Raw genomic sequence first — 55,333 nt, 5'->3', positions numbered from 1 at the left:
AAAATACCCGATCAAACTAATTTAATACTCCACTCAGACCAAGGATGGCAGTATCAAATGAAACAATATCAATATTTATTAAGACAAAAAGGAATCAGACAAAGTATGTCAAGAAAAGGAAATTGTCTTGACAACGCTGTAATAGAAAATTTCTTCGGAATAATAAAATCAGAACTTTTTTATCTTAAGAAATACAGTTCAGTTAGTGAATTAAAACAAGAAATAATTGAATATATAAATTACTATAATAACGATAGAATAAAACTAAATCTAAAAGGAATGAGCCCGATACAATATCGAGCTCATTATTATCAAACTTAATTATAAATTCGTCTAAACTTTTGGGTGCAGTCTATGGGAATTGCGCATTTTTTTTGTTTTTATTGGAATTATTGCTAAGAAGTTCAATACTTTAACGCAATGATACTAAGATAACTGCCACTATGTATGTATAATACTCTTCTCAGTTATAATTAGCGTTTAGCAACTATTTTATTTAAATAGGTACTTCTAAACAATGGTGGGGTAAAAAAGTGCGCTACGAGTAATTTAGAAATTTCTATTGGGGTAATTGCATTAATACCAGTACTAACTATTGCATTTACATATTGCGTTAAATTTTTTCTAATTTTCTCTAATGCTTCCTCATCAATTACTTTTGTATTTTCACTAGGATTAACATTAAATCCTTTAATTTTAGGATTTTGAAGCGTTACGAGTGTATGCTGAGTAGACTCTCCATACTGTTTTTTAAACCATTCACCTGATTGCAATAATTGTCCAATATTATCTCTTGTAATCTCTTCATGTATAGCCATTGATTTAGCTTCTAAAACTAAAAAATGATTATCAGTCATACCCCATAAAACATCTGGACCGTTTCCAAATTCCAATTCTGGCTCTTGAGCAAAAAATCCTATCATTCTGCCCACATTTGCTAAAGCATTTTCGAATTTAGTATAATTAATATCTGGACTGTATTTAAAATCGTTAAGTATTTCTTCTAAATAAATTTTGAAATCTTGAGATTTACCAAATTGACTTAAAAATTTTTTGACATTTGAAGATTGTTCTTCGTGAACACTTATTTTAGTATAATTATTTCCTAATTTAGTTTGAAACATATGAGTCGCATTTGCTGATGCTGCTAATTGCAAATCATTTGCACCTACCTTATTTTCTAAATATAATAATTGAGCTGCAAATTGAAAATACCATCCTTTTTGTTTACTTGAAATTGATGTACCATCAATTATTTTTTTTACAATAGTATCTTTTGAGTTTAAATAATTGCGTGAACGAAACAAATCAATTGCTTCTTTTTCATAAACAGCAATATTAATATTCTTTATTTTTTCCTCATTTAAAACATCAACATCTACTTTAGAAATTCCTTGTGAATGATATGTTCTCCAATCAATATTTTGAGACAAACAAAAATCAATTGTTTCTCTTATCGTTTTGATAGAATCTTCCTTGCTTTCTTCATCTAACAAAGAAAGTCCCATTTCAAGTTGCTTCCTAGTTACTGAAGTAAAATATTGTAAATTATATCTATTTCCCAAAAATTGAAGTAAATCATTACCCATTAATATAACTGCACAAAAATCACTTCCCGATCGAACTCCTCTTCCTAATCCTTGTTCAATTATTTGTGCTTTCAGAGAAGCTTTAACACTATCAAGTCTCATTTCAGTATATAACTCTTTAGAAGACGTGAATGCAGGATAACCATCCATTATTAAAATTCTGCACATATCACCATTCAAATCGACTCCATCATATCTATTAACTAATACATGTAATCCTCCTTGATTAGATTTAAGATTACTTATATTCTCATTTATATCTCCTTCATTTAAGACTATTCCTCCATTTTGTACCCAAGGTTGTGCTTTTGCGTACGATGGAACTAACACAACAACATTAATATTATTTTCAGAATATTCTTTTGCTAATTTATAAATATCATTATCAAACAAACTTGGATCAAATCTTTTCGGTGCTAAAATTAATCTTTGTCCAATATCTTTTCTGTCTTTTGGTATTAAAGCGTGAATAATACTTTCAGAACTTATACCAAAATCTTTAATTAAATCCGTTTGATCTTCAAAAGTTGCAGATAAAATATATCTATGTTTTGCTTCAAAAAAAGATTTTACATTTTGAAAAGGTACATGTATAGGGGCAATTTCAATACCCTTTGGACCTAAATAACAGTCATATGATAGTAAATCATCTGCTATTAATCCCCATTTAAATTTGAATTCATCATCTGATGAAAATTTATTTAAAAGTGTTGTTACTTCTTCTATCCTTTCAAACCAAGCCCAATATGGCACTTTTAGAATGCTTGCAAATGGATCTCCATCAATTAATCTTCTATATGTTCCTGGTGCTTGATCAATAAATTCTGTCTCAAAAATTTTAATTATTCTTTCACAAGCTTCATGATTTCTAGGTAAATCAAGTGTAGTTGTGCTTCTTGCCTTGTCTAAACAACTATGAGCATCATCAATAACTATAGAACCTATTTTAATTTGATCGCGATTAAATATTGATTTAGAATTGAATAATTTTTGGAAAGTACAAAGTAATATACTTTTACAATTATGAAAATCAGTAGGAAAATCATTATTTTCATCAATTTCACAAACTGGAATACCATAAAGCTCAGCTTGCTTTTTTGCTTGATCAAGTAATTGTTTATCAGGGCATAAATATAAAGCTGTGCCAACACCTTCATTCATTTTTGAATGAAGCATTAACAAACTTACAAGTGTTTTACCTGATCCTGTATTCATCTTACATAGAACATCTCTCTTATCTCTGATTGAATGCCAAGAATTTAGTACTTCTTCTTGAATACCTCTTAAATAAGAATATCCTTCCTTATGAAATAGACCTTGAAAAATATCTATTGGATGAATTGGTAAATCTTCATCATCATTTGCAACTAGTTTTTTAGCAAAAATATTCATACTATATAATTTATTTGGTTGTTAGTTTGAAAGTTATTTTCTCTTTTGAGATTTTTTTTTATTCTAAATGCCTTATGCATCAAAAGTCACTTTCAGCAAATGTGCATAAGATTTAATCATGAATTTTATGGTTTTCCATAATCCAGATAATTATTTACAAATATCATTGTCTCCAAATATATATAAACAAAAAGCCTTTAGAACAAGTAAAAACACCTGATTTAAAAGCAAAAAAAAAATCTATAACAATACCTAACAGGTCTTAAAAACCTGTTAGGAAAGCTACTATCTAGTATTCATCATCTACTTTTATTGGTTTTTTATTTCGTGTTGCAATTTCCCAATTCTCTGTTTGATATGGATTATCTATTTTTTTTATTTGAAATAAAAACCGTAATTCTCCTTTACGGTCGTCATCTTTATCAACCACAACTCCAAATTCATATCCTTTTATCTTTTTGATATATTTGTTTTCGACAGCATTGTTTTGATAATAGTTTACTGCAACATTAATTTCATTGGAAAACTGAGTATTCTCAGATAAAAATTCTAATAATTGTAAAGCAGTTTCCTTTTTATATTCAGAATCATTTATTCTATCCGGTTCTACTTTATAAAATGTAGTAAATGATAACTCTAAATTGTCGCAACCTCCCGCACTTGCTGTAATTATGGTATCGTTCTTTTTATAAATCTCTTCGATAGTTTCAGTATAATTATGCATTTCAATGCTTCTGGTACGTTTTTCTACTGCCGGAATATCATTAAAAATAGTTTTTGATTTTAATCTTGCCAATTTACAACTTGACAAATACGATTCTTCATATAGATTTCCATTTTTATAAATAAAAGAAAACGATGCAGATTTTAAATCCTCACCTAAGTAGGTTCTGAAGTTTTGTGTGACCTTAATTTTAAATTTATTGTCAACAAAATTTGCTTTGTCAATTATATTGTATGAAAAAGGAGCATATCCCAAAATACTGTGCGATTCTTTTTCATGAATCTCATCTTTCATAATGTAAAAAATGAAATCATCGTTCGTATTCGCATTTCCTCCTAACATTCCTTCAGATGATCTGTGAATTACATAATCAATTATTCTGTCATTATTAAAATCACCTTTTTCAAAAATTGAAAATGAAACCGTATAAGGATCGCCAACATTTGCGAATGAAACATAATAAGGCGATTCGGATATTTGCATCTCCTTGTATTTTTGTTCTCCAATTTCTTCGTTTATAAGTCTTTTTAAGAAATTGCTTTCTATTTCGGTGGGAATTACTTTTTCTTCTTCGGGTTCTACAGTAGAAACGGTGTCTTTTTTGCTAACTTTATGTACTGTTTTAACTTCTTTTTTACACGAAAATGCTAATATTATAAATGCGAACAGGATTATTTTATTAGGTTGAAAGTATACTGATTTACAATTCATTAATCAATCTGTTTTTAGTGGTTAAAATATTTAAATTAATTGGCTTTTCTTCTGTTTGATATTGAGATCATAATTTCAAATTAACAAATAAAAAACCACAAACTCGCATGATAAATTGCAAATTTGCGGTTGGAAAAAACAATTAAATTGTAATTCTAAATACTAAAAAATAAAGGTGTGCAAGGACTCGAACCCGCAACCGCTCGCTTGATGGGCAAGTGCTCTTCCAATTGAGCTAACACCTTTATATGAATTTGCCACTAATGTACTAAGACACAAAGTTTTTTTACTTTCTCCTTAGATTTTATGCCTTTGAGCTTTAGAATCTTTGAACCTAAAAAAAAATAAAGGCGTGCAAGGACTCGAACCTGCATCCGTCAGTTTAGCAAACTGCTGCTCTTCCAATTGAGCTAACGCCCTTCGTGGGATAGTTGGGACTCGAACCCAAAACTACTGCGGTGGCGGCAATTATTTTTCCAATTAAACTACTTCTCCCTTTTTACCATTGAGAAACTTTATAATTTTTCAATAAGACCCCAAATATACTTTTTCCGTTGATTCCTTGCACTATTGGATCAAAAATTCTACTGGCGCCATCAACAGAATCCAGCGGCGGAATATATCCTTCTTCAAATTGTTTTTTTCGCAGACTTTCTTTTGCGCCTGTCGAAATCCAGCCTACATCTACGCTTGTCATAAAAATAGAATCAACAGCAAATTCTCTTGCCGAAGTCAGCGTCATCATATTCAAAGCCGCCTTTGTCATATTGGTATGCGGATGAAAAACGGTTTTGTTGGTATAACTAAAAATCCCTTCGGAAGAAGTTACATTTACAATAAAACGTTCCTCAAAATTGGAATTCAGAAACAATGGTTTCAACTCTTTTATTAAAAAATAAGGCGCAATTTGATTGATTAAATTCACCTCAACCAATTCATACATGCTGATTTCTTCCAGAGTCGAATTCCAACTTGTCTTTTCGCGATTATCAACCGGTTGTCCAAAACGTGTGAGCTGTACTTCGGTTTTTTCTCCAGAACTGTATTCCAACGCTTTTACTTCTTTTGTAACTGCGGTTTGATTGGCAATTAAATTGCTATTGGCTTGAAAACTTATCAATAAATTCTCTTCCTTTTTTATCAAAGGCTGATAATATTCATCGGTATATTTTATGGTTTGTGCGGCATTGTTTATCAAAATATCCAAGCTTTGGAATTTAGATTTATAAAAAGAAATAAACTCCTTAATGGCATTTAAATTTCTTAGATCTAAACCGTAAACAATTAGATTTTCTTTCCAGTTTTCAAAATCACTTTCCTGCATAAATTGTTCTAAAGCCAACGCCGGAAAACGGGTTGTAAGTACCACATTAGCATTATTTCGCAACAATCTAAGAGCGGTTGCAAATCCAACTTTTACGCGACCTCCGGTTAAAATAACGTTTCTACCTTTTAAATCCAGATTCTGAAAACGTTTTGCATAATTTTCTTCGGCACAATCCGGGCAAAGTCTGGTGTAGAAACTATGCGCGAGTTTGTAAGATTGATTGCAGCAATAACAGTTTTTAGGCAAATTTAATTCGGTAAATTGCTGTTCGTCAGGATTCTCTTTTTCCGAAAACAAGGTCGTTCCGTTTAAAGCTTTCGAGACTAATTCGGCATTGAGACTTGTTTGAAGATCTTCCAGCTTTTTTGACGTATAACTTACATTGCGGATATTCTTTTTTGCATTTTTATGAATTTTGGTAATCAAACCGGCAAACAAATTATTGTCGGGATTTTCAAATGGATTTTCTTTTAATGCGTTCAGGACTTTTATACAGCTTTGCCATTCTTCATCACTAAAAGTATGTTTTATATCTTCTTTCATTTTATTCTTCTAAAAAATGTTCTAAAAACCCAATGAATTTCTTTCCGTCGCCGGACCATCTCATTCCCTGCCCGTTTGGTATTCTGATTTCGTAAACAATATCATGTTTATAATGATGAAATACATTCCACCATGTTTTATTTAGAATAATGTAGTGAACTAATTTCTCTACAGTTTCCTGTTTTTGTTGGGTATTTCCTTTTATTTCGCCAAAAATACTATCCTTTTTTCTGCCAACATGTTTTTCCCAGGCTCTCGCCACAATAGTGGTTTCGCTATTAAAAGGCTGTAAACAACTCTCTAAAAGAATTTCTTTTGCAGGAGGAATTGCGGTTTCATCCCGAACACTTGCCGAGGTTAATTGCTGTCCCAAAATAAGCAAAATAATTTCGAATGGCGTCTTTTCGAACATTTTAATAATTTCCAACTTCAATTGATCCGGATTACTTTCAAGAGCTTCAAAAATAGTTTTAAAATAAGGCAGAAGATCTTCTTTAAAAATTAAAATCTCTTCTTTAAAAGAAGGTAATCTTGAAACTTCAGACTTTTGATTTTGATAAAAATGAAACAGGTTTTCCGAGAAAAGATTTAAGTTTTCATCTGTTAGAAACAAAGCATATTTCTTTTTCCATTCTTTATTTAAGTCCGGAATTGTTGCTTTTATTTCTTTATAAAGCTGAGTCCTGTTCATTATTTACCGGCTTTCGATTATAGTTTCCTGAATGTTTAATTCAGCCAAAATATATTTTATGAGATTAAAATTAGCTGCACTATTATCCAAAACCCATGCATCAGAAGTTACTGCGATTAAATTACTTTCAGCAATCATTTTATCAGGATTATTGACCAGATCAACCTTCCAATTATAATGATTTAAGACTGCCATTTCTTCTATAATTTGCTTTAATTTCCCACTATTTGAAACTGGCTGATCAAAAATCCAATGTATCTTTTTGACTTTCTCTTTATCAAAAAAATCAGCAATGAGTTCAATTGCCTGAGCAGTTTGTTTTACTTTTTTGTAAGTACCATAAACGCTTGACAAATCTCTAAAGTACCCGTCTAATCCTTTGAAAACATAAGCATTCGATAAAATACTTTCTAATAAAATCAAGATATTAAATCCATCAATAATCACTTCCTGATCTATTAAATTTTGTTTGTCAATTTCTTTCGACATTCGATATTCAATTTGACTTTTGGAAGCACTCATACCGCGAACAGCTTGTTGTTGTCTTGAATTTAACCGATACCGATTGCCAACTAAAGCCTGCGCCGATTTTTCTCCGTAACCGCGACTGAGCAAATACTGCATATCTGTAACGGCTTCTTTTAATTTTGCCTGAATTTTTAAAGTCCCGAATAATGCATCATCACTCGCTTCTTTGCCTCGGTTTTTTAGATCTGCCATTGGTTAAAATATAAAACGGTTTATGATTAAGAATATATTCATCCCAAAGGGTTTTGGATCCCGAAACTTAGGGAATGTTTTAATTCGGTTTTGAAACTAAAAAATCCGAAATCAATCGTTGTTTGAATCGATCTATAGGTTTCAAATCGACATTGGTATCTCCGTTATGAATATCAAAAGGATCATCTAAACCACTGATTAATAAATACAAATAGCAAAATATAAAGGTAATCGCAGAAGTCACCAAATAATCTGCCGAAGGGCTTTTGAATTTGCTAATCAATAAAAACGACATGACAATAAACAAAATACTCTGAAGCAGGATATATGCGGGTTTGATGAAGTTGTTTCTCGAAATCGTATAGGCACGCGTAAGCTGTTTTCGCATTGCATTTGTGTTTTCCTGTATGCCTTTTATGGCTTCTTTGTCGACACCTCTTTCTGCAAAATAATAGGCAATTTCGTTAGATTTCCGAATCAAGGGAAAGATAACCGTAGAATCTTTTCCGCTGGAATATATCCAATCGATAATTCCGTTGGTAATAGAAATCATTTCTTCGCGTAAAAAAGCACTGTTTAATTCTTCTTTGCACAAATCAGAAGTTCCTGTTCTTGGCGCTCTGAAAGCGAGATAAATCCAATCTTTGATCGCTTCTAAATTTGAAGCAACTTCTCCCGGTATTTTTTCACTTTCTTTAAAATCAGTCATCGTTGCTGCCAATAATAATCCAAAGACAAAAAATGCTCCGGTGAAAATAATCGTAATATCTGATAATTCGATCAAATCATGAAAATCCTGTCCGTAGAAAGAAAGATTTTTGAATACAAAATTTTTAATTCCCAAGACAAGCAATGCAGCAATAAGTGCCTTTATGATTATGGTTCTGTGCAGTACGAATTTCATTATTATTTTTTTTCGGCAAATTAAATAAATATAATCAAAATAACTCCTTCAAATTGGGTTTTAAATATATAAGAAAAGCGCCTTGATATCAAAGCGCTTTTGTGTTTTTGAGTTTATACTTTAGCTTAATTTGTCTTTGATACACTAATTTTTTCAAGTGTTACTTTAGCATCTCCAATTCCGCTCTTTTTTATAATAATTTCAAAATTCTTATCTGTATTCACCAAATCATCTGAAATGTAATAAGAGAAATTAAGTTTTATTCCGGTTTCTGCTGCCGTATGATTTCCTTCGATTCCGTGATCATGAGCAACTCCAAAGAAAGTCATTGTTCCCACATATTGATCTGCTTTTCCCGGATAACGAAGATAAACGGTATAAAAATCTTTTGGCTCTTTGTAAACAACTACATCTAGATTTAATATTATTTTTGAGTTGGCTTCGGTTTTAAAAACTTTATTGGTGCTTTTTGAGAATGTACTGGTTACTTTGTGCGTAAACCCAGTGTTTTCGATTGTTTTTCCAATTTTTTGTTCCCAAATAATTTTCTCTTTTGAATCCTGAAATGAAACTTTCTTTTTTGAAGTTGATTCATTAGAAGCCAAAACCGGAGTTTTAGATCCATAAAGCAAGTTGTCGTATTTATAATCTAAATTAAAAACGATGTTGTATACTTCCTCCATTGTATAGGTAACATGCTGTCCGTTTGGAGCAATAAATTCATATGTCCACGGATTTGCTTTTAACTGATCTAATGTAGGACGCTGCCCATAAGCCGAAACATCCCAAGATTCCCAAATACGATCAATCATGCTGTGATGCAACCAAAAAACGGGATCAAAACCTGCCGAAGGAACATTTGCCATTAAACCTGAAAAATCTTTTAGTTGATAAATTTCATTATAATAGCTTTCTTTTGGATCTGCATATTCCCCTCCAACAAGATCGTGCATAAAACCATGAGGTGCACCTTCGAGGTTTTTGCTAAATCCCGCCAATCCGGTAAAAGAAGGATTTGTTCTTAATTCTTCAAGTGCTAACTGGATTTGTGTAAGATCTTTATCAGGAATTGGTTTTCCGTTGTTAAGAACACTATATCTGGCTGGCGCATACAAAGAACCCGATTTGTCTCTTGCTTCTTTTGGCAAAATATTATCAACAACTTCTTTGCTTCCGTAGTTCCAGTATGGTATCGCAAAATCTTGCTTTCCGGATAAATCCCTAACGATTTTTTCTAAATACCAAATGTACAATCTGTGCCATAAAAGAAAATTTAAGTTTGCAGCTTCTGAGTTTCTTTTATGCGTACAATCGCCCCAAGCCCATAATTTATCTTTACTTGTTTGATATTGTGCACAAAGCTCATTTTTTCCGGCAATTGAATCGGGAATATTATGTATTGCACCTTGATAATACCAACCAAGTCCATTCTCGCAGCCCATTTCGCGCATTTTTTTAAAGGCTGTATTCATTGCCAAAAGATCTGCTTGTCCTTCGGCTGTATTAACATTGTGTCGAACATATTTTACATTATCAGCACTCTGACCATAGCCAGAAAGTGTAATCAAAATAATAAAGAGTGATATAGTAATTTTTTTCATTTTGCTTATTTTTAGGTTAATTATAGATTTGTTTTTGATATTAGAGAACTTGAACTTCGAAGGTTAAAATTTCAGCATAATCGGGATTTGCTTTATCGTAGATTTTAAATTTGACAATACCATTTCCTGTTTTATTGGCAGGAATAACATGAATCGCAATAAATCCTTGCTGATCTGCATTTAACTTACTGAAAGCAGAACCTTTTGGAATTCCGATTTGGCAGGCTCCGTGCTGACACATAGAACAATCCCATTCTTTTGGAAAAGTATTTGAAACCGTTTCCCAAACCAGATATATGGGTTTATTGGATACGTTTTCGACTTTAATTTTAGAAATGTCCAATCGTTTATTTTTTAGCAGACTTTCTTTATTTGTTGCATTTCCTACTATAGAAAAAGTGGGTTTACTCTGTGCAGAGGAAATAGAAAAATAAAGCAGAATAATGAGGTAAAAGAGAGATTTTTTCATGGGGTGTTTGTTTAGATTTTAATAAAAAACCGGAATATCGGCCTGATAAAATATTTTTTTTGAAAGAGGATTTATAAACTGATATCTAATCTTTGCTTTTTTGGCAGTATCTCCTAAAAAAGCATACAATTCCAGACATTCTCCAGGATCAAGCGCAACATTATTGCCTGTCGATAATGCTTTGATATGATTACCATTTCCTGATATAAATTGAAGTTTTGTATCCAATGGAAATTTAATTTCATGAATGTATAATCCGGCATTAACTAAACGAAGCAATACCGCATTTTTTTTATGTTTTAAGGATTGCAAACCTTTGTTCTTTAAGATTGCTTCACCATTTATCAAAAAGTAATTCGGTTTATAATCCGGAAGAAGTATTGGTTTATTTGAATCGTCGTATTCTGTACCCATAATAGCATCTGTGTGCCATTTGGTATCTATTTCGTTACTGCACCAGAGTATTTCGGTTAAAGGTTTATCAGCTAAGGAATCTTTTTCTTTTAGCCGGATAATAATTACACCAAACATACCAGCCTGAAGATTGAAAGGATAATTTTCCGGACTATAATAGAGGTAGGTTCCTGATTTTTTGGCCTGAAAAGAATAAAAACCATGTTCCATGTGGTGAACTGGTTCTTTTTTATTCATTATTTTCTTTTGTTTATTCCGTTGTGTGAATTCAATTTCCTTACAATATAAAGAGACTGGATTTCCTTGGGAAATGTTCCAGAAATCGATGTTCACACTATCGCCTTCTTTTACATCAATATCATATCCCGGTAAAGTAACCTGTCCTGAAAGCGAATTGGCAAAACCAAAAGTTCTTATTACTAAATCATTCTTGATAAACAACTTACCTGTTGTTCTACCAATAATTAATCTTTCATTTTGAGAAAATGAAAATGTGGTAATTAGTAAAAAAGAAAATAGCAATAAGGTTTTATTCGGTTGTTTCATTTCTAAACTCCAATTAAATATTAACATCCGTTGTATGATATTAAAATTCAAAATTAGAGCTATTTAAAACGAAAAAACAGCGTATAAATACCTGTTTTTGTAGTAAAAATCCCAAAAATAAATACCTCAATCTAAACTGCCGTTTGAGATGGACTATATAGAAGAATTATTCTTTGGGTTAAAGTTTGTTAAGTTATTAAATCCCAAAAAAGTTCCTGGCATTTCTCGTCGTTTCCTCTGCAACTATAATCCCCGAAACTCCTTTGAACTGTGCAATTGTTGATGCTACAAAAGGCAGAAAAGCAGGTTCGCATCTTCGTTCGTGGTATTTCTTTAAAAGACTATTCGGAACATTTTTCGGGAGCATGAATGGCGCATCGGTTTCGATCATCATTCGGTCAAGCGGCACGTATTGAATTACTTCTTTTAAATGCTCAAAACGTTTGCTATCTGAAATTGCTCCGGTAAAACCAAGGTAAAATCCGTTATCGAGATATCTTTTGGCTTCTTGCAGATTTCCTGTAAAACAATGTACAACAGCTTTTGGCAATTGTGGCAAATAGTCTTTTGTAATGTCCATAAACTTTGCAAAAGCGGCTCTTTCGTGCAAAAACAAAGGTTTCTGAACTTCGATTGCCAATTCTAATTGGGCTTTGTAACATGTTTCCTGAACGTTTCTGGGCGAAAAGTCCCGATCAAAATCGAGTCCGCACTCGCCTACTGAAACGACTTGTTTCTGCTTTAATAAATTTCTCAGTTTCGGAATGCTTTGTGTATCAAAACTCTTCGCATCATGCGGATGAATTCCTGCCGTGGAATATAATATCCCTGAATATTCTTTGGCTATTCGAGCAGATTCTTCACTGTTTCTTACGCTTGTTCCGGTCAGTATCATTTGCGATACATCGGCATCTAATGCGTCTTGTACGACATCGTCTATGTCATTTTGGAATTGTTTATTGGTTAAATTAATTCCGATATCTATGTATGTATTCATTTGTTTTTTTTAAGGTCCAAAGGCTCATAGGGGCAAAGGTTCAGAGATTTTTGCTCGTTGAATCTTTATCTTTTTGTTTTAATATTTTAGAAAAAAGAAGCCAGAAACAAGACTCTCAAATACTTTCTTCTTGTTTCTTTTCTTTATTCTTTATTCTTTATTCTTTATTCTTTATTCTTTATTCTCTTGGTCTTGTTTTAATCGCGCAAAGACGCAGAGTCGCAAAGTTTTTTTTGCCTTTGTCCCTCTGCACCTTTGAAGCTTTGAACCTCTTTTAGAAATCCCCATAGTACACTTGGAAGCATGGTAATTTCAGGTCATTTCTCCAGGTATCAACTACTTGGTTTCTATCGTCCAGAACAAATTCTACAAAGTATTTATCTTTGATGGATTCGTTATAGATTTCGGTTTTTATAACGGAATCTTTTCGGCTGTCTTTGGTTTTTCGCATGATTAAGGCATCGTATTCGATTTCGTGTTTTTCAAGAAAACGCAACGTTGGATCTTTGTATCGGTCTTCTCTTCCCGAAACCAGCAATATCTCATAACCCAATTTTTTATAATTTCTCAAAACATTCGCCACCGGAGTATTGATTTCGTCTTGGTCACATTTGCTTGCATCAAAAGGGTTTCTTCCGTTCATTAAAGCCAGTGTTCCGTCTAGATCACAAATTATGGCTTTTGGCAAATCAGGGTTTTGAGTGCAATATTCCGGAGAATCTTTAAAGAATTGTCGGTGCATTTTCAGGATTACTTTTTCTCCAACAGGTTTCTCTCTCAAAGCATCTCTTTCAATACAAACCGCAACATCTGTATTAACTTCCAGAACCTCAACTTCTACCTTTTCATTGAATTTTATGTTGTATTCCTGAACCAATTGTGAAACACGTCTAAAATTAGTATCCGATAAATTCGTATCATCGATCACAATGCTTTTTCCTTCTTCAAGAGCTTTTACGATTAATACATCACGTACTTTTTTAACGAATTTCTCGTTGCTTTGACTTGTGTTTCCGTTGTCAAACATCGCGCGCAAATCGTCTCTATTTATTCTTTTATAAGTTTCTGGATTATCTGTTATTATCTTTTTTGCCAAAGTAGATTTCCCACTTCCCGGCAATCCTTTCATTAAAATTACTTTTCTCATTTTATTCTTCTTCTCTATTAAACGGTTTTTCAAATGTTGGCCGAATCATTTTCCATATAATAACCGAATAATCTTTGTTATTCAGCATGGCAAATAATACGCCCGGATGTTGACAAGTCAGGAAATACAAAGCGGTTTCTTTGACCGTTTCTAATACTTTGAAATCCTTTTTTGCCTGATTTTCTATTACCGCATATTTAGTTTCTAAATCTTTCTTAGTTTCTTTTACCCAATCGAAAAACTCATCTGGAACACGCTCCAAAATTTCTTCCATTGGCTGATTGGTTTTCAAATATTCCCAGATATTCAAGTTAGAAACCTGAGTAATAATTCGGTGTAAACGAAGATACTCTTCAAATTTAATTTTCACTCTAAAATTGTTCGAATATTTAATGATAAAACCTTCTTTGTTCGCAATATCCATTTCTTTTAAAACCGAAAGATCTTTGATTCCGTTATACTTCTCAACTACAGGAAAACCAAGATCTTCAAGGTCAAATTCTTCTCCGGATTGTGTATCAATAATTGCCAGTAAAACCAATTCTTCTGAAGCTCCATAGTCTAAAACAATTCGGTTTTCAGGATAAATAATTTCGAACATATACGTTTTGTTTTTATCCAAAAGCTTCCATGTTGTTTTGTATTTTCCATGCAACATTTCATTTGCCTTATCTGATTGAAAGCTCGAAAAAGAACCTCTACTTGCGATAAAAGGAACATCATTTATCCAATATAAAATCCCTAATGAACCATCCATTTTATCGTAAACTTCGAAAGTGGTATCCGTAAGAACCTGATTTTCCATTTCGCCCAAATTGAAAAACTTAGAAAAAGGTCTTGCGATTACATTCCCTTTTTTATCCAGAATTAAACCTCTGCACGCCAATGTAACTTCATTCCAAATTCTCTCAAATTGCGCGCTTTGTGTATAATTGTATATGTATAAATCATGTTCCGGATGTTTATTTACCCTTACATAATTTTTGGAAATCATCTCTTTTAAAAGTACTGTATTCATAAGTTCTAATCTTTAAACAAAGATTCAAAAGTTACTGCGCAGTTATCTTGCGTAATTAAAATCATTTTCTTCTTCATACTTATATTCAGACTTGTTTTTCATCATTAACATTCTTATTTTCAATAATTCAACAAATATTGAAAGCCTTTTTTGCAAATCATTCAAGTTGACATTTTCTTCTCTGGAAAGATATTTTCTTAGATCTCGAAAAGAAGCTGCAATTTGATTTTTAGTATAAAGTTCTTTTCCTTCACTAAGTGCAATTGTCTGCCCTAACTGAAAAGCGATTGATTTTAAAATATCCTTTTTCGAATTGTCTTTTCCAAAAGAGGTTATTGTATTTAAATCTATAGTTTCTAAAGCCTGAATCTTTTCATCCAGATTTCCTTTTAAAGCTTTTTTTACCAAAACTCTGTATTCTGTTTTGCTTACAAAAGACAAGATCATTCTGGTACATCTCAAAAATTTAAGATCAATATCCCTTACCAAAAGTTTCGTTATTGGATTCTCAAACTTTTGTTCGTGAAAATGATAGGTATAAAATAATGCATTATTTAATTCGTCAGTTGTTCCTTTGTAAACCTCAACTAAATAACCGTTTTTACAAACAGCAAGATTAGCATTGATCTCTTTTTCAGGAAAGAATGACTTTATGGATACACTTAGTTCTTTTGATATTGTTAATTTTTCTAATATCGTTTCCGGCATTTCTTCAACGAAAAAAACCAGATCGACATCAAGAGAATTTTCAGAACCGAATATTTGATAGATTGGTGATTTCATTTTAAAACTTTTCGTTTAACATATCGATGCTTTCATTATTACAAGTCAAAAAACCATTTGTAGATTTAAATTCTCCAAAATCATGAAGCAGCTTTAGCCAATGCTTAATGTATTTCTGCAAAATCATTTTATCTTCTGCCGTAATTGTTTTTCTATATATAAATACTTCCAAATCATTGAAATGGCTCACAAAATTCTTTTTGGTATATATCTCAATATCATTTTCGATAAGTGCGATATTTTGTCCGACATAAAAAGCTATAATTTTCCAAATATCTTCATCTCTCGTATTCTTCTGATGAAACTCTGAAAGTGAAAGAAAATCTATTTTGTCCAGTACTTCCAATTTCAAATTAAAATCATGTATTCCTTTTAAAATTGGACGAATCTGAGTTCGGTATTCTGTTCGCGTTAACATGGTCAAAACGGTACGAACTGCTTTGTAAATAGCTAAGGTTTTATTTCTGATTTGTTTTTTGGTGACTAATAATTCATATTCCTGTTGATGCAAACTATACGTTTCCAGCAATGCATTATTGAGGGAATCAATCCATGATTTGGTAAAAATTGTATCTGAGATTATTCCGTTTTCGATTACTGCCAATGTTGCATTCCAATTCAGATTGTATTCTTTCAAAAGAAAAAAGACCTTATTTTTTCGGTCTTCCTGTGTTTCCGGCATATCTTCTTTTGGAACTATAATAATAACATCCTGATCTGTAGAATCGTCAGAACCATAAATATAATACGGATAAGGGAAAGCATTTTTCATTTTGTAATTGTATTAATTTGATGGCATAAAATTGTTGCACCATTATCTGATTATTCTATATAATTATTAATATCTGAAAAGTTCAATTTTGAGATATTCTTTCAAATTATTCCCTAACATTATGATATCTGATCCCCAAACTGAAATAACTGGCGATAAATATTTGTCTTTAAAAACCACAAGTGCTCTATGATTGTACATTGGAATATAACCGACTATTTGCGAGACATCAAAACCAGCTTCGGCAAGGGCCGCTTCTGCTTCAATTTTAAATTCTTCAATGTCATTTATTAGCCATCTTGATTTCTCATAATCTTCAGGATAATTATAAAAGAAATTATTTTCAGAATATTCTATATCTGATTCATTTTCTGGATTAATTGAAATCATAGGTATGTCTAAATTTGAAAAAACCAGAAGCATTTCTCTGTAATCCCAAGGAAAATCAAAGCCAAATAATACTTGTAATTGATCAATCTCTTTTCTGCTAATACCTTTTGTAAACTTGGTATTGGGCTGAATTTGAAAGCCCCAAACATCATCTCTGAGTTTTATTTTTTTAAACTTTTTTTCAGCTTTGTATTTTATATCTTTTACTGTCATAACGTAAAATTTTTATGTTTTTAATTTTAAAAGAGGTAATGTTTAGGGATGGTTTATTTTTCATTGGAATCGAAGTAACCATTTCCTGACGACACTCTTTTTTAAGAGCAATATTGTATAAGTGATAATTTGATTGAATGACGAAGTAACACTTTATACACGGCATCTTATAAATTTGAAAAAGTAACAATTGATGAGAATTCTTTTTGGAACGAAGTATTTCTCACACACGACATTTTTCTATTTTAAAAAGAAGTTAAAAGCAACAAGAGAAACGGGGCATGTCTTGCCAGAGTCGAACTGGATAACCTTGCTGATTCTACAACTTCGCTATTCCTCCCCAAATTTGCGACGAAGTAACTCTTGTTTACGACATTCTTTTTTATTTAAAGTATTGGATAATAATCAATAAGAGACTATAAAATTGTGTGTTACCATTTCACTATCAGCCTAAACTGAACAGGATTCGAACCTGTACTACAACTCCCCTGAAGTAACTCTTATCTACGAAACCAATACATTTATTTTAAAACAAGGCAACATTTAATAAGCTATTCTCGTTCTGCTCTAACCACTGAGCTACATCTCTGCTACGAACAGAAACGGTAGGGATCGAACCTACGACCGGACCGTTAAAATTGCGAAGTATTGCTTATCTACGACACTTGTTTTTTATTATTATTTAATGAACATTTCTATTGCAAAGATTCAAATACTACTGCGCAATTATTTTGCGCAGCAGATTTTTTTTCTACAACTCTATTCGGTTGATGTAATTCAAAGCGCTGTTTTTATCGTCTAAAGCATTCAATACATCAAACACTTTATCTGACCAACCAGCTATTAAATAAACATCGTTTTTCTCGACATTTATTGGTGTCTGACCGTAACCTGCCAAGTCAAACAAATACAATTTTGCATTTGGAGCGATCGCTTTGTATCGGTTCCAAGAGTTCGCGAATGAATCTTTTGTGTAAGCATTATTCCACATTTGAACATCGGTAAACAACATTACTTTATCAACTATTTCATTTCGTTTTATCAAATCTTCCAAAACCAAATAACCATTTGTCGAGTAACCTACCTCACCTTCTCGCTTGTAATATTCGTTTACGTTGGACAATATCGCTCGTTTTGGCATATTGATAATTTTCCATCGATCACCAAACATACCGCTTACCACATCTTTGCAACGGCTTTGCATTAACATACCCAACATCAAACCTATGTCGTAAAGCATTATTTTACTTTTTGGCGAGATGTTTTTTTGCATCGAACCAGAAACATCACAAGCAATTACAACGGATGTATTGACATCAAAACCTTTTATGTTTTGCGCACTCGCCATAACCGCATCTTCTAATGCATCCAAAATCATTGGTATGTATTTAGATTTCAATTCTTTTAACTCACGATATGCGGCTAAAAATCGGAATGGCAATTGTTTCGAGTTTGCAACCGCTTTTTCATTAGAAAGGTAATCACAAACTTTTGAGATATGATATCGGGAAACATTAGCTTCTACTATATTTCGCAAATTACGCAACAATGCCATATAACCTATTTTGTTGCTATCGATCAACTCCTCCCATTTTTGGGTGAATGCTTTTTGCTTTTCGGCTTCATTAAAAAACTTTACCTGACCCAATTGCGACAATTCGGTTTCCCATGTATATGGCGTTTGCAATGCATCATTTACTATTTTGTTGAACAATACTTGTTGCGCTTCGTCTTTTGCTTTTGGATGTACCAAAAACAAGGCATCTTTTAATTTTACCGCGCCATCACGATTGTATTTTGCAAATTGATATTCATCAAATTTATTGAATGAATTTGCCAAACCTTTTTGGATTTGTTTCGACAAACGGTTTAATTTTTTCACGCCGTTTCGTTCGTTTGCCATTTGGTAATAGGCCAATAATTCAGTTATTTCGTCCGCACGTTGTATAACTTGTATAATCATTTTACTGATTAGGGAATCGCCTGAATATATCTTCGCCAATTCTACGATTAAAACTAACGGAACTGAACGCATATGCATTTCGTTTCGGGCATAAACCGCCAATTTTGCTACAAATACCGGATCACTTTTTTTGATTAACTGTTTAATTCTTTCTAAACGAGTTGTATCTTTTTCATAGAATGAAGCATTTAAACTTGTTGTTACAACCGCTGCATACAATTCATAATCTGGCGTTAACGGAAAAGCTACGGCATTTTCGTAATTAACTACGGTGTTTTTTTCTTTTGCTAAAAAATTGAATTTCATAATTTCTCGTTTTTAAAAATTAAACAATCTAATTGTTGTTCCTTTTTGACATTACAAAGATTTCAATTGTACTACGCAATTATTCTGCGCAGTAAAAAAATCTTTATTTTTTTGTGACCTTGATGAGATTCGAACTCATATTCCCTTTCGGGCATTGCGGCTCTAAATACGCTTCCCTACTTTCCCTAACGATTTCGGTGCTTCTGTAAATTCTACCCATTAGTCCGCTCGGGTCTAACCGGAATATCCGCAAACTCTACAGCCAGTAATTTTTCTGTAGGCTTTTCCTTTTAAGCTACAAGGCCTTTCGTTTTGACATTACAAAGATTTCAGAACTACTACGCAATTATTTTGCGCAGTAAAAAAAGAATTCTATATTTGAGTAAAACAAGAATATGAATCTAAAGGAAAAATATACCGAATTGCTTACAAACATTGGCTTTGACGAAAAAGCAATTGAAAAAAATTGGTCTGATTTAGAAAAGGCATATTCCAAAAAATCAAGACATTATCACAATCTGACACATATAAAGGATATGATTGAGTGTTTTGAAACGTATTTTGATAATCTCAAATTCCCGAATGAGGTTTTGTATTCCATCTTTTATCATGACTACATATATATAAGCAGCAAAAAAGATAATGAACTCAAAAGTGCCGAGTTTGCGGTTAAGATTCTACCTAAAGATTCTAATCTAAATCCCGAATTGGTATTTGATATGATTTGCGCGACGCAATTACATCAGCATAATACAATTGAAGATATTAATTGGCTGATTGATTTTGATTTGAAAATTCTCGCCAGAGATTGGTCTGAATATCATATTTACTTTGAACAAATTAGAAAGGAATATCGCATTTATCCTGATTTTCTATATAAACCGGGACGCGCAAAGGCTTTGAAACATTTTCTGGAATATGATTTTATTTTTCAAACGGATGAATTCAGGAATTTGTATGAAAAGAAAGCAAGATTTAATATTGAAAGGGAGGTTTTGTTCTTGACGTAAATGCGTGAGGGATAGAGGCGATATCCTTTTGTGAAGTGGAACGGAACAAAAGATAAAACCGAAAGCCCGATTCGCCGCGGCGAAACACGCCCAAAATATACTAAGCAAAATTAATCGCGCAATCCCGATAGCTATCGAGAGCGAAGTCACCAAGTTTTTTTTATGCCACAGATTAAAGGATTAAAATGATTAAAAAAAAACTGCTTAAATCTGCATAATCTGCGAGAAACAAAAACTTCGCGACTTTGCGAGCAAAAACAAAATAATATGTCTCAAAACAAGAATGCCTTAATACGGTACAAAACGATAGACAAATGTCTACAAAATAAATATCGGCAATGGACTTTGGAGGATTTGATCGAATGTTGTTCTGAAGCTTTGTTTGAATATGAAGGTCGGGAAAATTCGATTAGTAAACGAACTATCCAAATGGATATTCAGTTGATGCGAAGCGAAAAACTGGGTTATAACGCGCCAATTGTCGTTTATGACAAGAAGTTCTATAAATATGAGGACGACGAATTTACGATTACAGATATTCCGCTGACAGAAACGGATATGAATGTTTTGACGGAAACGGTCTCGATGCTGAAACAGTTTAAGGATTTTTCGTTGTTTAATGATGTATCGGATATTTTGCAGCGTTTGGAGGATAAAATCTATTCGGAGAAATCGCATACGAAGCCTGTTATTTATCTGGATAAAAATGAGGGTTTAAAGGGTTTGCATTATCTGGATGAGATTTATCAGGCGATTGTCAAAAAGGTTGTGCTTGTGATTACTTATAAATCATTTAAATCGAGGGAAGAAAGTAAATTTCATTTTCATCCTTTTATCTTGAAGGAGTTTAATAATCGTTGGTTTTTGATTGGGAAAACTAAGGGTTCTCAGCCTATTACGAATTTGGCATTGGACAGAATCATTTCGATCGATTACGATTTTAATCTTCCTTATATAGAGGAGGATTTTGATGCTGATGTTTATTATGAAAATATTATTGGCGTGACGGTAAATTCGGGTTTGAAACCAAGGAGAATTGAACTTTGGATTGATGCCACAAATGCGCCTTATGTTTTGACGAAACCATTGCATCATACACAAAGGCTGGTTACGGAGAATGAAGATAAGAGTATTATTGTTCATTTGCTTATTACTCCAAATTTTGAAATGGAACGCATAATTCTTGGTTTTGGAGAGGGAATTGAGGTTTTGCGTCCTGAACATCTTCGGAATCGCATGAAAAAGATCCTTCAGAAGGCGGTTTTGCGATATGAAGAGTAAAATTTATTCGCACTTTATTATAAGTTTTTTTACATAAAGAAGAATTTTAGAGGCTTTTAGACTCAGAAAACGTCTTTTAAGTCTTAAAATTTGTTAAAATCCCAAAAAAGAATAGTATATTTCAATTAAAAATTAACCGTAAACCCCTCTATTTCAGAGGAATTTTTTAAATAACCAAAAATTTATGATAAAATAATATGCATGCATAGTATTTTTTGATTATATTTGAAATCGATATAGTTACTTATGAAAGACAAAACAATAGATTATATTTTGAGAGCTACATGGCAAGCCGTATCAAGAATGTATAACGAGGAAGCTGCTAAATACGATGCCACTATGGCCACTGGATTTGCACTTTTGAGTATTGATAAGGAAGATGGAACTCCATCGACGGCTTTAGGGCCAAGAATGGGTATGGAAGCCACAAGCCTTACAAGAACATTGAAATCAATGGAAGACAAAGGTTTAATTGTTCGCAAAAAAAACCCAAGTGATGGTCGCGGTGTCTTAATCTACCTGACGGAATTTGGAAAAGAAAAAAGAGAATTATCTAAGAATACAGTTCTAAAATTTAATGAAACGGTTAGAAAACATGTTTCGGATGAAAAAATGAAACATTTTATCGAGGTTTCGGAAATCATAAATGAACTTATTCACGATAAAAACATATTTAATCAAACAGAAAAAACAGGAAATGAATAACCTTATTTATTAAGGAGTTTCAAATTCAAACAAAAACAAACATTAACAAATATGAAACGCACAATTAAAAAAGTTGCTGTAATTGGATCCGGAATTATGGGTTCAGGAATAGCTTGTCATTTTGCCAATATTGGTGTTGAAGTTTTATTGCTTGACATTGTACCACGCGAGTTGACAGAAGCTGAAACTAAAAAAGGATTAACGCTTGAAAGTAAAGTTGTTCGCAACCGTGTCGTAAATGAGCACTTGGCGAATTCATTAAAATCGAAACCGTCTCCTATTTACAGTCAAAAATTTGCTAGCCGAATCACGACTGGAAATACGACTGATGATATGGCAAAAATTGCTAATGTTGACTGGATTATTGAAGTTGTAGTTGAACGTTTGGATATTAAAAAACTGGTATTCGAACAAATCGAGAAATTCCGTAAACCGGGAACTTTGGTTACTTCAAACACTTCTGGTATTCCGATTCATTTTATGAGCGAAGGTAGAAGCGAAGATTTCCAACAACACTTCTGCGGAACTCACTTTTTTAACCCTGCGCGTTACTTAAAATTATTTGAAATTATTCCTGGCCCAAAAACTTCAACTGAAGTATTGGATTTCTTAAACGAATACGGATCTAAATTCTTAGGAAAAACCTCGGTTGTTGCTAAAGATACTCCAGCGTTTATTGGAAACAGAATTGGTATTTACGGTATTCAGAGTTTATTCCACTTAGTAAAAGAAATGGGATTAACGATTGAAGAAGTGGATAAATTGACTGGTCCGGTAATTGGTCGTCCAAAATCGGCTACTTTCCGTACGGTTGACGTGGTTGGTTTGGATACTTTGGTACACGTTGCCAATGGTATTTATGAAAACTGCCCAACAGATGAACAACACGAATTGTTTAAACTTCCTGATTTCATCACAAAAATGATGGAGAATAATTGGTTAGGAAGCAAAACAGGACAAGGTTTCTACAAAAAAGTAGACAAAGATATCCTTACTCTTGACTTAGATACATTAGAATATCGTGCTGCTAAAAAAGCAAATTTTGCTACGCTTGAACTAACAAAAACTATCGATAAACCTATCAATCGTTTTAAAGTTCTTGTAAAAGGAAAAGATAAAGCAGGTGAATTCTACCGTAAGAGTTTCGCTGGAATGTTTGCTTATGTGTCAAACAGAATTCCTGAAATCTCAGACGAATTATATAAAATTGATGATGCGATGAAAGCTGGTTTTGGATGGGAAAATGGTCCATTCGAAATTTGGGACGCTATTGGTGTTGCAAATGGAATCGAAATCATGAAAGCAGAAGGTCTTGAACCAGCTGCATGGGTTAACGAAATGTTGGCTTCTGGAAGCGAAAGTTTCTATTCTGTAAAAGAAGGAGCAACTTATTTCTATAATATCCCAACAAAATCTCAAGTAAAAGTTCCGGGACAAGATTCATTCATTATTCTGAACAACATTCGCGAAAGCAAAAAAGTTTGGAGTAATAGTGGTGCAATTATCCAAGATTTAGGTGATGGAATTTTGAACTTAGAATTCCAATCAAAAATGAATACTATTGGTGGCGATGTACTTCAGGCTATCAATAAAGCAATCGACTTATCTGAAAAAGAATATCAAGGTTTAGTTATTGGTAACCAAGCAGCGAATTTCTCTGTTGGTGCTAATATCGGAATGATTTTCATGATGGCGGTTGAGCAGGAATACGACGAATTGAACATGGCAATCAAAATGTTCCAGGACACTATGATGCGCGTTCGTTATTCTTCTATTCCAGTTGTAGTAGCGCCTCACGGAATGACTTTTGGTGGTGGATGCGAAATGAGCTTACATGCTGATAAAGTTGTAGCTGCTGCTGAAACTTACATGGGATTAGTTGAATTTGGTGTTGGTGTACTTCCTGGTGGTGGTGGATCTAAAGAAATGGCTTTAAGAGCTTCTGATTTATTCCGTAAAAACGATGTGGAATTGAACGTTCTTCAAGAGTATTTCTTAACAATCGCTATGGCAAAAGTATCGACTTCTGGTTACGAAGCTTTTGATACAGGACTTCTTCAACATGGTAAAGATGTTATTGTAGTAAACAAAGATCGTCAGATCGCTGAAGCTAAAAAGCATGCATTGTTAATGGCTGAAGCGGGTTATACTCAACCTATCAGAAGAACTGATGTTAAGGTTTTAGGTAAACAAGCTCTTGGAATGTTCTTAGTAGGAACAGATCAAATGGAAGCTGGAAAATACATTTCTGAGCACGATAAAAAAATTGCTAACAAACTGGCTTATGTAATGGCTGGTGGTGATTTATCTGAAGCGACTTTAGTATCTGAACAATATTTATTAGATATCGAACGTGAAGCTTTCTTATCTCTTTGTACTGAGAGAAAGACTTTAGAGAGAATTCAATATATGTTAACTAAAGGAAAACCATTAAGAAACTAGAAAATAGAACAAAGAGAATAGAATATAGATTTCAGACTTAGTAAAAGTCTATTTTCTATACTCTATTTTCTATACTCTTAAAAAAAGAAACAAATGAAAACAGCATATATAGTAAAAGCTTACCGTACTGCGGTAGGAAAAGCACCAAAAGGGGTTTTTAGATTTAAAAGACCTGATGAATTAGCAGCAGAAACTATTCAGTTTATGATGGATGAACTGCCTGATTTCGACAAAAAACGTATCGATGACGTGATGGTAGGAAATGCCATGCCGGAAGCAGAACAAGGACTTAACGTTGGACGTTTGATCTCTTTGATGGGATTAAAAGTTGAAGATGTTCCTGGTGTAACCGTAAACCGTTATTGCGCATCCGGATTAGAAACTATCGGAATGGCAACTGCAAAAATCCAATCGGGAATGGCAGATTGTATTATCGCTGGTGGAGCCGAAAGTATGAGTTTTATTCCGATGGGAGGTTACAAACCAACTCCGGATTATAAAGTTGCTGCTGCTGGTCACGAAGATTATTACTGGGGAATGGGTTTAACTGCTGAAGCGGTTGCAAACCAATACAAAATCTCCAGAGAAGATCAAGATGAGTTTGCTTACAACTCTCATATGAAAGCTTTGAAAGCACAAGCTGAAGGTAAATTCGACAAACAAATCGTTCCGATTACTGTTGAACAAACTTTCATCAATGAAAATGGAAAAAAAGAAACTAAATCATATGTTGTAAAACAAGACGAAGGTCCACGTGCTGGAACTTCTGTAGCTGCTTTAGCAGGTTTAAGACCTGTTTTTGCTGCTGACGGAAGTGTAACTGCAGGTAACTCTTCTCAAATGAGTGATGGTGCTGCTTTTGTTCTAATTATGAGTGAAGACATGGTTAAAGAATTAAACCTTGAGCCAATTGCAAGATTGGTAAACTTTGCTTCTTCTGGTGTTGAGCCAAGAATCATGGGTATTGGTCCTGTAAAAGCAATTCCAAAAGCGTTGAAACAAGCAGGATTAACATTGAACGATATCGAGTTAATTGAATTAAACGAGGCTTTTGCTTCACAAGCTTTAGCAGTAACTCGCGAATTAAACATTAACCCAGAAATCGTAAACGTAAACGGTGGTGCAATCGCTTTAGGTCACCCTCTGGGATGTACTGGTGCTAAACTTTCTGTTCAGTTATTCGACGAAATGAAACGCAGAGGTAATAAATACGGAATCGTTTCTATGTGTGTAGGAACTGGGCAAGGTTCTGCGGGGATTTACGAGGTTCTTTAAGAAGAGAGAATAGAATATAGAGAATAGATTTTTTTGAGAAGAAAGAGATAAGACTTTTTGGAATGACAAAATGTTTTAAGAACAATAAATAGTAATAATCTTACTTTTTTAGTTTAATTCTTTAACTTGGCTCAAAAAACATGAGACATAATTATAAGAACTTGAAGATTTGGAAACTTGGAATTTCAATTGCTAATGATATTTCAGATTTATTGTTAGACTTTCCGAAACATGAAAGATATGATTTAAGTTCTCAAATAAGCAGATGTTCTGTTTCAATGCCTAGTAATATTGCTGAAGGTTCATCACGAACAGATAAATCATTCAGTCATTTTTTAGACATTTCTCTAGGTTCTTCATTTGAACTAGTAACACAATTATTGATTGCAACGCATAGAAAATATATAAACGAAACACAATTTAACCAATTAGAAATTAAAATAGAAGAATTTCAAAGAATGACAATGGGCTTCCAAAACGGCTTAAAGTAAAGTAAGCCCAGTCTAAAATCTATTCTCTATATTCTATTTTCTTTTCTCTAAAAAGAATAAAAATGGCAGATACAATCGAAAAAAACGTAACCCGTGGTGGTCAGTTTTTAGTTAAAGAAACAAAATGCGAAGATGTCTTTACACCAGAAGATTTCTCGGAAGAGCAGTTAATGATGCGTGACTCTGTAAAAGAGTTCGTTGACAAAGAATTATGGGCGCATAAAGATCGTTTCGAAAAGAAAGATTACGCTTATACTGAATCATCTATGCGTAAAGCAGGTGAACTAGGACTTCTAGGAGTTGCAGTTCCTGAGGAATACGGTGGATTAGGAATGGGATTCGTATCTACAATGTTAGTTTGCGATTACATTTCTGGTGCTACGGGATCTTTCTCAACTGCTTTTGGGGCACATACAGGTATTGGAACAATGCCAATCACACTTTATGGAACTGAAGAGCAAAAGAAAAAATACGTTCCTAAATTGGCTTCCGGAGAATGGTTTGGAGCTTATTGCTTAACTGAGCCAGGCGCAGGATCTGATGCTAACTCAGGAAAAACAAAGGCTGTTTTATCTGAAGATGGCAAATACTACTCTATCACAGGACAAAAAATGTGGATTTCGAATGCAGGTTTCTGTAGCGTTTTCATCGTTTTTGCTCGTATTGGAGATGATAAAAATATTACTGGTTTCATCGTAGAAAACGATCCGTCAAACGGAATTTCTATGAATGAAGAAGAGCATAAATTAGGAATCCGTGCTTCTTCTACACGTCAGGTTTTCTTCAACGACACTAAAGTTCCTGTTGAAAACATGTTGTCTGAAAGAGGAAACGGTTTCAAAATTGCAATGAACGCTCTTAACGTTGGACGTATTAAACTAGCTGCTGCTTGTTTAGATGCACAACGTAGAGTTACTACAAATGCAGTGAAATATGCTAACGAAAGAATTCAGTTTAATACTGCAATTTCATCTTTTGGAGCTATCCGTTCTAAACTAGCTGAAATGGCAACTAATGCATACGCTGGAGAAAGTGCTTCTTACCGTGCTGCAAAAGATATTGAAGACAGAATTGCTGCTCGTGAAGCGGAAGGAACTACACACCAAGAAGCTGAATTGAAAGGTGTTGAAGAATATGCTATCGAATGTTCTATTTTGAAAGTTGCGGTTTCTGAAGACGTACAAGCTTGTGCTGACGAAGGAATTCAGATTTTTGGTGGAATGGGATTCTCTGAAGACACTCCAATGGAAAGTGCCTGGAGAGATGCTCGTATCGCTAGAATCTACGAAGGAACTAACGAAATCAACAGAATGCTTTCTGTAGGTATGTTGATCAAAAAAGCAATGAAAGGTCACGTTGATCTACTTGGACCAGCAATGAAAGTTTCTGAAGAATTAATGGGAATTCCATCTTTTGATACTCCAGATTTCTCTGAATTATTTGCTGAAGAAAAAGGAATCATCGCTAATCTGAAAAAAGTTTTCTTGATGGTTGCCGGAAGTGCTGTTCAAAAATACGGACCGGATTTAGATGCTCACCAACAGTTATTAATGGCTGCTTCTGATATCTTAATCGAAATCTATATGGCAGAAAGTACTATTCTTAGAACTGAAAAATTAGCCAAAAATCAAGGCGAAGCTAAAGTACAAGAGCAAATTGCTATGGCAAAATTATACTTATACAAAGCTGTTGACATCGTTAACTCAAGAGGAAAAGAAGGAATTATTTCTTTTGCAGAAGGAGACGAACAACGTATGATGTTAATGGGATTAAAACGTTTCACAAAATACACAAACAATCCAAATGTTGTAGCCTTAAGAGAGATTATTACATCTAAATTAGTTGCAGAAAACGAATACTGCTTCTAATATAAAAATAGTTTTTAGCTTTTAATTTGTTTAAACCCGCACTAATCCGAAACAGTGCGGGTTTATTTATTTTATTTTTTACCGTAAAGTCATTTTACCATATAAGTTATATAAGTTCATTTAAACAATGCTGTTTATCTTTTATTACGTCATTATATAACCCACGTATATTACATTTAAAGAACACTACTTATATTTTCTTATACATAAAATCATAAGTTGCGCAACACACCACTTACATTATCTTATATAACTTACATGGTTTAAAACACTCATAGGGTTATACCTTTACAATTAACCATTTACAATTAATAATTAACTATTAGGTTTCATAATTAAATCATGATCTCCTTCGGAGCTAAGATTTAGAAAACGTTCATATTCTCTTAGAACGTCAGAGATAATGCCGTCTTTAGTCAAATATTGAATATCATAACCCATGCGATGATCTCCAAAATAAGTAATTGGTAAAAAGACCGTCTCAACATCAATATCTGGTGTATTTTCTTCTTTAATGAAAGTTTCTGAAACAGTTTGTGCCTGAGCCATTACACCATATTTAAAGTTTCGTAACTGATCGTATTTTATTTCCACCTCAACAGCTTGCTGCGGAGAAGAAAAAGAATTTATAGTAGCTTCAATATTATTCCTAGCCAATTCTGCCAATAATTCTTCAAAAGCTTTTTTCACAGTTTCATTCAAAAACTTATGAATATCTTTCTTTTTAGAAACAGTTACAATCTTTTCTAAATGCTCTTTCCAATTGCTGTTATTCCAATTTAAACTTCCGTGCGAATATTTTTTGTCGCTGTATTCACTATCTACGACCAAAGCCTTCCATAAATTATAACACAACAACGCCATAATAATTCCGAAAGGTAAAGCAGTAATCAAAGTCATTGTTTGAAGGGAAGCTAAACCTCCTGTTCGCAATAAACTCAAGGACAAAAGCGATAATAAAACACCCCAGAAAACACTTTGCCATTTTGGTGAACTTACAGCACCTTTAGACGCAATACCATTCATTATAAAAATCCCTGAATCGGCAGAAGTGATAAAAAACACGCAAATAATCAGAATTGATAAAATATTCAAGAAGGTCGTTAGCGGGAAATACGTAAAGAAATTAAATAAAAGTGTATCGGGGTTTTTAGCAAATTCGCTTAACGCTCCATGTGCCACGTGTTCATCAATCCACACCGCGCTGCTTCCGAAAACGGTCATCCACAGAAAATTAAAAAATGCCGGAATAAATAATACTGCCAAAATAAACTCTCTGATTGTTCTTCCTTTAGAGATTTTAGCAATAAACAAACCTACATAAGGCGCCCAGGATATCCACCACGCCCAATATAAAATGGTCCATTTTGAAAACCATTCCTGACTTCCTTTTTCGTAAGCATACGTATTAAATGTTAGTGATATAAAATGACTGATATAATGTCCTAAACCTTCTGTAAAAGTACTTAGAATATAAATAGTTGGTCCTGCAATCAGTATAAACAACATTAACAAAACGGCCATAATGATGTTTAGCTCACTTAGTTTTTTAACTCCTTTTCCTAAACCTGAAATCGCCGAAAGAACAGCAATTACCATAACTACCAAAACAATCACAACTTGATAATTAAAACTAGATTCCGGAATTACACCGAGACTCACTAATCCGGCGCTTAACTGAACGACTCCAAAACCAAGCGTTGTCGCAATTCCGAAGAAAGTACTACACAGACCAAAAACATCGACAATGTTTCCAAATCTTCCATGAATTTTACTTTTCAAAATTGGATAAAAGCCACTCCGAATGGCAAGCGGCAAATTATGACGATAAGCAAAGTAAGCAAGAGACAAACCTACTACTCCATATATGGACCATGCATGAAAACCCCAATGGAAAAAAGTATACAATTGGGCTTCTTTGGCTCGTAAATTATCCGCCAGATTAGCATTGGCTGGCGTTGCATAATGCGCCATGGTTTCTCCTACTCCAAAATACATTAAACCAATTCCCATTCCGGCGGCGAAAAGCATTGCTATCCATGAAAAGAAAGAATATTCAGGCTCAGAATCATCTGCTCCTAATTTGATTTTGCCAAACTTACTAATGGCTAATGTGATCAGAAACAAAACAAAAACAGTTACCAATAAAACGTAGAGCCAGCTTAAGTTCTTAAATATGATGTCTTTTACAAAATTAAGTGACTGTTCTGCTTCTTTCGAAAAAAAACCACAAAACAATGAAATTGCAATAATTATGGTCAAACTTGGTAATGCAACTGATTTTGTAAAATTGGTTTTAAAGACACTTGAGCTTGTGGATTTATTCATGGTAAAATTGTTTTGTCATCGTTATTATCTAAAGTAAAATCCGAAATTTAAATTCGGATTGAGGAAGTTTTTATAAATAGAACTTAGATAATTTCTATAGAGATGTATTGTAAATTTAGTCAAAAAGAAGCAATTCCTCCCTTAAATACAGTAAAAATTGCCTTTTAAAACATAAAACGTAACAAATGAGCTTAATACTGTTCTTCTATTTAGCATCTATTTTATTCGAAAAGTTTTATATTTAGCATTCTAAAAACTCAAAAAAACATACAATGAAACAAATTAATCTGCTTGCTTTATTTTTATTGTGTTTATGTACCACAAATACATTCGCACAAAGAAATAAAAAAATGGACATTATTGCTTATTACACTGGCGATGATAAACTAATTAATGAATACGAAGTAAACAAACTAAATCAAATCATCTTTAGTTTCTGTCATTTAAAAGAGGGCAAACTAAGTGTCGATTCTCCAAAAGATTCAACTACTATTAAATATTTGGTTTCTTTAAAAGCTTCAAATCCACACCTTAAAATTATTCTTTCGCTTGGTGGCTGGGGAGGTTGCGAGCCATGTTCTGCTGCTTTTTCAACGGCGGAAGGAAGATTGACTTTTGCAAAATCAGTAAAAGAAGTCAGCAATTATTTTAAAGTAGACGGTTTAGATTTAGATTGGGAATATCCGGCGATTGAAGGTCTTCCAGGACATTTGTATCAAGCTGCTGACAAACCTAATTTTACAGAATTAATCAAAATTTTACGTTCTACTTTAGGTAAAAAATACGAATTGAGTTTTGCAGCCGGTGGATTCCAAAAATATTTAGATGAATCTATTGATTGGAAAACGGTAGCGCCTTTAGTAAATCGTATCAACATTATGAGTTACGATTTGGTAAACGGATATTCTAAAGTTACCGGACATCATACTCCATTATACAGTACAAATCCAAAAGAAGAATCTACAGACAGAGCTGTTACCTTTTTATTGAAACAAGGAGTTCCTGCTGAAAAATTAATTATTGGAGGCGCATTTTATACCAGAACATGGAAAAATGTAGAAAATATAAATAATGGATTGTATCAAGCAGGAGAACATATACCAGGTGTTGATTTTAAAAATTTTACCACTACTTATACAGAAGCTAATGGTTGGAAATATTTTTGGGATGATAAAGCTAAAGCACCATATTGGTATAATGAAAAAGAAAAAACATTTGCTACCGGTGACGATTTAACTTCTATAAAAGCAAAAACAGAATATGTCAAAGCTAAAAACTTAGGCGGAATCATGTTTTGGGAACTTTCTCTGGATGCTCCACGCAACGGAATGGTAAATGCAATTTATGAAGTTAAAAACAAGAAATAAAACCTCTTGTTTGGCTAGATGAAAAGCGGTAAATAATTAAATTATTTACCGCTTTTTTATTTATTTATCTAGCATAAAATAGAAATACAAATGCCTTTTATTATTAAACTAAAAACTTTTAGAGGTTTGTTTTTCAATCTAAAACATGGAATTTAGACTATTAAAAAGTATTGGATCAAAAGGAATAATTAAATTATTTATTATACAAAGTAGAACATTACCAATTTAAAGCTTCTTCAGCAACTCATCTTTATCAGTTGTAAAACTTGTTCATTTCCTGATAACTATTAAAAAACAAAATATGCTAAAAAAAGGCAGATTCGTATTTAAACTTATTTTAATTTTTGTATGTCTTGTAACAAGTAGTTTAAGAGCACAAGCTGACTTGGATACAAATACTATTGTGACTGAAAAAACTACCTTATTAAATTCTATACCTTCCGCTAATACTTCATCTCCGTGTACAATCCGAATTGCAAGATGGGCTCGTTACACTATAGGAGATACATGGTTTTCAAATTTTAACAGTCAGCTAAAATCACCAGACAATTATGGTTCAAATGGTACTTACAATAAAATACTAGGATTTACTTTTACAGATATATCCAATACTTATCAAAGTTATACTGCCCAACAATTAAAAGATTCATTTGATATCATTAATACAGGATATAAAGAGATGAACGTAGTACAGTCTTTAAAATTAAAAGAATACAATGAGCTGGGAGGAATAGTAATTGTTAACTGCGATCAATATATGGGATCACAACTTTTTCAGACCTTTGGAGGTATAGAATATGTTGGATTTGGTTATCAACCTGCTAAAACCAACAATAACACTATTCTAAACGGAATATTTGGCACTGGTACTAATGCCAACATAACCGGTACAGAATCTATTGGTCGTTTTACGTATAGACAATTGCCTCCAAACTCAACTGTACTAATTAATGAAATCACGGGAGAGCCTGCTGCATTCCTTACGGGGCCAGAAAACAGAGTCCTCTTCTTCTGGGATGAAGGGGTCTTTCGAAATGTAAGTGTCTCCGGTACAACAATCGATTCTCCTCAGGAAATAGTACTGCATAATCTTATGGTATATTTGATTGATAAAATCCATATCAATATACCAACAGTTACCGTAAACAGCCCAGCAAGTTGTGCTGGAGTCAGTGTTACTATAACCGCAACTCCTGGAGTAACAGGAATCTATAAATATGACTGGACGGTTCCAACAGGAGTAACACCACCAGGTAATGTCTCCAGTTTTAAAACAAAAACTGTCGGAGATTATAGTGTAATTATTACTGATACTGTAACAGGCTGCACGAGTTTAAGCTCATCAGGCTCAGTAATTACATATCCTGAACCAACCGCAAGTGTTGTTGCAGAAAACAGAGAAACATGTAAAAACGGAGATCCTCTAGAACTCACCTTTACTGGTGGCGGAGGGGTCCAGCCTTATACTTTTAAGTACCGTATAAACCAAGAAGCTCCAAATATAATTACTACTCCAATTGGTGAAAATTCTGTAACAATAGAAATTCCAACAAACATTGCCGGCACATTTATCTATGATTTAATAAGTGTTCGAGACGCTAATACTGCTGCTTGCGAATAATAGTCAAATGCTTAAAACACAAATAACAGATCCTAAATTGAAACCATTTATACAAACAAAGGCAGCTATTTGATTAAAATAACTGCCTTTCTTTTTATGCAAAAAAAAATTACATTTGAACTTTACTCTTATCTAATTCTCCTATAAAAGGAATTGACTCTAGAGTCTCAGCTCGGATTATCGTTTGAAGATATACTTCTAACTGAATAAATTTAGCAGCATTTATTGCTCCAACAGCTTTTTTTACTTGTCCGTAAGTTTTAGAATATAATTTTTCGTAATCTAAATGATTTTTTAAAGTTCCTTTTGCCAATTCATCTGCTTTTTCATCCGTAAGTGTGGCATAATTTGTGGCATAATCATTAATAAGTTGAAATTTTGCTTGTCCAAGCGCCTTACGTTCTGTTTCATAATTGTCATAAACTTTTGTAAAAGCAGCAGATTGTGCATCAGACAAATTCATATACTGTTTTACAAGATCGCTTTTTGATTTACCATAAATACTTTGCAAAACATCAACATCTTCTTTAAATGAAGATTGAGCATAAGAAGAAAAAGAGGCAATTGCCATAATAAGAATAAGACTTAATTTTTTCATAGTTCTAATATTAAATTTGTTTGTAAAAGGTTACCCATTCTCAAATATACTGATTTTTAAAACATTATGAAACAACTAAGTAAAAATATTCTTACTATTAAAAAAAAGAGTATTGATAGGCAGCAGTCAAAGCATAATAGTTTAATCCATTGTTTGTGTATGCCCCTACGTGATATTGAAATTTTATTGATTGTCCTTTAGCAATTGGTGTAGAAAAAGTTCCTCCTACCCTCCAATTGTCAATTTGGCTATCATCAGAAACTCCGTCTGTTATTGTTTTTCCGCCAAAAAACCAATTGGTGTTAAAACCAATCCACATGTGATTTTTAAAGTAATAACTCGCATGAGCCTGTAAACTATATGTTGGTTTTTGCTCTAACTTTTTGCCAAGAAAATCGTTATTATTGGTATAAAACCAAATACCACCATAAACCTCAGCATAAACACGGGCAAAACGTTTTGAGATCCCGATTTCAGGTTTAAATCCCCAACGATTTGTACCTATATTAACTCGTTTATCATCGTAATATTTACCGGTTGGAATTGAAGTCACGAAGCTGACCCCAAGAATTGTTTTTTGCTCGAACTTTCCAAATTCAGCTTTATCAAGAGCGGGAGAACCTAATAAATTGATTCCCAATCGCACTTTCATATCAGAAAATCCAGATCTTGAACCGCTTATATTATCGCCATTTACGTTTGCCGATCCATCCATAAAAGTATATGGCAGCGAAACCTGCACTCTTGCCAATTTATTCGATAATCCGAATGTTCTAACAAAACTCGCTGCCAGATTATGGCTCTGAATGGTAAAATCAGTAATAGGCAAAGAGGGTTCTGTTAAGACATTTCCGTCCATATATGCATATCCAACTCCAATTACATTTAGATTTTTTGGAACATTTGCATAAACTCTGGGCTCTAAATCCTGACTATAAGTTGATCCTGTAATTAATAAAAACATCGTTACCAGATAATGTTTTCGTGACAAAGCAAAAAGAGTCTTTTTCGTCATAAATAATAGAAATTCGGGACACAATGATTAGCATTTTATTTTGTACTTTCAGCTGTTTTAGGAGCTTCAATAACTCCCTGATAAGAGATTGCTGCTTTATTATTGCAATTAATAGAAAGCGTTGCTCCTCCATCATAAAAAACAGAAAACAATAAATCATAAACATCATCCTTACCTTTTACAGTAGCTTTGACGTTGTAACTTTTTTTCTTTTTTTCAATCTGAATATTCTCTGGTATTCCTTCAAACTTTATCCCGCCATCTCCGCCATAAGCTACATTATAAGCCCGCCCAAAAAATGGCAAATCACAAGTTGTTTTTGTGGTATTAAATTTTAAAAAATAAGTATTGTAATCTAAATTAATCTGTCTTGTCCCCAACGGTTGGGCTTTTTGCGCTTCAAAAACAAAATTTTTAGAATTGATAAGACTATCAATTTCTTTTTGTTTCTGCAATTCTCTCTCTGCTTTTAATTCTTTCTTTGTTTTTTCCTGTCCAAAAACAGCCATATTAAAAAGGCAAAACAACATCAACACCGTTATTTTAGTTTTCATAAAACAATTATTTAATAAAGTTTAGAAAAGCCTGATTCTATTTTTTGGTAAATCGCATCATTGCAATATCTCCCGAAATAAAATGGAGTGTTTTACCATTATCTGTAACATCATACGAAGTGATTTTTGGCAGTGTACTCATAAAAGTCTGTTCCCCTTGTTGACCATCTACACACATCATTTTGGTCATTGCCATTGGTTGTGTCAAATCAATTTTGTTTCCGGTTACACTAAGTTTTCCTGTATAATTATTGCAACTACTGTTTCCTGAAACCCTACTTTCTTTAACGTCAAAAGTAATTGTTGGTTTCTTATTAGGGTATAAACCATCGAAAGCAATTCTTGGTCCAGTGATATAATTTAATTCCCAGGTTCCTTCAAGTTTAGAAACCGAATCTTCTTTTTGAGTCTTAGAAGCATTGCATGAAATTAAAACAACTCCTAAAAAAACTAAGGTTAAAACATTTTTTATCATAATTCTACAGATTAAATTAAAAAACAGTAAACACTAATTCTCAAACTTTTAAATTCGAAGCTATACGAAATTACATAATAATTTTTGGTTTTTCGCTTAAAGCGGAATTAAATCACAGCCTATAGTTTTAGTTTTTTTTAACTCTTGGCTTCAACCAATGTCGGAATTTTATGTTAAATTTACTTAATCTTTAATACAAAAGCCTCGTATATGAAAAAAATAATTGTTTCTTTCGCAATAATTACAGCCTTAGTTATTGGCTGTAAGACCAATACAAAATCAGCTGATGCAAAAACTTTGACTGTAGCTCTAGAGCCAAAAAGTAACAGTACCGTAAGTGGAACAGCAACTTTTACAGAAAAAAATGGAAAAGTAACTTTTACTGCAAAAGTAGCCGGTTTACAGCCTGGAGTTCATGCCATACACATTCATGAAAAATCAGATTGTACTGCTGCTGACGGAAGCTCAGCTGGAGGACATTGGAATCCTACTTTCAAAAAACACGGTAAATGGGGTTCTGCTGAATATCATAAAGGAGATATCGGAAACTTTACCGCTGATGCAAAAGGGAACGGAACTATAACACTAACTACTGACGAATGGTGTATTGGCTGTGGAGATGCAACCAAAGATGTCTTAGGAAAAGGTTTAATTGTACATCAGGGAACTGACGATTTTACGACTCAACCAACCGGAAATGCCGGCGGAAGAGTTGCTTGTGCAGGAATCATCAAATAAAAAAACACAATAACCACTATATTTTCACAAAATGTAGTGGTTATTTCATTTAAAATTAATACCAAAACAAGAAAAAGATATAGCTTTGCAGCTATAAATTAAAGTTAATGATTAACCCATCAGCTCCAGGTTGGATAGACAAATTTTTTAGTGAACAAAAGTTTTCAGAAGCCATTCCTTTTGAGACTACAGATTCGTTCTACTATAAAGTCAGAGAAACCGGTTTTATTTATGGCCATATCATTGCTATAGATTCTCAAATTCCAATTCCTATAAAAGGATGGTTTAAAACCGAAATTTCTAAAGTCGCTTTACTAAATACTTTGTATGGCGTTTTTTGTATTGAAAAAAGAAGTTCTGAGCCTAATAATTTCATTACAGAGGTTCTGAAATTTTATAAGGAAATGAATCCTGAAGGATTTAGTTTATTCAAAATTTTACTTCCAAAAGATACTCCTTCTCTATCTCTAGAGAACATTATTGATCAGCGCGTTCAGACCAACGACAGTATTATCAGTAAAAACTTTTCGCATTTGGTCACCAATGCGCTTTTGTTTATTGATGTTTTGGCTTTCAGACAATATTTAGAACACGGTGCAATTCCTGATAAATATCTAAAGCGAATTGAAGAAACGGTTCTTGGTATTGTAGCTTTGGCTTTAAAAACCAAAACCATAAAATCTCAACATGACGATTTATTGATAAAACTTTTCGAAGCTTCGACACGATATTCTAAATTTTCGAAAGTTACGGTTGATACTTTAGAAACTTTACAACTAGACTATTTCAGCAATAAATTGGAGCAATATTATTTAATCGATATGGCTGGAATGGCTTTATGGAGCGATGGTGTTGTAGAAAACGAAGAAGCTTATTTCTTATACTCATTGGGATCAATGATGCAGGTTTCGGATGAATTTGTGGCCAAGAGTATTGAAACAACCAATACCTTTATCACTACTCATAAAAAGAAGATTCCATATTTTAATTACTCCAATCCGGTAAAACACTTTTATGATCAGATGACGCACAGTGTTGTAAAACTGATTATAAGAAACAAAAACAGACTGGTTAAGGAAATTGTTCAGAGTAAAGAATTAATGATTCTATTGGCTTACTCGACAACCAGAGATTTGGATGCTAAAGAAAAGAAAAAAGTAAAAAAACAACTTTTAGATATTTGCAAAACGATTCCGTCACTTACGATTTTTTTACTTCCCGGCGGAAGTTTATTATTACCGATTCTAATCAAGTTTATTCCAACAATGTTACCATCGGCCTTTAACGAAAATCTAGACGAAAACGAATAAAAAAAATCGCCCTTTTGAGGCGATTTTTTTGTTTTATGATTTATAGGTCTAATTGGTAAACCTCATCAAGCTCTTCATTCGAAGCGATATTTACATTCAAATCCGTTACAAAACCAGAATTCAAACCATAAACCCATCCGTGAAGCATTAAGTCCTGACCGTTTTTCCAAGCCCCTTGTACAATTGACGTTTTTGCTAAGTTGTAAACCTGCTCTTTTGCATTGATTTCAACAAAAGCATTAAAACGCTCTGTTTCATCTTGAATAGAATTCAGGTATTTATCGTGCAAACGGTATTCATCTTTAATGTGACGAATCCAGTTGTCGATAATTCCAACAGATTGATTGCCCATTGCAGCTTTTACACCACCACAACCATAATGTCCGCAAACAATAACATGTTTTACTTTTAGAACATTTACTGCATAATCCAGAACACTCAACATATTCATATCTGAGTGTACAACCATGTTTGCAATATTACGGTGTACGAAAACCTCACCTGGTTTAGCTCCGATAATTTCGTTTGCAGGAACACGGCTGTCAGAACATCCAATCCATAATAATGGCGGTGTTTGACCTTTGGCTAAATCTGCGAAATAATTTGGGTCTAATGCTAATGATTTCTCAACCCATTGCTTATTGTTTTCTAATAACTGCTTATAAAACTCTCTCATTTTTTTGTTTTTTGAATGGTATTTCTACATGTTTAAACATATCAAAAATAACTTTATTGTAAAGTTATCTAATTTTTAATACTTCTCACACTTAAGAAATACCTTAATTACTTTAATTTGTTTAAATATTTTCTTTTACCGTTTCTTTTTTAACCAAAGCTCTTTTTGCAACATCATAATAATGTTCTATAGACACATGATTACCCATATCCGGAGAATTTTCAAGCTGGTAAGCTTGTTTGAATCCTTTTAGTTTCACTTTAATATTTTGATCAACTGCGCGTGTTTCTTTAAACTCGCGAATTAAATCCAAAACATCGTGTGCAATGTACTCTGTATCATGCGCGTTGATGATTACTTTAGAGTTTTCAGGAATCTCGTTCAATGTCAATTTAATAGCCGCTTTGTTTAAGAACGAAACTTCCTGAGCTAAATCAATATGAATAACGTCTCCGTCTTCATATTCTTCTTTTTTGAAGCTGTAAGCTCTTTTCAAGTTTCCTCTCAGTACAAAAATGATACTGATGATAATTCCTAAAGCAACTCCTTTAAGTAAATCTGTTGCTACAACAAATACTAAAGTTGCAATAAAGGGTACAAACTGGTATTTTCCTTTTTCCCAAAAATGAATGAAAGTTGCCGGTTTTGCTAATTTATATCCCACTAAAATCAACACAGTTGCTAAAGTTGCCAATGGAATCTTGTTTAAAATCATAGGTATTGACAAAACACTGATTAACAAAAGTACCCCGTGAATAATAGCCGACATTTTAGATTTTGCACCTGCATTATTATTAGCAGATGATCGAACCACAACAGATGTCATTGGTAAACCACCCAATAGCGAACTCACAATATTTCCAATACCCTGAGCTCTAAGCTCTACATTTGTATTTGTATAACGTTTTTGAACATCCATTCTATCAGCAGCTTCAATACATAATAATGTTTCGATAGAAGCGACAATGGCAATTGTTATAGCTACCACCCAAACCTGCGGATTTGTAACAGCGGCGAAGTTTGGTGTAATCAGAATAGATTTAAATTCATCAAAAGATTTTGGAACTGGCAATGAAACCAAATGTTCTTTTGCAATTGCCAATGAGCTTCCTGTTGAAACAAAAAATTCATTTAAAGCTATACCGGCAATAACGGCTACTAATGCACCCGGAATTAATTTTAATCTCTTTAAAAACGGAACTTTATCCCAAGAGATCAAAATTACAAGTGAAACCAATGAAATAACCACCGCTCCTAATTGAATGTGATTTAAAACATCGAATAAAAACGAAAATGAATTACTTCCGTCGTTTTGTGCAAATGCCTGATCACCTTCAAAATCTGTATCATAACCAAAAGCATGAGGCAATTGTTTTAAGATAATGATGATACCAATACCGGCTAACATTCCTTCAATTACATTTGTTGGAAAATAATTTGAGATACTTCCGGCTCTTAAAAACCCTAATGCTAATTGAATTAGTCCCGCAATAAAAACAGACATCAAAAACACATCAAAAGCACCAAAATCGGTAATAGCAGTTAAAATAATAGCTGTTAATCCAGCTGCTGGTCCAGATACACTAATGTGTGACTGGCTTAAATAGCCTACCACAATACCACCAATAACACCTGAAATAATTCCAGAAAATAAAGGCGCTCCAGAAGCCATTGCAATACCTAAACACAACGGAAGAGCCACCAAAAAAACCACTAAACCTGAAGCAAAATCAGATTTTAGGTTAGCAAAAAGATTGATTTTTTTTGTCATAACACAATACTAAAAAAATTATTCATTAAAGATTAACCACATCTGTTCATAAATGCAGTTGAGTTCAAAATAATCGGAAGTATTATGCCAAGTTTGGAGGTGGAGCAAAAATGCTCGGAGAAATATTGTCTAGTTTTACAATATTTTCAGACACGATGGTCTTTTTTTCAATATAAACTGGCATTATTACTTCATGTTGAAGTATTGCTGGATAAACAGCAGCCTTAAGTTCTTTATGCGAGTGCTCCTCTTCAGAAAAACTGAAAAACATAGACGTATCATTACTTTTCTTCAGTACCGTTACAATAGTTGGGGTAGCTAAGAAAGCAATAAATATGAATAATAATATGCGAGCGATTAATTTCATTGGAGCAAAAATAGTGTTAAACTGATAAAATCAAAGCGAGAGGGCTAAAAATTTTATACAAATTTAACAAACATAAAAAAACAGAATGAAGGCAAGCCAACATTCTGTTTATATTTCACTCAAAAACAACCAATTACAATTCTTCTTCTAACCAGGCATTCATCATCCAAATTGTTTTTTCCTGCTCTGCAATGAAGTCACTCATCATAGAATTGGTTCCTTCGTCGTTAATTTCGTCCGATTGTCGAAGAATTCCTCTTTCGATTTTTAATAAATCCGTCAAAGAATGAACAATTAACTGAACTGCTTTTTCATCGTTTGAGATGTTTTTTCCAACTGCTAATTTGTTATTTTTTATATAATCTTCAAAAGTATGCAAAGGCGTCCCTCCTATTGTCAAAACTCTCTCAGCGATCATATCTATTTTTAATTGTGCATCCGTGTATAATTCTTCAAATTTCACATGTAAATCAAAAAAACGCTTCCCACGAATATTCCAATGTATTCCTCTTAAATTCTGATAGTAAACCTGAAAGTTTGACAATAGTACATTTAATTCTTTTACTACCAATTCAGACTCTTTTACAGGTAATCCTAAAATATTTGTTTTCATAGTTATCGTTTTATAATAAGTTTACTACAAATTTAAAACAACTTCCCTAAAAATAGTATCAAAAAAAATTATATTTTCTTATTTTTGCATCAAAAAATACTATCAAAATGACTATAACTCAATTACAATATGTATTAGCCGTTGCCGAGCATAAAAATTTTACACTTGCTGCTGAAAAATGTTTTGTTACTCAGCCTACCTTAAGTATGCAAATTCAAAAAATTGAAGAAGAGCTTAATATTTTGATCTTCGACAGAAGTAAAAAACCTATTCAGCTTACTGATATTGGTCAGAAGATTGTTAACCAAGCCAAAAACATTGTAAATGAAGCGGACAGAATTAAAGACATTGTAGAACAACAAAAAGGTTTCATTGGCGGAGAATTTCGCTTAGGAATTATTCCAACGATTATGCCAACGCTTTTACCAATGTTTTTAAGTAATTTCATAAATAAATATCCAAAAGTGAAGCTTTTAATAGAAGAGCTAAACACAGATGAGATTATTACGAAGTTAAAAAATGGTCATCTTGATGCTGCAATTGCTGCAACTCCGCTTGAAGATGAAAAAATAAAAGAAATCGTTTTGTATTTTGAACCTTTCGTAGCTTATATTCCGGAACATCATGCTAGTTTCCAGAAAGAAGAAATTGAAGTTTCTGATTTAAACCTCAACGAAATTTTGCTTTTGCAGGACGGACATTGTTTTAGAGACGGGATTTTAAATTTATGCAAAAACGGTTCTGATATCGATCAGACTAATTTTCAGATCCAAAGCGGAAGCTTTGAAACGCTTATAAAATTAGCCGACGAAGGCTTGGGCACAACGTTACTTCCGTACTTGCACACCTTAGACTTAAAAGAGTCCGACAAACTGAAACTGCGTAACTTTAAGGAACCAAAACCTGCTCGCGAAGTAAGTTTAATTTACCCAAAGAGCGAATTAAAAATGCAAATCATTGACGCATTACGATCTACAATTGCCGGAGTTGTAAAAGGAGCAATTGTTTTTCAGAACGTTCAAATCATTAGTCCGCTACAAAAGAAGTAAAAATAAAAAAGGAGCCAATTTGGCTCCTTTTTCTTTATACTTTAATTAGTAGTAAACTTTGTTTTAATTCTGGTTTTTCAATAATGAAATTTAATAACCATTCTTGTAATTGTTCCATTTCGTACGGTAACAGTGTTTTGATAGCTTTCTCTAATTCTTTACAGAAAAGTATCGGATCGAAACTCACTCTCTCAAGTATTGATTTCGTGTAATCAAACATCATTTTTGACATAATAAAATACGATTTTTGGGGGTTATCAATATTTCTAAACTCGCAACAAATTTAAACAAATATCATTCATGTGCATTCAATTTAACTTATTTTTTTAAAAACTTTAGCAACGAATACGTTTTCTTAATAAATATAAATCAATATAGAATAATTCTAAACAACTCATTTAAACCTTTTTAAAGGCTCGAAACATCTCTCGTTTTCCCGGAGGCCCTGCTAATTTTTCGACAGTAAATCCAACTTCAATCATACTTCTTTTAACAACTCCGCGAGCGGCGTATGTTACTAAAACGCCATTTGGCTTTAAACTATTGTACATTTTCCTGAAAATTTCCGTACTCCAAAGCTCCGGCTGCACCCGATATCCGAAGGCATCAAAGTAAATCAAATCAAAAATTTCAAAATCGTTTATTTCATCAAAAAATTGTTTCCTTTTGGTTAATGAAAAATCCGAAGTAATAATATTCTTTTGATTCCATTCGCATTCATGCATTTTTTCGAATATACCTTTATATTGATTTGCTTCCAATTCAGCAACATAATTCATCTCCAAAACTTCTTTGGCATCAACCGGATACGCTTCTACTCCAACATAATCAATTTGTTGTTGCTTTGCGTTTGACTCCAAAAAAGTTATAAAAGCATTCAGCCCTGTTCCAAAACCAATTTCAAGAATACTTACCGGATTGTTTTCAAACAATGAAAGTCCGTTTTTTATAAATACATGTTTTGCTTCCTGAATTGCGCCGTGCTTAGAATGATAACATTCATCCCATTCCTTTAAATGAATTGTTGTTGAACCATCCAGCGTTTTAATTATCTCTCTTTCCACTATTTATAAATTTGTAGTACATTTTTGTACATTTTCAAGCCATTTTACGAGTCAAATTTAGGCAAAACAAATGCGTAAAGCCTTAAAAATCCGCACTTTTTTCATAAATTCTTTATAAAACCGAGCATTTTTTTTGAGTTTATTATAAGATAAATAAATCTCAGTTAAAGGCACTAAATAATGCAGTTTTACTAAGCAAATTATATATTTTTACTTAATTTTGCATTCAATAAATTCTATTTAATACCACATCATTACTTTAGATTATTCTATTGAAATGAAAATTACATAAAAAAACTTACATTATTATGAGTACAACTCAAGCAAGCAAGATTGAAATCAGAAAAGCAACTTCGTCAAAAATAAGCGGAGTAGACTTTGAAAACTTAAGCTTTGGTGCTGTTTTTACAGACCATTTATTTGAATGTGATTTTAAAAACGGAGAGTGGTCAAATCCTGTCATTAAGCCTTATGCTCCAATTTTAATGGATCCTTCTTCTAAAGTCTTTCATTATGGACAAGCTATTTTTGAAGGAATGAAAGCTTATAAAGATGATAATAATGATGTTTGGTTGTTTAGACCAGATGAAAACTTCAAGCGTTTTAATAATTCGGCAGTTCGTATGGCTATGCCAGAAGTTCCGGAATCTATTTTTATGGATGGTTTGAACGAATTATTAAAAATTGATCAGGAATGGATTCAAAAAGGAAACGGAAGCAGTATGTATATCCGTCCTTTTATGATCGCTACTGGTGCCGGAGTTATTGCAAATCCTTCTGACGAGTATAAATTCATGATTTTACTTTCTCCTGCAAAATCTTATTATTCAGGTGAGGTAAAAGTAATTATCGCTGAACATTATAGTAGAGCTGCAAATGGTGGAATTGGAGCTGCAAAAGCTGCCGGAAACTATGCTGCACAGTTTTACCCAACTAATTTGGCAAACAAAGACGGTTTTCAACAAGTAATCTGGACAGATGATGCAACGCACACTAAACTGGAAGAAGCTGGAACTATGAACGTTTTCTTTAGAATTAATGATACTTTATTGACTGCTCCAACAAGCGAAAGAATCTTAGATGGTATTACCAGAAAAAGTTTAATTGCTATGGCAGAAAAAGAAGGTCTTAAAGTAGAAGTTCGTCCTGTTATTGTTTCAGAATTGGTAGAAGCGGCTAAAAACGGTTCATTAAAAGAAATTTTTGGTGCTGGAACTGCTGCTGTTATCAGCGTAATTAAAGGATTCTCTTATCAGGATGTTTATTATGAAATGGCTCCAATTGAAAATACTTACGGTGCTCTTTTAAAAGAAAAACTAACAAATCTTCAAAATAAACTTTCTGAAGATACTTTTGGATGGACAGTAAAAGTTCAATAACCAAAAGATTAATATAATAACAAACCCGATAGCTTCACAGTTATCGGGTTTTCTATTTATATCATAAAATGCAAAGCTAATTTTACCGCAAAGTGCGCAAAGATTAAACGCAAAGTTCGCAAAGCTTTGTGTTGATCTAGCTTTGCGAACTTTGTGTTTTCTATCCGTAAAGAAAAATTAAATCTTAGCGCACTTTGCGGTTAATTTTCTCTATAAAAGTTTAGAAAAATCAGGTTTAAAATAATTCGGACCTTTCATTACTTTTCCGTCTTCTCTGTAAATTGGTTGTCCGTCTTCACCAAGTTTACTCATATTACTACGCTGAATCTCGTCAAAAACAGCTTCGATTTTATCCTGCAAACCGTGTTCGATAATTGTTCCGCACAAAATATACATCATATCTCCCAGCGCATCAGCAATTTCAACCAAATCATTATTTTGAACCGCTTCAAGATATTCTTCATTTTCTTCTTTCATTAAATTATAACGAAGCAGTTTTTTAGTTTCTCCCAAATCAGCAATTGGAGTTTGACTGTGACCTATTTTAAAAGCAGTATGAAATTCAGTTACTGCATCAAGTTGTTTCCTCATGATTTTAATTGATTAAATGAAGTGGCAAATTAGCAACAATTCATATACAATTCTCTAAATTTGCCAAAAATAATTTTTACTATGTTTAGTCAAGGACAATTAATATTCGCACTCTGTTTTTTTATTGCATTTGTAATCGTAATGATATTTGCTTACCGAAAAGATCTCGCTTTACACAAAGTTTTCTACAAAGGAAATTACAAAGTACTAATTGTATTCCTACTTTTTATTGCCATTTTATTTGTGATCAAATTCTTTTTCAAAAGATAATTCATAAATAAAAATAAATCTCAAAAAATTACAATTAAACTCCCCCAAAATCGTTTTATTTGAAACTTTTATTGAGCAAATAAATTTATAAAGTGTACTTTTATTGCGCCGCTACTAGTGCGACTAGTAATAAAATTTATAACTTTACGACACCAAACAACCTACAACAATGAAGATTCTAAAATATTTATTTCTTTTATTATTATTAAGCTTAGTTGCTCTCACTGTTTTTGTCGCTACCCAAAAAGGGATTTTTTCTGTAGAAAGAAGCAAAGTGATTAATTCGCCAAAAGCGACTGTGTACAACTATGTAAATGATTTTAGAAATTATGAAGATTTTGAATCCTGGTCTGTAGAAGATCCTTCAATGAAAATGACATTCCCAAATAAAACAACGGGAAATGGAGCTTCTTTTTATTGGACAGGTGCCGAAGGAAACGGAAATGCGATCACTCTTAAAACAAAAGAAGGAGAAAGCATTCAGCAAAAAATGAAATTTGACGGAACAGAAGCTGATGTAAACTGGACATTTAAAGATACCCTTGCCGGAAAAACAAAAGTTACCTGGAAAGGAACAGGAACAATGAGTTTTCTATTCAAAATTTACACAGCTTTAAACGGTGGTTCCGATAAAGTTATTGGAACTATTTATGAAAAAAGCCTTGCAAACATTGACAAAAACTTAGATTTCGAAACAAAAACCTATGCTATAAAAGTAAATGGTGTTGTTAAGAAAACTGAGACTCCTTATATAAAACAAACATTTACGAGTGAAATTTCGAAAGTAAATAAAAATGCAAGAATTGTAATTCCGAAGCTTATTGAGTTCAGTAAAAATAATGGTTTATCTACCAACGGAAAACCATTTATCATTTACCATACCTACGACACAACTACGGGACTAGCTAAAATTTCGATTTGTTTACCAACAAACAGAGAAATTACAACAACTTCAGGAAGTGATATCTTAGGCGGAAAACTAAATGGTTTCGAAGCTGTTAAAACAACTTTAACAGGAGACTATTCGCACACAAATGAAGCTATTGCAAAAACGACAGCCTACATCAACAACGAAAAAATCTTCCCGGATTTATCCTGGTCACATCTTGAAATTTTAACGATCAGTAAATTAGATGTAAAAAGCCCATCTAAATTAATGACTGAAATTTATTTCCCAACGAAACCAAAAGTGATCCCTGTTGCAAAAGTTCCGGTTTACAAACCACAAACAACAGATTCTACACAACCAAAACCTGCAGCAACTCCAGCGGCAAAAACTCCTGAAGAAGAATCTGAATTTTAAAAAAAAAGCAAGACTGATTAAACCTTTTGTTTAAAATTCATTCTAATACTAAAGTTTGATAAATCAAAAAGTTTGATAGACGAAAAGGAATTTATACAACAGTTACTAGATCCTAAAACGCAAAATACAGCGTTTCAAAAACTCTTGTCTGAATATCAAAAACCTTTGTATTCTCATATTCGAAACATCGTTTTGAACCATGATGATGCAGACGATGTCTTGCAGAATACATTTGTAAAAGTTTATCAATACCTAAAAAACTTTAAAGGAGAAAGCAAGCTTTTTTCCTGGATGTACAGAATTGCAACTAATGAAGCTTTGACTTTTTTAAGCCAAAAAGCAAAATTAAACGGAATAACATCAGAAGCACTCCAAAATAAAACCATCGATAATTTAAAAGCCGATGTTTATTTTGATGGCGACGAAATTCAGATCAAGCTTCAAAAAGCAATAATTACCTTGCCTGAAAAGCAACAATTGGTTTTTAAAATGAAGTATTTCGAAGAATTAAAATACGAAGAAATAGCCGAAATTTTAGGAACTTCAGTAGGTGCTTTAAAGGCTTCTTATCATCATGCTGTAAAAAAAATTGAAATATATGTTACATCAAATTAAACCTTTTGTAACAAAATCTATCTTATTGTTATTATGAAAGCATTTAAATTAGAAAACGAACCGAAAATACCCTCTGGATTTAAAACTCCGGATCATTACTTTGATGATCTTTCGGCAAAAGTTTTACAACAGATTAACGAAGAGAAAAGAGAAGTAAAAGTTATTCCGTTTTACAAACGCAAACGAGTACTTACAATTCTTGCTGCTGCTGTTATTGTTATTGCCTTAATGATTCCTATAGTAAACAATTACAACGCAACTTCTAAAGAGCTTGACGAAGACACTTTAGAAACCTATTTAGCGTATCAATCTAATTTGAATCAATATGATTTGATTCAGAATTTAGATGCTAAAGACATTCAAAAACTAAATAAAAATGTTGCCATAGAAGATGAAACTCTTGAAGATATTTTATCGTCAAGTCCAAATATAGAACATTTAATTTCCGAATAAAACAAAACTTAAAAGATGAAAATCAAAAAAATACTACCGATAATTCTGTTTTTAGTAAGCTTTTCGTTTTATGCACAAAACGGTAAAACAGATGAGAAACGCGAAAAAATTAAAGCTTACAAAGTATCTTTTCTAACAACTGAACTAGAATTAACTTCTACAGAAGCAGAGAAATTCTGGCCCATTTATAATGCTTATGATGATAAGCAATTTGAATTAAAACATCAAAAGATGAAAATGTACCTGCAGCGATTAGATGATGACAACATCAATTCGATTTCTGAAAAAGAGGCAGCATCATTACTTTCTCAAATGGAAGCCACTGATAAAGAATTGTATCTTTTAAGAGTAAAATATAATTCAGATATAAAAAAGATTCTTTCGTCAAAAAAGATATTAAAGCTAAAAAAATCAGAAGACGATTTTAATAGAAAATTGCTAAAACAATACCGTGATAAAGCAGGAAAAGATTAAGTTCCTGCCCAAAAGAAACAACAGCGGTAAGGAACCCTATATAATAATACTTGCTTTATTATTTAGGGTTCTTATTATTTCAGGACTATTTAAGGATCAATCCCAAAACCTGTGGAAAAAAAATTACCGCAGAGAACACTAAGTTTTTTTATTCTTAGGTTTTATAAAAAGCATCCCGAAGCCTCGGGACGCTTGCTAAGACATTCTTAGTTAAAAATCTTTGCATTCTCTGCGGTAAAAAATAATTAGGGAGTATATTTATGATTCCCACAATATTTAGCCTTGATCCGTTTTCGTGTTAATCCTTATTTAAAACGCAGTCTTACTACTTTATTATGCCCTGCGGCAATCGCAAGGTTTCTATTCACAAAACGAAGAGTGAAGAGTTTTGAATCTGTAGACAATTGCGTCCAGTTTTGTCCGCCATTTTGAGAATATTGTATTCCTTCAGAACCTACACAAACAATTTCTTTACCATTTCCGCCTGGAACATATTGCACGCATGATGCATAACCAAATCCCATATCCTGACCTATTAACTGCCAGGTTTTTCCTCCGTCTTTAGTAAAAGCTTTGTTATCTGATTTTTTGCTTGGAAGCTCATAATCGCCACCGGCAATAAATCCGTTTTTAGAGTCGTAAAAATCAGCTGTAAAAATACCCGTCATTGTTTTTCCATGAACAATTGGTGTCTCAACCACTTTCCATGTTTTTGCTTTATCCGGCGAATAAAAAACACGCGCTTTTTTTCCGCCTGAAACCAACCATGTATCATCTCCTTTAATTACAATATTTGAATTACTGGCTGCAAAAGCTGCTTCACCGCTTGCATTTGTCGGTAACTTATCAGACAAAATTTTAGTCCATGTTTCTCCTCCATCACGAGTTACAATAATCGAAAAAGTATCTTCTGTAGGATCTCCAATAGCGATTCCTTCTTTATCATTCCAGAATTGCATACTGTCGTAAAATATTTTTGGGTTCACTTCTTTATATACCAATTTCACTTTATTTGTCTTTTTAGAAACAGAATAAAGCAATGCCGGATTACCTACACTTAATAAAAAAATATCTTTTGAAGTTTGAGCAATACTTCTGAACTCTAACTTTAAGGTATCGCGATAAATATGCTCTTCGAATTTCTCTTTTTTCTCTAAATCGTAGTACCCAAAACGAGAATTATCTGCTCCATACCAAATTTTATTTTTATCAATTGATATCGCTCTAATGCTAATTTTATCCTGAAATAAAGTATCAATTTGTATAGATGTGAAACCACTATAAAACATCCTTTTATCACTATCACTCAGCGTTTTAAAAGACACAAATAAAATAAAAGCGCCACAAAATAATAATACTTTTTTCATATAGGTTAAGATTTATTTGTTGCTAAAATACAATTAATTCTAACATATAATTTAAGTTTTGTTTTTTTTTCTGGCACAGTAATTGGATATCATCAAAATATCAATCTTAATATGATTTTGCCATGAAAACGAAATTACTTTTAATAGCCATAATAGCAATAGGTTTCGCCTCTTGTACAGCACAAAGCCAAACTACTGTATATGCAAAAAATTCAGATATCAGCGATAACTTAGATTTAAGAGCCGTTGCATCTATGTTTGGAGAATCTGCGAATCTTCAGGATTTTGAAAGACGCTTGAACGATCCAAAATATCAAATTTCAAACCTTGATTTGAATGATGACAACGAAGTAGATTATTTACGTGTTATTGAATCTGTAGAAAACAGAACGCACGTTGTAATTATCCAAGCCGTTCTTGATCGTGATGTTTATCAGGATGTTGCAACAATTGATGTAGAAAGAGATAATTATAATAAAGTTAGCGTTCAGGTAGTAGGTAACACTTATTTATACGGAGACAATTATATTTATGAGCCTGTTTACAGCGTAGCTCCGGTAATTTACAGCTCATTTTGGGTTACGAATTACAGACCTTACTACTCTACTTGGGGATGGAATATGTATCCAACTTATTATGCTGCATGGAGACCTTACCCAATTTACAGATATAGAAACAACATAAATGTATGTATCAACGTAAACAATCATTACAATTATGTAAATACAAGAAGAAGTTATGTTGCTCCTGTTTTGTACCAATCAAGACGTTCTTATGGATATGAAACCAGACGTCCTGACTACAGTTTTTCTCAAAGACATGCGAATGTTTCTAACAGATATGATCTTGATCAAAGACGTGTTGCAAGCAGAGATTACAACAGAACTCAAAACACTTATAACACAGACAGATCAAACTCAGGAAGAATTTCTACAGGAACAGATAATAGAACTCCTAACAGAAATTATGGTGAAAACAGAGTAAATATGGGAGGAGTTTCTACTCCAACAGACAATAGAACTCCAAACAGAACCTATACTGATAACAGAACAAACTCTGACAGAAGCTACAATACAAATCGTGTAAGTACAACAAACAGAGATAACGCTGCAACAGTAACTAATCCTGTAAGAGTTGATAATACGAATAGAACTGATAGCAGAAGAGATTATGGTCAGAATAACGGAGGTTACGGTAGAGGAAATTCACAAAGTACGATGAATACCAACAGAGTTTCAACTCCAGCTCCCGCAAGAACAGAATCTCCAAGAAGTTATTCCGATAACAGAGCTAGTACACCGAGACAACAAAATACTCCAAGTATGCAACGTTCTGAAGCTCCAAGAGCTAGTCAGGAATCAAGAGGCAGTCAACCACAAAGAGAAAGTGGTTCTAATTCAAGAGGTAATGGTGGAAGAAGAGGTTAATATTAAAATCGCATTTTCAGATAAAAATCTAAAGCACAATTTGACGATTGTGCTTTTTTTTATCTTTTTAATTATAATTGACTCTAATTTGTTTTAAAACAGTAAATTTGCAACCGTCTTTTATAAAAACATACATGAGCGCATCGCATAAAAACTTACATAGTAAGTTGTCTATAGGAGGTTTATTGATAACATTGGGAATTATTTATGGAGATATTGGTACTTCTCCATTATACGTAATGAAAGCCATACTTGGCGATTACGCAATTAATGCCGATATTGTTTTAGGAGGTATTTCTTGTGTTTTCTGGACATTGACTTTACAAACTACCATTAAGTATGTACTTATCACTTTAAGTGCTGATAATCATGGCGAAGGTGGGATTTTTGCTTTATATGCCTTAGTCAAGAAAACAAAAATTCAGTGGCTAATTGTCCCCGCCATTATTGGAGGGAGTGCTTTACTTGCCGATGGTATTATAACACCCCCAATCTCGATTTCATCTGCTGTTGAAGGTATTAGAGCTTTCTATCCTACAATGGAAACACAAACAATTGTTTATATTGTTATCGGGATTTTATTCATTCTATTTACCATTCAACAATTTGGAACTAAACTGGTTGGGAAATTTTTCGCCCCAATGATGTTAATTTGGTTTGCAATGTTGGGAACACTGGGAGCAATTCAAATTTTAAATCATCCTGAGGTTATAAAAGCGGTAAATCCTTACTACGCTTATCATTTATTATCGATTCATCCAGATGGTTTCTTTGTTCTTGGATTTGTATTTTTATGTACTACAGGAGCCGAAGCTTTGTACTCTGATATGGGACACTGCGGAAGAAAAAATATTAGAATTAGCTGGATTTTTGTAAAAACAACTTTAGTATTAAACTACTTTGGTCAAGCAGCTTATTTAATTCACCATGAAGGAAGTACATTACAACAACTAGGTGGAGAAAACGGAAATCCATTTTACCTCATCATGCCGCATTGGTTCTTGCCGTTTGGTATCGTAGTTGCGACTCTTGCTGCGGTAATTGCCTCTCAGGCGCTTATTAGTGGGTCATTTACTTTGATCAACGAAGCAATGCGTTTGAATTTCTGGCCAAAAGTAAAAATCAAATATCCTACAGAAGTAAAAGGACAATTATATATACCGTCAATTAACTGGTTATTATTCTTTGGTTGTGTTGGAATTGTTTTACACTTTCAAGAATCAGGAAATATGGAGCATGCCTATGGTCTTGCTATCATTCTATGTATGATCATGACAACTATTTTACTTAATTATTATTTGATAATGAAAAGAGTAAAATTGTATTTAATGGTGCCATTAATTACGATTTATTTATTAATCGAATTCAGTTTCCTTTTTGCAAATATTACAAAATTTGCCGAAGGTGGTTACGTAACATTAATCATTGCAATAATGTTGATTTCGATTATGACGATCTGGTATTTGGCTAAGAAAATCAATAAAAGCTATACTAAAATCATCAAGATTGACGATTATAAGAAAGTATTAATGGAGTTAAGCGAAGACTTATCTATTCCTAAATATGCAACACATTTAGTTTACATGACCAATGCAAACCGTGTTGATGAATTGGAAGAAAAAGTAATTTACTCGATTTTACAAAAACGTCCAAAAAGAGCTGATATCTATTGGTTTGTACACGTAAACATTCTTACGGAGCCTTATAAAACACAATATAAAGTTACTGAAATTGCTAAAGATGATATTTACAGAATCGATTTTAATTTAGGATTTAGAGAACCTACAAAAATCAATTTAATGTTCAGAGAAGTAATTCGTGACATGGTAAAACGTGGCGAGGTAGATATTACAAGCCGTTACGAATCTTTGAACAAAAACAATATTATTGGTGATTTCAAATTCGTATTGTCTGAGAAATTCTTATCAAATGATAACGATTTAAGATGGCACGAAAATATTATCATGAACTCTTATTTCTTCATCAAGAAACTGAGTTTATCTGAAGAAAGAGCTTTTGGTTTAGACAGTAGTTCGGTTAAAATAGAGAAATTCCCAATGGTGCTTCACGCTCCGGAAAATATCGGATTGACCCGAATTATAAAATAAATCATTTATAAATACATTCAAAAAACACTCTTTTAAACTTTATCAGAGTGTTTTTTTTCTTTTTAAAAGGAAGTTAAAACAACAATCAAAATTAAAAATTTAACTTTCAATCAATTAATAGTACCTTTGCAACTCAAATAATTAAAATGAGATTACACAGAAATTTAGTTTATACTACCATCGATTCTTTAAATGCAATTTTCAATGAAGGAGAATATGCAGACAAAGTGGTAGCTAGAGCCTTAAAAAAAGACAAACGTTGGGGAAGTTCTGACAGGAAGTTTGTTGCTGAAACGATATACGAAATTGTTCGTTGGAAAAGATTATATGCAGAAATTGCCGAAGTAAAAGAACCTTTCGATAGAGATAATTTATGGAGAATGTTCGCAGTTTGGGCAGTTTTAAGAGGATATCCAATTCCGGATTGGAGACAATTAGAAGGAACTCCTGAAAGAAAAATAAAAGGACGTTTTGACGAACTTTCAAAAGTTAGAGCACTTAAAGAATCTATTCCCGATTGGATGGATGAATTGGGTGTAAAAGAACTTGGAGAGAAAGTTTGGTCGACAGAAATTGCCGCTCAAAACCAGCCTGCAAAAGTTATTTTAAGAACCAACACCCTTAAAGGAACTAAAGAAAGTCTGAGAAACACGTTGATGGATTTAAATATTGAAACAGAATATTTAAAAGATCAGCCTGAAGCTTTAGTTTTAAAAGAAAGAGCAAATGTGTTTTTGACAGATGCTTTTAAACAAGGACTTTTTGAAGTTCAGGATGCAAACTCACAATTAGTAGCTGGTTTTCTAGATGTAAAACCAGGAATGCGTGTTGTTGATACTTGCGCCGGTGCTGGAGGAAAAACGTTGCACATTGCTTCTTTGATGGAAAACAAAGGACAATTGATTGCAATGGATTTATACGAAAGCAAACTGAAACAATTGAAATTAAGAGCCAAAAGAAATGGCGCTTTTAATATCGAATATCGTATTATTGACACCACAAAAGTGATCAAAAAACTACACGAAAAAGCTGATCGTGTTTTAATTGATGCACCTTGTAGTGGTTTAGGAGTTTTAAAAAGAAACCCGGATGCAAAATGGAAATTACAACCTGAGTTTATCGATAACATCCGTAAAGTACAGGCAGAAGTTTTAGAGAGTTATTCTAAAATTGTAAAACCAGGTGGGAAACTAGTTTATGCAACTTGCTCTGTTTTACCATCAGAAAATCAAGAACAGGTAGAGAAATTCTTAAAAACTGAAATCGGAAAGCAATTTACTTTTATAAAAGATCGTAAAATATTAGCTTCTGAGTCTGGTTTCGACGGATTTTACATGGCATTGCTAGAACGTAAAAATGCTGTTGCTGCTGAGTAAATCAAAACGCATAAAAAATATAAAAGCCTTTAGAAAGTATGAACATGCCCCAAAAAGTTAGACACTATTTGGGGCATTTTTTATGGAAAGAAAAGTAAAGTATGACTATGCATTTAAGTTAGAATGTGTAGA

The 55,333-nt window shown here is 33.0% G+C and carries 51 protein-coding genes and 3 tRNA genes; 22 read left to right on the top strand and 32 right to left on the bottom strand.

All coding sequences use genetic code 11. The annotated features are described in order from the left end of the window. Positions 1-321 (top strand): IS3 family transposase (locus CHB81_RS23850; protein ID WP_141130451.1); only part of this gene is annotated, 321 nt, incomplete at its 5' end. 152 nt (positions 322-473) lie between these two features. Here CHB81_RS23850 and CHB81_RS23845 read toward each other — a convergent pair. The 19 genes from CHB81_RS23845 to CHB81_RS23755 all read right to left on the bottom strand — a co-directional run bounded on the left by CHB81_RS23845 (position 474) and on the right by CHB81_RS23755 (position 19,220). After that, on the bottom strand, positions 474-2,981 hold the full coding sequence (locus CHB81_RS23845; RefSeq protein ID WP_089354330.1) for a DEAD/DEAH box helicase: 2,508 nt from the start codon (positions 2,979-2,981) through the stop codon (positions 474-476). Positions 2,982-3,270: 289 nt separating this feature from the next. Next, complete coding sequence (locus tag CHB81_RS23840; RefSeq protein ID WP_089354329.1) at positions 3,271-4,416, bottom strand: hypothetical protein; 1,146 nt, start codon at positions 4,414-4,416, stop codon at positions 3,271-3,273. A 171-nt stretch (positions 4,417-4,587) separates the two neighbouring features. Next, a tRNA-Asp gene (locus tag CHB81_RS23835) sits at positions 4,588-4,661 on the bottom strand. 101 nt (positions 4,662-4,762) lie between these two features. Continuing rightward, positions 4,763-4,836: transfer RNA gene (locus tag CHB81_RS23830), tRNA-Ser, on the bottom strand. Between the two features lie 3 nt (positions 4,837-4,839). Then, positions 4,840-4,912, bottom strand: a tRNA-Trp gene (locus tag CHB81_RS23825). A 3-nt stretch (positions 4,913-4,915) separates the two neighbouring features. Then, on the bottom strand, positions 4,916-6,286 hold the full coding sequence (locus CHB81_RS23820; protein WP_089354328.1) for an SDR family NAD(P)-dependent oxidoreductase: 1,371 nt from the start codon (positions 6,284-6,286) through the stop codon (positions 4,916-4,918). A gap of 1 nt (position 6,287) precedes the next feature. Beyond that, positions 6,288-6,977, bottom strand: coding sequence for a hypothetical protein (locus CHB81_RS23815; RefSeq protein ID WP_089354327.1), 690 nt, complete (start codon positions 6,975-6,977; stop codon positions 6,288-6,290). 3 nt (positions 6,978-6,980) lie between these two features. Further along, positions 6,981-7,697: a DUF434 domain-containing protein gene (locus CHB81_RS23810; protein ID WP_089354326.1), complete on the bottom strand. Its 717-nt coding sequence runs from the start codon at positions 7,695-7,697 to the stop codon at positions 6,981-6,983. Positions 7,698-7,776: 79 nt separating this feature from the next. Next, the gene (locus tag CHB81_RS23805; RefSeq protein ID WP_089354325.1) at positions 7,777-8,601 is read right to left on the bottom strand and encodes a hypothetical protein; all 825 of its coding nucleotides are present in this window, start codon (positions 8,599-8,601) and stop codon (positions 7,777-7,779) included. A gap of 125 nt (positions 8,602-8,726) precedes the next feature. Next, entirely contained in the window at positions 8,727-10,202 is a 1,476-nt protein-coding gene (locus tag CHB81_RS23800) for a tyrosinase family protein (RefSeq protein WP_089354324.1), read from the bottom strand. Positions 10,203-10,242: 40 nt separating this feature from the next. Beyond that, on the bottom strand, positions 10,243-10,671 hold the full coding sequence (locus CHB81_RS23795) for a hypothetical protein (RefSeq protein WP_089354323.1): 429 nt from the start codon (positions 10,669-10,671) through the stop codon (positions 10,243-10,245). Positions 10,672-10,689: 18 nt separating this feature from the next. After that, positions 10,690-11,631 (bottom strand): multicopper oxidase domain-containing protein, encoded by a 942-nt coding sequence (locus CHB81_RS23790; RefSeq protein ID WP_089354331.1) that lies wholly within the window; start codon positions 11,629-11,631, stop codon positions 10,690-10,692. 196 nt (positions 11,632-11,827) lie between these two features. Then, on the bottom strand, positions 11,828-12,628 hold the full coding sequence (locus tag CHB81_RS23785) for a TatD family hydrolase (protein WP_089354322.1): 801 nt from the start codon (positions 12,626-12,628) through the stop codon (positions 11,828-11,830). Positions 12,629-12,902: 274 nt separating this feature from the next. Beyond that, a complete protein-coding gene (locus CHB81_RS23780) occupies positions 12,903-13,775 on the bottom strand; it encodes an AAA family ATPase (RefSeq protein WP_089354321.1) in 873 nt (290 codons plus the stop codon). A 1-nt stretch (position 13,776) separates the two neighbouring features. Next, complete coding sequence (locus CHB81_RS23775) at positions 13,777-14,793, bottom strand: T4 RnlA family RNA ligase (protein WP_089354320.1); 1,017 nt, start codon at positions 14,791-14,793, stop codon at positions 13,777-13,779. Between the two features lie 42 nt (positions 14,794-14,835). Next, on the bottom strand, positions 14,836-15,576 hold the full coding sequence (locus tag CHB81_RS23770; protein WP_089354319.1) for a hypothetical protein: 741 nt from the start codon (positions 15,574-15,576) through the stop codon (positions 14,836-14,838). 1 nt (position 15,577) lies between these two features. Beyond that, positions 15,578-16,348 (bottom strand): hypothetical protein, encoded by a 771-nt coding sequence (locus tag CHB81_RS23765; RefSeq protein WP_089354318.1) that lies wholly within the window; start codon positions 16,346-16,348, stop codon positions 15,578-15,580. A gap of 66 nt (positions 16,349-16,414) precedes the next feature. Then, a complete protein-coding gene (locus CHB81_RS23760) occupies positions 16,415-16,951 on the bottom strand; it encodes a hypothetical protein (RefSeq protein WP_089354317.1) in 537 nt (178 codons plus the stop codon). A gap of 751 nt (positions 16,952-17,702) precedes the next feature. Then, positions 17,703-19,220, bottom strand: coding sequence for a TROVE domain-containing protein (locus tag CHB81_RS23755; protein ID WP_089354316.1), 1,518 nt, complete (start codon positions 19,218-19,220; stop codon positions 17,703-17,705). A gap of 395 nt (positions 19,221-19,615) precedes the next feature. On the opposite strand from CHB81_RS23755, the gene CHB81_RS23750 reads away from it, so the two are divergent. The 7 genes from CHB81_RS23750 to CHB81_RS23720 all read left to right on the top strand — a co-directional run bounded on the left by CHB81_RS23750 (position 19,616) and on the right by CHB81_RS23720 (position 28,292). Next, positions 19,616-20,230 (top strand): hypothetical protein, encoded by a 615-nt coding sequence (locus CHB81_RS23750; protein WP_089354315.1) that lies wholly within the window; start codon positions 19,616-19,618, stop codon positions 20,228-20,230. Between the two features lie 267 nt (positions 20,231-20,497). Beyond that, the gene (locus tag CHB81_RS23745; protein WP_089354314.1) at positions 20,498-21,511 is read left to right on the top strand and encodes a YafY family protein; all 1,014 of its coding nucleotides are present in this window, start codon (positions 20,498-20,500) and stop codon (positions 21,509-21,511) included. A gap of 246 nt (positions 21,512-21,757) precedes the next feature. Continuing rightward, complete coding sequence (locus CHB81_RS23740; RefSeq protein WP_089354313.1) at positions 21,758-22,216, top strand: MarR family winged helix-turn-helix transcriptional regulator; 459 nt, start codon at positions 21,758-21,760, stop codon at positions 22,214-22,216. Between the two features lie 51 nt (positions 22,217-22,267). After that, the gene (locus tag CHB81_RS23735) at positions 22,268-24,658 is read left to right on the top strand and encodes a 3-hydroxyacyl-CoA dehydrogenase/enoyl-CoA hydratase family protein (RefSeq protein WP_089354312.1); all 2,391 of its coding nucleotides are present in this window, start codon (positions 22,268-22,270) and stop codon (positions 24,656-24,658) included. 93 nt (positions 24,659-24,751) lie between these two features. Then, positions 24,752-25,933: an acetyl-CoA C-acyltransferase gene (locus CHB81_RS23730; RefSeq protein ID WP_055096034.1), complete on the top strand. Its 1,182-nt coding sequence runs from the start codon at positions 24,752-24,754 to the stop codon at positions 25,931-25,933. Between the two features lie 140 nt (positions 25,934-26,073). Next, positions 26,074-26,424, top strand: coding sequence for a four helix bundle protein (locus tag CHB81_RS23725; RefSeq protein ID WP_089354311.1), 351 nt, complete (start codon positions 26,074-26,076; stop codon positions 26,422-26,424). 62 nt (positions 26,425-26,486) lie between these two features. After that, positions 26,487-28,292, top strand: a complete 1,806-nt coding sequence (locus CHB81_RS23720; RefSeq protein ID WP_089354310.1) for an acyl-CoA dehydrogenase family protein — start codon at positions 26,487-26,489, stop codon at positions 28,290-28,292. A gap of 315 nt (positions 28,293-28,607) precedes the next feature. Here the strand turns inward: CHB81_RS23720 and CHB81_RS23715 are convergent, their stop codons facing one another. Beyond that, complete coding sequence (locus tag CHB81_RS23715) at positions 28,608-30,620, bottom strand: BCCT family transporter (RefSeq protein WP_089354309.1); 2,013 nt, start codon at positions 30,618-30,620, stop codon at positions 28,608-28,610. Positions 30,621-30,892: 272 nt separating this feature from the next. Here CHB81_RS23715 and CHB81_RS23710 point away from each other — a divergent pair, with 272 nt between their 5' ends. Both CHB81_RS23710 and CHB81_RS23705 read left to right on the top strand, forming a co-directional pair. After that, positions 30,893-31,987, top strand: coding sequence for a glycoside hydrolase family 18 protein (locus CHB81_RS23710; RefSeq protein ID WP_089354308.1), 1,095 nt, complete (start codon positions 30,893-30,895; stop codon positions 31,985-31,987). Between the two features lie 301 nt (positions 31,988-32,288). Beyond that, positions 32,289-33,608 (top strand): hypothetical protein, encoded by a 1,320-nt coding sequence (locus tag CHB81_RS23705; RefSeq protein WP_089354307.1) that lies wholly within the window; start codon positions 32,289-32,291, stop codon positions 33,606-33,608. Positions 33,609-33,717: 109 nt separating this feature from the next. Here the strand turns inward: CHB81_RS23705 and CHB81_RS23700 are convergent, their stop codons facing one another. From CHB81_RS23700 to CHB81_RS23685, 4 genes are all read right to left on the bottom strand, one after another. Further along, positions 33,718-34,206, bottom strand: a complete 489-nt coding sequence (locus tag CHB81_RS23700) for a hypothetical protein (protein WP_089354306.1) — start codon at positions 34,204-34,206, stop codon at positions 33,718-33,720. Positions 34,207-34,303: 97 nt separating this feature from the next. Continuing rightward, entirely contained in the window at positions 34,304-35,221 is a 918-nt protein-coding gene (locus CHB81_RS23695; RefSeq protein ID WP_254921271.1) for a transporter, read from the bottom strand. Between the two features lie 35 nt (positions 35,222-35,256). Continuing rightward, positions 35,257-35,775, bottom strand: coding sequence for a DUF4251 domain-containing protein (locus CHB81_RS23690; RefSeq protein WP_089354304.1), 519 nt, complete (start codon positions 35,773-35,775; stop codon positions 35,257-35,259). A 37-nt stretch (positions 35,776-35,812) separates the two neighbouring features. Further along, positions 35,813-36,250 carry an META domain-containing protein gene (locus CHB81_RS23685; RefSeq protein ID WP_089354303.1) on the bottom strand — a complete coding sequence of 146 codons (438 nt, stop codon included), beginning with the start codon at positions 36,248-36,250 and terminating at the stop codon, positions 35,813-35,815. A gap of 210 nt (positions 36,251-36,460) precedes the next feature. Here CHB81_RS23685 and CHB81_RS23680 point away from each other — a divergent pair, with 210 nt between their 5' ends. Both CHB81_RS23680 and CHB81_RS23675 read left to right on the top strand, forming a co-directional pair. Further along, entirely contained in the window at positions 36,461-36,988 is a 528-nt protein-coding gene (locus CHB81_RS23680; protein WP_089354302.1) for a superoxide dismutase family protein, read from the top strand. A gap of 107 nt (positions 36,989-37,095) precedes the next feature. Further along, positions 37,096-38,298, top strand: a complete 1,203-nt coding sequence (locus tag CHB81_RS23675; protein ID WP_089354301.1) for an LETM1-related biofilm-associated protein — start codon at positions 37,096-37,098, stop codon at positions 38,296-38,298. 40 nt (positions 38,299-38,338) lie between these two features. On the opposite strand, the gene can is transcribed toward CHB81_RS23675, so the two are convergent. The 4 genes from can to CHB81_RS23655 all read right to left on the bottom strand — a co-directional run bounded on the left by can (position 38,339) and on the right by CHB81_RS23655 (position 41,725). Beyond that, positions 38,339-38,974 carry a carbonate dehydratase gene (can, locus tag CHB81_RS23670; RefSeq protein WP_089354300.1) on the bottom strand — a complete coding sequence of 212 codons (636 nt, stop codon included), beginning with the start codon at positions 38,972-38,974 and terminating at the stop codon, positions 38,339-38,341. A 121-nt stretch (positions 38,975-39,095) separates the two neighbouring features. Beyond that, entirely contained in the window at positions 39,096-40,745 is a 1,650-nt protein-coding gene (locus tag CHB81_RS23665; RefSeq protein ID WP_089354299.1) for a SulP family inorganic anion transporter, read from the bottom strand. Positions 40,746-40,827: 82 nt separating this feature from the next. After that, complete coding sequence (locus CHB81_RS23660; RefSeq protein ID WP_089354298.1) at positions 40,828-41,112, bottom strand: hypothetical protein; 285 nt, start codon at positions 41,110-41,112, stop codon at positions 40,828-40,830. Positions 41,113-41,245: 133 nt separating this feature from the next. Beyond that, positions 41,246-41,725: a Dps family protein gene (locus tag CHB81_RS23655; protein ID WP_089354297.1), complete on the bottom strand. Its 480-nt coding sequence runs from the start codon at positions 41,723-41,725 to the stop codon at positions 41,246-41,248. A gap of 107 nt (positions 41,726-41,832) precedes the next feature. Between CHB81_RS23655 and CHB81_RS23650 the strand changes: the two genes are divergently transcribed. After that, the gene (locus CHB81_RS23650; RefSeq protein ID WP_089354296.1) at positions 41,833-42,774 is read left to right on the top strand and encodes a LysR substrate-binding domain-containing protein; all 942 of its coding nucleotides are present in this window, start codon (positions 41,833-41,835) and stop codon (positions 42,772-42,774) included. 34 nt (positions 42,775-42,808) lie between these two features. On the opposite strand, the gene CHB81_RS23645 is transcribed toward CHB81_RS23650, so the two are convergent. Both CHB81_RS23645 and mnmD read right to left on the bottom strand, forming a co-directional pair. Then, a complete protein-coding gene (locus CHB81_RS23645) occupies positions 42,809-43,006 on the bottom strand; it encodes a hypothetical protein (protein WP_017496117.1) in 198 nt (65 codons plus the stop codon). 166 nt (positions 43,007-43,172) lie between these two features. Beyond that, positions 43,173-43,838 (bottom strand): tRNA (5-methylaminomethyl-2-thiouridine)(34)-methyltransferase MnmD, encoded by a 666-nt coding sequence (gene mnmD / locus CHB81_RS23640; RefSeq protein ID WP_089354295.1) that lies wholly within the window; start codon positions 43,836-43,838, stop codon positions 43,173-43,175. A 308-nt stretch (positions 43,839-44,146) separates the two neighbouring features. Here mnmD and CHB81_RS23635 point away from each other — a divergent pair, with 308 nt between their 5' ends. Further along, complete coding sequence (locus CHB81_RS23635) at positions 44,147-45,217, top strand: branched-chain amino acid aminotransferase (protein WP_089354294.1); 1,071 nt, start codon at positions 44,147-44,149, stop codon at positions 45,215-45,217. 210 nt (positions 45,218-45,427) lie between these two features. Here the strand turns inward: CHB81_RS23635 and CHB81_RS23630 are convergent, their stop codons facing one another. Beyond that, on the bottom strand, positions 45,428-45,808 hold the full coding sequence (locus tag CHB81_RS23630) for a nucleoside triphosphate pyrophosphohydrolase family protein (protein WP_089354293.1): 381 nt from the start codon (positions 45,806-45,808) through the stop codon (positions 45,428-45,430). Between the two features lie 81 nt (positions 45,809-45,889). On the opposite strand from CHB81_RS23630, the gene CHB81_RS27235 reads away from it, so the two are divergent. From CHB81_RS27235 to CHB81_RS23605, 5 genes are all read left to right on the top strand, one after another. After that, a complete protein-coding gene (locus CHB81_RS27235; protein WP_089354292.1) occupies positions 45,890-46,078 on the top strand; it encodes a hypothetical protein in 189 nt (62 codons plus the stop codon). A gap of 169 nt (positions 46,079-46,247) precedes the next feature. Further along, entirely contained in the window at positions 46,248-47,381 is a 1,134-nt protein-coding gene (locus CHB81_RS23620; RefSeq protein WP_089354291.1) for an SRPBCC family protein, read from the top strand. A gap of 72 nt (positions 47,382-47,453) precedes the next feature. Beyond that, a complete protein-coding gene (locus CHB81_RS23615; protein WP_089354290.1) occupies positions 47,454-47,996 on the top strand; it encodes an RNA polymerase sigma factor in 543 nt (180 codons plus the stop codon). Between the two features lie 33 nt (positions 47,997-48,029). Beyond that, complete coding sequence (locus tag CHB81_RS23610; protein WP_089354289.1) at positions 48,030-48,449, top strand: hypothetical protein; 420 nt, start codon at positions 48,030-48,032, stop codon at positions 48,447-48,449. Between the two features lie 15 nt (positions 48,450-48,464). Continuing rightward, positions 48,465-48,923 carry a sensor of ECF-type sigma factor gene (locus CHB81_RS23605; RefSeq protein ID WP_089354288.1) on the top strand — a complete coding sequence of 153 codons (459 nt, stop codon included), beginning with the start codon at positions 48,465-48,467 and terminating at the stop codon, positions 48,921-48,923. 305 nt (positions 48,924-49,228) lie between these two features. Here the strand turns inward: CHB81_RS23605 and CHB81_RS23600 are convergent, their stop codons facing one another. Beyond that, positions 49,229-50,290, bottom strand: coding sequence for an oxidoreductase (locus CHB81_RS23600; RefSeq protein ID WP_089354287.1), 1,062 nt, complete (start codon positions 50,288-50,290; stop codon positions 49,229-49,231). A 122-nt stretch (positions 50,291-50,412) separates the two neighbouring features. On the opposite strand from CHB81_RS23600, the gene CHB81_RS23595 reads away from it, so the two are divergent. The 3 genes from CHB81_RS23595 (at position 50,413) to CHB81_RS23585 (ending at position 55,201) form a co-directional block, all read left to right on the top strand. Continuing rightward, on the top strand, positions 50,413-51,717 hold the full coding sequence (locus CHB81_RS23595) for a hypothetical protein (protein ID WP_089354286.1): 1,305 nt from the start codon (positions 50,413-50,415) through the stop codon (positions 51,715-51,717). Positions 51,718-51,851: 134 nt separating this feature from the next. After that, positions 51,852-53,825: a KUP/HAK/KT family potassium transporter gene (locus CHB81_RS23590; RefSeq protein ID WP_089354285.1), complete on the top strand. Its 1,974-nt coding sequence runs from the start codon at positions 51,852-51,854 to the stop codon at positions 53,823-53,825. Positions 53,826-53,971: 146 nt separating this feature from the next. Continuing rightward, positions 53,972-55,201, top strand: a complete 1,230-nt coding sequence (locus CHB81_RS23585) for an RsmB/NOP family class I SAM-dependent RNA methyltransferase (RefSeq protein WP_089354284.1) — start codon at positions 53,972-53,974, stop codon at positions 55,199-55,201. Positions 55,202-55,333: the final 132 nt, after the last annotated feature.

The organism is Flavobacterium sp. ov086 (assembly GCF_900187965.1).
GTDB lineage: Bacteria > Bacteroidota > Bacteroidia > Flavobacteriales > Flavobacteriaceae > Flavobacterium.
The sequence above is the reverse complement of the archived record's forward strand: the minus strand, read 5'-3'. Positions and strand labels throughout refer to the sequence as shown.

What these genes read in the sequence shown, in the direction of transcription:
- CHB81_RS23845 (WP_089354330.1), bottom strand. Translation starts at nt 2,981, where the DNA reads ATGAATATTTTTGCTAAAAAACTAGTTGCAAATGATGATGAAGATTTA.
- CHB81_RS23840 (WP_089354329.1), bottom strand. Translation starts at nt 4,416, where the DNA reads ATGAATTGTAAATCAGTATACTTTCAACCTAATAAAATAATCCTGTTC.
- CHB81_RS23820 (WP_089354328.1), bottom strand. Translation starts at nt 6,286, where the DNA reads ATGAAAGAAGATATAAAACATACTTTTAGTGATGAAGAATGGCAAAGC.
- CHB81_RS23815 (WP_089354327.1), bottom strand. Translation starts at nt 6,977, where the DNA reads ATGAACAGGACTCAGCTTTATAAAGAAATAAAAGCAACAATTCCGGAC.
- CHB81_RS23810 (WP_089354326.1), bottom strand. Translation starts at nt 7,697, where the DNA reads ATGGCAGATCTAAAAAACCGAGGCAAAGAAGCGAGTGATGATGCATTA.
- CHB81_RS23805 (WP_089354325.1), bottom strand. Translation starts at nt 8,601, where the DNA reads ATGAAATTCGTACTGCACAGAACCATAATCATAAAGGCACTTATTGCT.
- CHB81_RS23800 (WP_089354324.1), bottom strand. Translation starts at nt 10,202, where the DNA reads ATGAAAAAAATTACTATATCACTCTTTATTATTTTGATTACACTTTCT.
- CHB81_RS23795 (WP_089354323.1), bottom strand. Translation starts at nt 10,671, where the DNA reads ATGAAAAAATCTCTCTTTTACCTCATTATTCTGCTTTATTTTTCTATT.
- CHB81_RS23790 (WP_089354331.1), bottom strand. Translation starts at nt 11,631, where the DNA reads ATGAAACAACCGAATAAAACCTTATTGCTATTTTCTTTTTTACTAATT.
- CHB81_RS23785 (WP_089354322.1), bottom strand. Translation starts at nt 12,628, where the DNA reads ATGAATACATACATAGATATCGGAATTAATTTAACCAATAAACAATTC.
- CHB81_RS23780 (WP_089354321.1), bottom strand. Translation starts at nt 13,775, where the DNA reads ATGAGAAAAGTAATTTTAATGAAAGGATTGCCGGGAAGTGGGAAATCT.
- CHB81_RS23775 (WP_089354320.1), bottom strand. Translation starts at nt 14,793, where the DNA reads ATGAATACAGTACTTTTAAAAGAGATGATTTCCAAAAATTATGTAAGG.
- CHB81_RS23770 (WP_089354319.1), bottom strand. Translation starts at nt 15,576, where the DNA reads ATGAAATCACCAATCTATCAAATATTCGGTTCTGAAAATTCTCTTGAT.
- CHB81_RS23765 (WP_089354318.1), bottom strand. Translation starts at nt 16,348, where the DNA reads ATGAAAAATGCTTTCCCTTATCCGTATTATATTTATGGTTCTGACGAT.
- CHB81_RS23760 (WP_089354317.1), bottom strand. Translation starts at nt 16,951, where the DNA reads ATGACAGTAAAAGATATAAAATACAAAGCTGAAAAAAAGTTTAAAAAA.
- CHB81_RS23755 (WP_089354316.1), bottom strand. Translation starts at nt 19,220, where the DNA reads ATGAAATTCAATTTTTTAGCAAAAGAAAAAAACACCGTAGTTAATTAC.
- CHB81_RS23750 (WP_089354315.1), top strand. Translation starts at nt 19,616, where the DNA reads ATGAATCTAAAGGAAAAATATACCGAATTGCTTACAAACATTGGCTTT.
- CHB81_RS23745 (WP_089354314.1), top strand. Translation starts at nt 20,498, where the DNA reads ATGTCTCAAAACAAGAATGCCTTAATACGGTACAAAACGATAGACAAA.
- CHB81_RS23740 (WP_089354313.1), top strand. Translation starts at nt 21,758, where the DNA reads ATGAAAGACAAAACAATAGATTATATTTTGAGAGCTACATGGCAAGCC.
- CHB81_RS23735 (WP_089354312.1), top strand. Translation starts at nt 22,268, where the DNA reads ATGAAACGCACAATTAAAAAAGTTGCTGTAATTGGATCCGGAATTATG.
- CHB81_RS23730 (WP_055096034.1), top strand. Translation starts at nt 24,752, where the DNA reads ATGAAAACAGCATATATAGTAAAAGCTTACCGTACTGCGGTAGGAAAA.
- CHB81_RS23725 (WP_089354311.1), top strand. Translation starts at nt 26,074, where the DNA reads ATGAGACATAATTATAAGAACTTGAAGATTTGGAAACTTGGAATTTCA.
- CHB81_RS23720 (WP_089354310.1), top strand. Translation starts at nt 26,487, where the DNA reads ATGGCAGATACAATCGAAAAAAACGTAACCCGTGGTGGTCAGTTTTTA.
- CHB81_RS23715 (WP_089354309.1), bottom strand. Translation starts at nt 30,620, where the DNA reads ATGAATAAATCCACAAGCTCAAGTGTCTTTAAAACCAATTTTACAAAA.
- CHB81_RS23710 (WP_089354308.1), top strand. Translation starts at nt 30,893, where the DNA reads ATGAAACAAATTAATCTGCTTGCTTTATTTTTATTGTGTTTATGTACC.
- CHB81_RS23705 (WP_089354307.1), top strand. Translation starts at nt 32,289, where the DNA reads ATGCTAAAAAAAGGCAGATTCGTATTTAAACTTATTTTAATTTTTGTA.
- CHB81_RS23700 (WP_089354306.1), bottom strand. Translation starts at nt 34,206, where the DNA reads ATGAAAAAATTAAGTCTTATTCTTATTATGGCAATTGCCTCTTTTTCT.
- CHB81_RS23695 (WP_254921271.1), bottom strand. Translation starts at nt 35,221, where the DNA reads ATGACGAAAAAGACTCTTTTTGCTTTGTCACGAAAACATTATCTGGTA.
- CHB81_RS23690 (WP_089354304.1), bottom strand. Translation starts at nt 35,775, where the DNA reads ATGAAAACTAAAATAACGGTGTTGATGTTGTTTTGCCTTTTTAATATG.
- CHB81_RS23685 (WP_089354303.1), bottom strand. Translation starts at nt 36,250, where the DNA reads ATGATAAAAAATGTTTTAACCTTAGTTTTTTTAGGAGTTGTTTTAATT.
- CHB81_RS23680 (WP_089354302.1), top strand. Translation starts at nt 36,461, where the DNA reads ATGAAAAAAATAATTGTTTCTTTCGCAATAATTACAGCCTTAGTTATT.
- CHB81_RS23675 (WP_089354301.1), top strand. Translation starts at nt 37,096, where the DNA reads ATGATTAACCCATCAGCTCCAGGTTGGATAGACAAATTTTTTAGTGAA.
- can (WP_089354300.1), bottom strand. Translation starts at nt 38,974, where the DNA reads ATGAGAGAGTTTTATAAGCAGTTATTAGAAAACAATAAGCAATGGGTT.
- CHB81_RS23665 (WP_089354299.1), bottom strand. Translation starts at nt 40,745, where the DNA reads ATGACAAAAAAAATCAATCTTTTTGCTAACCTAAAATCTGATTTTGCT.
- CHB81_RS23660 (WP_089354298.1), bottom strand. Translation starts at nt 41,112, where the DNA reads ATGAAATTAATCGCTCGCATATTATTATTCATATTTATTGCTTTCTTA.
- CHB81_RS23655 (WP_089354297.1), bottom strand. Translation starts at nt 41,725, where the DNA reads ATGAAAACAAATATTTTAGGATTACCTGTAAAAGAGTCTGAATTGGTA.
- CHB81_RS23650 (WP_089354296.1), top strand. Translation starts at nt 41,833, where the DNA reads ATGACTATAACTCAATTACAATATGTATTAGCCGTTGCCGAGCATAAA.
- CHB81_RS23645 (WP_017496117.1), bottom strand. Translation starts at nt 43,006, where the DNA reads ATGTCAAAAATGATGTTTGATTACACGAAATCAATACTTGAGAGAGTG.
- CHB81_RS23635 (WP_089354294.1), top strand. Translation starts at nt 44,147, where the DNA reads ATGAGTACAACTCAAGCAAGCAAGATTGAAATCAGAAAAGCAACTTCG.
- CHB81_RS23630 (WP_089354293.1), bottom strand. Translation starts at nt 45,808, where the DNA reads ATGAGGAAACAACTTGATGCAGTAACTGAATTTCATACTGCTTTTAAA.
- CHB81_RS27235 (WP_089354292.1), top strand. Translation starts at nt 45,890, where the DNA reads ATGTTTAGTCAAGGACAATTAATATTCGCACTCTGTTTTTTTATTGCA.
- CHB81_RS23620 (WP_089354291.1), top strand. Translation starts at nt 46,248, where the DNA reads ATGAAGATTCTAAAATATTTATTTCTTTTATTATTATTAAGCTTAGTT.
- CHB81_RS23610 (WP_089354289.1), top strand. Translation starts at nt 48,030, where the DNA reads ATGAAAGCATTTAAATTAGAAAACGAACCGAAAATACCCTCTGGATTT.
- CHB81_RS23605 (WP_089354288.1), top strand. Translation starts at nt 48,465, where the DNA reads ATGAAAATCAAAAAAATACTACCGATAATTCTGTTTTTAGTAAGCTTT.
- CHB81_RS23600 (WP_089354287.1), bottom strand. Translation starts at nt 50,290, where the DNA reads ATGAAAAAAGTATTATTATTTTGTGGCGCTTTTATTTTATTTGTGTCT.
- CHB81_RS23595 (WP_089354286.1), top strand. Translation starts at nt 50,413, where the DNA reads ATGAAAACGAAATTACTTTTAATAGCCATAATAGCAATAGGTTTCGCC.
- CHB81_RS23590 (WP_089354285.1), top strand. Translation starts at nt 51,852, where the DNA reads ATGAGCGCATCGCATAAAAACTTACATAGTAAGTTGTCTATAGGAGGT.
- CHB81_RS23585 (WP_089354284.1), top strand. Translation starts at nt 53,972, where the DNA reads ATGAGATTACACAGAAATTTAGTTTATACTACCATCGATTCTTTAAAT.